Consider the following 55,996-nt stretch of genomic DNA (forward strand, 5'->3'; position numbering starts at 1 on the left):
CGGCTGCGACTCCATAAGGGATATTAGGTACATAAGGTCACCCGCGAGAGTCCAACTCCCGCCCCCTCGCGGCGCGTCGGCAATCTGCTTGCCCATAAGGGCTGAATAAAACTTGAGTGGGCTCGACTCAGGTCTGTTGACGGGGAGGGGTGGGGTGGTGCACCCTTGAGCCAGTTCCACTCAAGTAGTCAGCTGGAGGAATCGAAATGGCACGTGCGGTCGGCATCGACCTGGGCACGACTAACTCCGTCGTCAGCGTTCTCGAAGGCGGCGAGCCCACCGTCATCACGAACGCGGAGGGCGCCAGGACCACGCCGTCCGTCGTCGCCTTCGCGAAGAACGGCGAGGTGCTGGTCGGCGAGGTCGCCAAGCGCCAGGCGGTCACGAACGTCGACAGGACGATCCGTTCGGTCAAGCGCCACATGGGCACTGACTGGAAGATCGAGATCGACGGCAAGAGCTTCAACCCGCAGCAGATGAGCGCCTTCATCCTGCAGAAGCTGAAGCGTGACGCCGAGGCGTACCTGGGCGAGAAGGTCGCGGACGCGGTCATCACCGTCCCGGCGTACTTCAACGACTCGGAGCGTCAGGCGACGAAGGAGGCCGGCGAGATCGCGGGCCTGAACGTCCTGCGCATCGTGAACGAGCCGACGGCCGCCGCCCTGGCCTACGGCCTCGACAAGGACGACCAGACGATCCTCGTCTTCGACCTCGGTGGCGGCACCTTCGACGTGTCCCTCCTGGAGATCGGCGACGGCGTCGTCGAGGTGAAGGCCACCAACGGTGACAACCACCTCGGTGGTGACGACTGGGACCAGCGCGTCGTCGACTACCTGGTCAAGCAGTTCAACAACGGCCACGGCGTGGACCTCGCCAAGGACAAGATGGCGCTCCAGCGCCTGCGCGAGGCGGCCGAGAAGGCCAAGATCGAGCTCTCGTCCTCGACCGAGACCACGATCAACCTGCCCTACATCACGGCGTCCGCCGAGGGCCCGCTGCACCTGGACGAGAAGCTCACGCGCGCCCAGTTCCAGCAGCTCACGTCCGACCTTCTGGAGCGCTGCAAGACGCCGTTCCACAACGTCATCAAGGACGCGGGCATCCAGCTCTCCGAGATCGACCACGTCGTTCTCGTCGGTGGCTCGACCCGTATGCCGGCCGTCGCCGAGCTCGTCAAGGAACTGACGGGCGGCAACGAGGCCAACAAGGGCGTCAACCCGGACGAGGTCGTCGCCATCGGCGCCGCCCTGCAGGCCGGTGTCCTCAAGGGTGAGGTCAAGGACGTCCTGCTCCTCGACGTGACCCCGCTGTCTCTTGGTATCGAGACCAAGGGCGGCATCATGACGAAGCTCATCGAGCGGAACACGACGATCCCGACCAAGCGGTCCGAGATCTTCACCACCGCCGAGGACAACCAGCCGTCCGTCCAGATCCAGGTCTACCAGGGCGAGCGCGAGATCGCGGCGTACAACAAGAAGCTCGGGATGTTCGAGCTGACCGGTCTGCCGCCGGCCCCGCGTGGTGTCCCGCAGATCGAGGTCGCCTTCGACATCGACGCCAACGGCATCATGCACGTCACGGCCAAGGACCTCGGGACGGGCAAGGAGCAGAAGATGACCGTCACCGGTGGCTCCTCGCTGCCGAAGGACGAGGTCAACCGGATGCGCGAAGAGGCCGAGAAGTACGCGGAGGAGGACCACGCCCGCCGCGAGGCCGCCGAGTCGCGCAACCAGGGCGAGCAGCTCGTCTACCAGACGGAGAAGTTCCTCAAGGACAACGAGGACAAGGTTCCGGGTGACGTGAAGACCGAGGTCGAGTCCGCGGTCGCCGAGCTGAAGGAGAAGCTCAAGGGCGAGGACACGGCCGAGATCCGCACCGCCACCGAGAAGGTCGCCGCCGTCTCGCAGAAGCTGGGCCAGGCCATGTACGCCGACGCCCAGGGTGCCCAGGCCGCCGGCGGTCCCGAGGGCGACGCCCCGCAGGGTGACGCCAAGGCCGACGACGACGTCGTCGACGCCGAGATCGTCGACGAGGACCGTAAGGACGGTGCCGCGTGACGGAGGAGACCCCGGGCTTCGAGGAGAACGAGAAGCCTGACGTCCCTTCCGGCGCCGACGACGCCGAGCCGAAGTCCGCCCCCTCCGACAAGGAGGGGGCGGCCCCGGCCGGGGACTCAGCTTCCGCTTCGTCCGCAGGTGATGTGGCCCTCACGGCACAGCTGGACCAGGTGCGCACTGCCCTCGGCGAGCGCACCGCCGACCTCCAGCGCCTGCAGGCCGAGTACCAGAACTACCGGCGCCGCGTGGAGCGGGACCGCGTCACGGTCAAGGAGGTCGCCGTGGCGAACCTCCTGTCCGAGCTGCTTCCCGTCCTCGACGACGTCGGCCGCGCCCGTGAGCACGGTGAGCTGGTCGGCGGCTTCAAGTCCGTCGCCGAGTCGCTGGAGACGGTCGTGGCCAAGATGGGCCTGCAGCAGTTCGGCAAGGAGGGCGAGCCCTTCGACCCGACCGTGCACGAGGCCCTGATGCACAGCTACGCGCCGGACGTCACCGAGACGACCTGCGTGGCGATCCTGCAGCCGGGTTACCGGATCGGCGAGCGCACCATCCGCCCCGCGCGGGTGGCCGTGGCCGAGCCGCAGCCGGGCGCGCAGGGCAAGTCCGACGAGGCCTCCGAGCAGGACGCCGAGAAGGACGACGGTGGCCCGGACAAGGGCTGACGTACACAGGCGCAACGAAATGAGTGAGGAGGGACGTCGGGGCCTATGAGCACCAAGGACTTCATCGAGAAGGACTACTACAAGGTCCTCGGCGTCCCCAAGGACGCCACCGACGCCGAGATCAAGAAGGCGTACCGCAAGCTGGCGCGCGAGAACCACCCCGACGCCAACAAGGGCAACCCCAAGGCGGAGGAGCGCTTCAAGGAGATCTCCGAGGCGAACGACATCCTCGGCGACGCCAAGAAGCGCAAGGAGTACGACGAGGCCCGCGCACTGTTCGGGAACGGGGGCTTCCGCCCCGGTCCCGGCGGTGGCGGCGGAGGTTCGTTCAACTTCGACCTGGGCGACCTCTTCGGAGGCGGCGCCCAGGGCCAGAGCCAGGGTCAGGGCGGTTTCGGCGGCGGCATCGGCGACGTCTTCGGCGGCCTGTTCAACCGGGGCGGCGCGGGCGCGGGCACGGGTGCCCGTACCCAGCCGCGCCGGGGCCAGGACATCGAGTCCGAGGTGACGCTCAACTTCACCGAGGCGGTGGACGGCGCCACGGTGCCTCTCCGTATGTCGTCCCAGGCCCCCTGCAAGGCGTGCTCCGGCACCGGCGACAAGAACGGCACGCCGCGCGTGTGCCCGACCTGCGTCGGCACCGGGCAGGTCTCGCGGGGCGGCGGTGGCGGCTTCTCCCTCACCGACCCGTGCGTGGACTGCAAGGGGCGCGGCCTCATCGCCGAGACCCCCTGCGAGGTCTGCAAGGGCTCCGGCCGCGCCAAGTCCTCCCGCACCATGCAGGTGCGCATCCCCGCCGGGGTCTCCGACGGGCAGCGCATCCGCCTGCGCGGCAAGGGCGCGCCCGGTGAGCGCGGCGGTCCGGCCGGCGACCTGTACGTCGTCGTCCACGTCGACGCCCACCCCGTCTTCGGCCGCAAGGGCGACAACCTCACGGTGACCGTCCCGGTGACGTTCACCGAGGCGGCGCTCGGCGGCGAGGTCAAGGTGCCCACGCTCGGCGGCCCGTCCGTCACCCTGAAGCTGCCCCCGGGCACGCCGAACGGGCGGACGATGCGGGCCCGCGGCAAGGGCGCCGTCCGCAAGGACGGCACGCGCGGAGATCTCCTGGTCACGGTCGAGGTCGCGGTCCCCAGGGACGAGGACCTGACCGATGAGGCCCGTTCGGCCCTCGAGTCGTACGCCAAGGCGACCGAGGACACGGACGTGCGGGCAGAACTGTTCCAGGCGGCGAAGGGAGCCTGAGCCAGATGGACGGCCGTCGACGAAGCAACCCGTACGAACTGACCGACGAGACACCGGTGTACGTGATCTCGGTGGCGGCCCAGCTGTCCGGCCTGCACCCGCAGACCCTGCGCCAGTACGACCGCCTCGGCCTCGTCTCGCCCGACCGCACGGCCGGGCGCGGCCGCCGCTACTCGGCCCGCGACATCGACCTGCTGCGCACCGTCCAGCAGTTGTCGCAGGAAGAGGGCATCAACCTGGCCGGCATCAAGCGCATCATCGAGCTGGAGAACCAGGTGGCGGCCCTCCAGTCCCGCGTCGCGGAACTCTCCTCGGCGGTCGAAGGCGCGGCAGCGGCCATGCAGCAGCGCGAGGCAGCGGTCCACGCCTCGTACCGCCGCGACCTGGTCCCGTACCAGGAGGTCCAGCAGACCAGCGCGCTGGTGGTCTGGCGGCCGAAGCGTCCGCAGGACTGATCTGGCGTCACTTGCCATGAAAGGGCCCGGAGTTCATCTCGAACTCCGGGCCCTTTCGCGCTCAAGGCCGCAGCCTCGCATTCGCTCAGTAGTAGTCTTCTCGGCTCCGATCGCGTCCCGTAGGCGCGATGGCCTCCCTGCGAAACGCGACGAGCCGTTCGTAGCCGTCGATCATCACGCTGTACTCGACCGGCGTCGCGCTGTCGCGAGGCTCGGAGATTCCAAGAATCGCGCCGGCCCTGCCTACGAGGTCGGGCCTGTTCGGGGAATCGACTACGCGGACTTCGGCGAAGAAGTGCAGGGGGTCTTCCGTCATTCTCGACCCGTTCTCACAGACCGCCCAGGAAACCGGCCCAGGCCGTGCCGCTCACGGACAGGCGCGGGCCCTCCGCGTTCTTGGAGTCCCGTACGTGGGTTGTGCCGGGGGCGTGGGCTACCTCCACGCAGTCGGGCTCGCTGCCGCCGCTGCTGTAGGTGCTCTTGAACCAGGCAAGCTCGGTCGGGGATCCGGCGTTGGTCTCGCGGTTCATAGTTCTCCCAGCACTTGCTCGATGAAGGCCAGTGACTCCCTTGGCGAGAGAGCCTGAGCTCGGATGATCCCACACCGCAGCTCGATGCCACGGAGCTGTTTCGGGTCGGATACCGGTCGCCCGTTGTACAAGCCGTCACAACGCCCGACAGCGGTCCCGTCCCCGAATTTGAGAACCTCCATGATCCCGTCCATCCCCGCGTGATCCTCCCGGTCCGTCGGCATCACCTGGATTTCGATGGTGCGCAACTGGCTTAGCTCCAGGAGGTGTTCGAGCTGGCCGCGCAGGACGGTGCGGCCGCCGATGGGGCGGCGCAGGGTCACCTCTTCCTGGATGAAGTTGAGGGCGGGGGCCGGGTCGCGGTCGAAGATGGACTTGCGGGCCGTGCGGCCGGCCATCGCGCGTTCGATCTGTTCGGAGGACAGCGCCGGGCGGCGCATCGAAAAGAGGGCCTGCGCGTACTCGGGGGTCTGGAGCAGGCCGTGCGGGCTGTGGTTCCAGTACGAGGTCAGCTCGACGGCCTTCGCCTCCAGCGCCGCGATGTCCCGTACCTTCTTCGGGTACCGGACCTCGGCGACGTCGGGCTTCATCGCCTTGAGCAGGCCGTTGGCGCGGAGTACGTCATCGGCCTTGTCCAGGAATTCAGGGCGTGGGATCCGCGTACCGGTCTCCACTTTGTAGACGATGCCCTCGCCGTACCCGAGTGCCGCGCCCAGCTCGGACACCCTGAGGCCGGCGGCCTCGCGCAGCGCCCTCAACTGATGTCCCACCAGAGCGATCACCGCCGCTCCCTGTACGTCACCGGGCTCGATCTCCCAGCCGTCACCGTCCGTCGCACCGGTCATCCGCGCGTACCTCCCGCCCGTTCGGCTCCCCGCCCACGTTCCGTGAACCGCCCTACCCGCCAAGGGTCTTGGACAGCCTGTACAGCTCTGGACAAACGCTGGACAGTGACCGTACGTGACGGGCGAGTCGCGGATCAGGGTATGCGGGGGCGGCCACGCTGAGTGACGTGAACCGAGAAACTTCAGCGTCCAGCTGTCCCCGACCTCGCGCGCGGCCCGCCTCGCCCGCCTCCTCGCCACCGAACAACTCCGCACCTGGGGCCTCGCCCACGTCCTGGACGACGCGGCGCACGTCGTCGCCGAACTCACCGCGAACGCCGTCACCCACGGCCGCCTCCCCGCCCGCGATTTCGTCCTCAGGGTGTACGTGACCGAGGGCGTCCTGCGCATCGAGGTCACCGACACCCGCGCCGACCGTCTCCCTCAACTCCGCTCAGCGGAAGGTGAATCGGGGCGCGGGCTCGTCCTCGTCGAGGCACTCGCCGAACGGTGGGGTGTCACCCAGGGGCCATTTCCCCGTAAGACCGTCTGGGCCGAGTTGCGGATTGCGGCCGTCGGGCGGGGAATCAGCGCTTCGGGCAATTCCCCATCGCGACGTAGAGCTTGACGTTCTCCGACGGGTCGAAGGGGGCACCGGGCTTCGGGGACTGCTTGCAGACCTCTCCGTCGACGCGGGGCATGTCTGCCTGCTCGACCACGCCCTCGCTTCCGTAGAGCACATCGATGGAGAGGCTGTCGTAGCCCTTCTCCAGGAGGGACTGGTAGGCGTTCTCGAATTTCTTCCCGGTCACGCGGGGTGTTCGTATCTCGGGGATGTGCGCATCCCAGTGGTCCGGGCACTTCTCCCCGTACGGGACAGCTCCGAGGTCCACCGTCTTCGGCTGGCCCCCCTTGCTCTCCAGACAGAACCGCCAGAGGTCGACGTGCCGCATGTCGACCGTCCGCCCGGCGTCGGTCGCGTCCCGGACCGAGTATCCGAACCCCTTCTCGACCTCCGTCCCGATCTTCGCCGAAAGGCTGTCCGGGCGAAGACGAGCCGGAGTCGAAGCGCTGGGCTCTGCCGAAGAGGGACCGTCCGACAGCGGGCTGGAGCAACCCGCACTCAGGGCGACCATCGCGGTCGCCAGCGCTATGCCACTGCCGAGGGTGCCGAGTCTCAACGGTCCGATCTCCTTCTGCTCGAGGGTGCCGGGGCACGAAATCCCGGTCGCCGGGGCCGGGGACGGTCGAATCCCGGCACCGTTACTTCAGCGCCACGCTGTCCCCCGTGGCCGTCACCGGGCTCGTCGTGCCGGAGCCCGCGAACTTCCAGCGCCACGTGCCGGACGCGTTCGCCGTGATCGTCGTCTTCAGCTTGCCCGCGCTGTCCGTGGTGGCGGACTTGAGGGTGGTGTAGGTCGAGGTGCCGGACTTCTTGAACTGGAGGGCGACGGACTTGCCGGCGAAGCCCCAGTAGGCGTTGGAGTCCCAGCTGGCGCGGGTCAGGGTGCCGGTCACCGTCAGGGTGCGGCCCTTGACGACCGGCTCGGGGGTGGCCTGCGTGGCGGTCAGCTTCGCGTACCGCTTGATCTTGACCGTCCTGCTGGTGTCCAGGGTGTAGAAGTCCTGGTCGGTGGCGGCCGCCTCGGCATCCAGGTGCCAGGTGCCCGCGTCGGCGTTGCGCAGGTCCGCGTAGTCGTCGGAGGCGTTCGCGTCGAAGGAGTACTTCCAGGCGCACTTCATCGTCGTGGACGTGGGGCGGGTGCAGGACGCGGAGTAGGGGAACGCGATGCGGCCCGCGGGGCTGACCAGCTTGCCGCCGTAGATGCCCTTGATCCCGGAGCCGTCCTTGGCGGTCGCCGTGACCGTCAGGTACTGGGTCGCGCTGACGCCGACGTTCACGGTCGACTTGCTGAACGTGACCGAGGTGAACGTCGTGTCGCCCTTGTGGGTGTCCGCCTGAGCGGTGGGCGTGAGGAACGGGAGCAGCACGAGGGCGCCGCCCGCGACGGTGGCGGCCGTACGGATTCGCATGGTTCTCCAGGCAGGACAGGGATGACAGGCATGACAGGCATGTCGGTCCGGATCTTCGTCCGGGTGTGGAGAAGACACATGGAGGGTTCGCTTGGTTGTACGGCGGGTGTACGGGCTTCGTACAACCTTCCGGCCAGGTCAGGGGTCATGAAGCCGATACGCCGCTCCCCACCCTTTTTTCTTCATGCCTCGTCCGAGAGGCCGAGAGGATCCCGTTGCACAAGAAGAGAACCGGCGCCGTCGCTGTCGCGGGGGCGCTGTCCGTCGCCGCGGTCGGCGGGCTGCTGGCCGTCGCGCCGCAGGCGGCCGCCGCCACCACCTGCTCCACCAACGTCTACCAGCGGTCCTTCTACAAGAACACGACGTTCTCCGGCACCCCGGTGAAGACCGACTGCGACAGCGCCATCAGCCAGAACTGGGGCACGGGCTCGCCGGCGACCGGCGTGCCCACGAACAACTTCGGCGTGCGGTGGAGCGTGACGCGGGACTTCGGTTCCGGCGGTCCGTTCACGTTCAACGTGTCCGCCACCGACGGGGTGCGGGTGTACCTCGACGGCGTCCGCAAGATCGACCTCTGGCAGGGCACCGGCGACACCGCCCGCTCCAAGAGCCTCAACCTCACCGTGCCGTCGGGCAAGCACACCCTGCGCGTCGACTACGTGAACTGGACCGGCGCCGCCAAGGTCGCCTACACGTACGCGCCCCGCACCTCGGCCACGTACGACTCGGTGAAGCCGCTCGCGCCGACCGGTGTGAAGACGGCGTACGACACCACCACGCGCCGCACGACCGTCTCCTGGGCCGCCAACAAGGAGATGGACCTCGCCGGGTACAGCCTGTACCGGAGGGAGGCCCGGGAGGGCAGCTCGTGGACGAAGGTCGCGTCGACGACCACCGGCCGCAGTTACACCGACCCGCTGGTCAACCCCGACGACCGGACGCCGTACTACTACGAGGTCCGCGCCAAGGACAAGGCGGGCAACACCTCGTCCGGCTCGGCCGACACCATCGTGCGGCCGGTCCCGACGGCGACCGGGATGACCGGAGCGTACGACCCCACGACCCGCCGGGTCAGCCTGAAGTGGACGCAGAACACCGAGGCGCACTTCGACCACTACACCGTCATGTCGAACGAGATGATCGACGGGCGCGGCACGTGGGTGGCCATCGGCACCACCAAGGGCAACACCTGGACGACCGACCCGGTCGTCGCCGACGGTGAGGCCAACCAGTACAAGGTGATCGTCACGAACGACGGCGGCACCACCGAGTACGTGGGCAACGGCTCGCTCAACGCGTACGCCGAGAACGAGGTCTGGCTCAACATCCCGGACCAGATCGGCCCGTACTACGCGCCCGACCTGGCCCTGGACCGCTGCGACGCCGGCGTGTGGGTCGCCGCGTCCGACTCGACCCCCGCCCCGATCCGCGACTTCGCGGGCTTCCAGGTCGAGCGCCGCCTCGCGGGCACCGAGGCCTGGACCGTCGTCCTGCACAAGGGCTACGACCCGCGCCAGACGACGGCCACCGCCTCGGTCTGCGACCCGCTGCCCGTGGACGGAAGCGTCTACGAGTACCGGGCATTCACGTACGACTCCGCCGGGAACCTGTCGCCGGCGACGGACATCCAGAAGATCCGCGTCGACGACATCTCGTATCCCACCGGCGGCTGACCGGCACGCGGCACGGTCATGGGCCCGCCCATACTGGGCCCATGACCGAGATCCGTACCCCTCGCCTCCTCCTGCGCCGCTGGCTGCCCGACGAGGACCTCGCCCCGCTCGCCGAGATCCAGGCCGACGCGGCGGTGATGCGCTACGTCGGTGACGGCGCGCCGCGCTCCCTCGACGACACCGCCGAGGACATCGAGCGCTGGGAGGAGGAGTGGGACGACGAGGGCTTCGGGATCTTCGCCGTCGAGCTGCTCGGATCGGGCGAGCTCGCCGGCGCCGTCGGCCTCTACGTGCCGGACGCCCCGGCGCCGGTCGCCGGGCACATCGGCATCCAGTGGCGGCTGGCCCGGCAGTTCTGGGGGCAGGGGTACGCCTCGGAGGCCGCCCAGGCGACGCTGGAGTTCGCCCTCCAGGACCGGGGCATCGACCGGGTCGTCGCGGCCACCGCGGAGGGCGACACGTCCTCCGCGAAGGTGCTGGACAAGCTCGGCATGGAGTTCACCGGCGAGGCCGACCGCATGCGGCTGTACGCGATCGACCTGACCGAGTACGAGGGCTGACCGGGTACGAGGGTCGGCCCGCATTACCTGGCACGTAATCGACCCCCGGTCCACGCCCCGGCACTCTGAAGTCACCGGAACCCGGGCGGCGCACTCCGCTCGGGCTCCGGCCCCGACATCCGAGATGCGCAGGAGGCGAACGTCATGACCGCACAGAGCCGTACCTTCCACGAGGCCGCCGCCGACCGGTACTTCGAGGCGTGGAACGCCCGCGGCGCCGAGGCCCGCGCCAAGGCCGTCGCCGCCGCCTGGACCGAGGACGGCAGCTACACCGACCCGCTCGCGGACGTCGCCGGGCACGAGGGCGTCGCCGCGGTCATCGGGGCCGCGCACGAGCAGTTCCCCGGCTTCTTCTTCCGCCCGCTCGGGGCGGTCGACGGGCACCACGGCATCGCCCGCTTCGGCTGGGAGCTCGTCTCCGAGGCCGACGGGTCCGCTCCGGTCGCCGGCTTCGACGTGGTGGTGCTCGACGAGGACGGCCGCATCCGCTCGGTCCACGGCTTCCTCGACCGGGTCCCGGCCGGCGTCTGAATCCCGCCCGTACCCGCAGGTCCCGCGCGCCTTCATATGTCTTCATAAAAGGAAGCTAAGGACCCGGTTTCGTTGCAGTGTGGCTTCACCTCTTGACGCTGGGTGGGCGGCCGAGTTGGCTTTCGAGCCACCTCGGTCGCACCGCTGCGGCCATGTCAGGGAGGTATCCGCACATGAACACGCGCATACGATGCGTCACGACGACCGGCGTCGTATCCGTCCTCTTGGTCTCGCTCTCGGCCTGTGGTGGTCTGCTGCCCGGTGGGGACGGTGGCAGCAGCGAGCCCACGCACAAGGGAAACGATGTCAAGATCGGTCTGCTCCTGCCGGAGAAGGAGACGACCCGCTACGAGAAGTTCGATCACCCGGGGATCGAGGCCAAGGTCGCCGAACTCACCGAGGGCCAGGGCGAGCTGGTCTACGCGAACGCCGAGCAGGACGCGCAGGAGCAGAGCCGCCAGCTGCAGCGCATGATCGACGCCAAGGTCGACGCGCTGATCGTCGACCCGGTCGACGCCGAGGCGATCGCCCCGTCCGTCCAGAAGGCGAAGGACGCGGGGATCCCCGTCATCGCCTACGACCGGCTCGCGCAGGGCCCGGTCGCCGCGTACGTCGGCTTCGACAACGAGCTGGTCGGCCAGACCCAGGGCAAGGAACTCCTCCTCGCGCTCGGCGAGAACGCGGGCAGGCGCAGCCAGGTCGTCATGATCAACGGCGCGCCGTCGGACCCGAACGCGGCCCAGTTCAAGGAGGCCGCGCGCGCCGAGCTGGCGAACACGGTCACCGTCGCGAAGTCCTACGACACCGCCGACTGGAAGGCGCAGAACGCCAAGGCGGAGATGAAGCAGGCCATCGCCTCGATCGGCGCGAGCCGCATCGCGGGCGTGTACTCGGCGAACGACGGCATGGCCGCGGGGGTCGTCGAGGCGCTGCGCGAGGCCGGCGTGACGAAGATGCCGCCCATCACCGGGCAGGACGCGGAGCTCGCGGCGGTGCAGCGGATCCTCACCGGCGACCAGTACATGAGCGTCTACAAGCCGTACGCCAAGGAGGCCGCGACGGCCGCCGAGATGGCGGTGCGGATCGCTCAGGGCCGCACGATCGAGTTCGAGGCGCTCGCGGCGGACCGTACGAACAGTCCGACGACGAAGCAGATCCGCACGGCGAGCGTGAGTGTCGTGGCGCTGAAGCGGGACAACATCAAGTCCACGGTGATCAAGGACAAGTTCTTCAAGGTGTCCGAGATCTGCACGGGGAAGTACGCGGCGGCCTGCGCGGAGGCGGGGCTGACCAAGTAGTCCGGGCCGGGGGAGGGAGCCGGGCGCCGCGTCTCACTCGGCGTTGTGCAGGATCCCCGACTCGGCGATCCGGTAGCCGAGCTGGGCGCGGCTCTCGCTGCCCAGCGCGGCCGCCAGTTTGGCGATGTGGAGCCGGACCGTGCGGATGTTGACGCCGAGCCGCTCGGCGATGACGGCGTCCGTGTGCCCTTCGATGAGCAGCGCGGCGATGGTCCGCTGGCGGTTCGTCGGGTCGCTGTGCGGGGCGGGGCCCGGGGTGGTCGCGGGGTGCATGGGCGTGGCCAGGCGCCACAGCCGCTCGAAGGTGGTGACCAGGTAGGAGATCAGGGCCGGGTGGCGGATCTCCAGGGCGACGGTCCGGTCGGTGCTGGCGGGGATGAACGCGACGGAGCGGTCCAGGAGGACGAGGCGCTCGGTGACCTCGTCGAGGGTGCGGACCTCCACGCGGCCGTCGAGCTGCTCGTAGTGGGCGCGTACGGCCGGTGAGTGGCGTGAGGCGTGCTGGTAGAGGGTCCGCATGTGGCAGCCGCGGGTGAGCAGTTCCTGCTCACGGGGGAGGACCTGGGCCAGCTGGTCGGGTGGCCGGAAGCCGCCGGGCTGGATGGTGAGCAGTTCCTGTGAGGCGCCGCGCATGGCTTCGGCGATGGCCGCGTTGATCCGCTGGAAGCCCATGTGGATGGAGATCATCGGGGAGTCGGGGACGGCGGCGCGGCGGGCGTCCAGCTCCATGAGCGGGGCGAAGGCGGCGGCGAGCCGGGCCTCGCGGTCGCGGCGCTGCGCTATCTCGTCCTCGATGCTGTTCAGGAGGGCGGGCAGGGCGACGGCGGGGGCCACGGGGCGCAGCCAGTCGGCGTCGCCGGGGTCGGGCCGCAGGAGTCCGAGTTCGGCGAGGCAGGGCGCGGCGGCCGCGTCGGACCTGCGCAGCCGGCCCCAGTGCAGCGCGTGCGCGTAGAGCCGCGAGCCTTCCTCGCAGAACTCCTCGGCTCCGTGCGGGTGGGGCTTGGCGGTCACGCGTCGCTCTCTCTGCTCGGGTCCGGTTCGTGGTCCAGGATCCCCGACCGGGCGATCAGGAAGCCGAGCTGGGCCCGGCTCCCGCTGCCGAGAGCGGCCGCGATCTTCGCGATGTGGGCGCGGCAGGTGCGGACGTTCATCCCGAGGCGGCGGGCGATGGCCTCGTCGACATGGCCCTCGATCAGCAGTTTGGCGATGGAGCGCTGGACGCCGGTGATGCCGTCGGTGGCCGGCGGGTACGGCGGCTCGTCGAGGAGGGGGGTGGCGCGGCGCCAGAGGTCCTCGAAGACCTTGGTGAGGTACTCGACGAGTCCGGGGTGGCGCAGTTCGAGGGCGACCTGGCGGTCCTCGCCGACCGGGATCAGCGCGACGGTGCGGTCGAAGATCATCAGGCGGTCGATGAGTTCCTCGAGCGTGCGTATCTGTACGTTCTTGCGGTTGATCCGGGCCGCGTAGGCGAGCGTGCCCTGGCTGTGGCGCACGGTGTGCTGGTAGATGGTCCGCATGGCGACGCCGCGGTCCAGGACGGTCTGGCCGCGCTTGAGGGCCACGTTCAGGGTGTTCTCGCTGCGGCCGCCGCCTGGCTGCACGGTGAGCACCTCGAACTTGCACTCCGAGGTGAGCTGTTCGATGCCCGCGTTGATCCGGGCGTCACCCTCCAGGACCGTGATGGCGTGAGTGGCCGGTTCTGCTCGTGCGGTGATGGCCATGAACGGCTCGAAGAGTTCTGTCAGGGCCACGGCGGTCTTGCGCCGCTCCTGTATCTCGCGCTCCAGCGGTGTCAGCCACTGGGCCAGTGCGGCGTTGGGCGGAACCGGGAGGAGCCGGCTCGCGTCGTCCGGATCCGGGTGCAGCAGGGCGGAGGCGAGCAGGCACGGCGCGTCCTCGGCGGTCGCGCGCGCGAGGCGTCCCTCGGCCAGGGCGAGGGCGTAGAGCCGCGCCCCCTCGTCGCAGAGCGGGGTCGAGGGATGCGGATGTGTCGGTTTCGTACCTATTGAGAACAATCTCCACCCCCCAGGGTCCTGAACGTGCAGGAACATGATGCATCGACCCTGTGGCTTTGACGTGCCGGATTGAGACATCGTCTTGGTACAGCCGGGGGAGAGGAACCGACCAAGTGAGGACGAAGCCGACTATGTTGAAGCGCATGCTTCGCTCGGTGGTGATCGCCGCCTTTTCCGCCGGGCTGGCCGCCAGTGTCGCGAGCGGTCTCGATCTCGGGTGGAACGCGAGCCCGGCGAGCACCGTGGCGGCGACCCCGCCGGATCTTGGCTGGAACAGCAGCCCCACGACGACCGAAGGCTCCTCCGTGGCCCCTCCGGACCTCGGATGGAACGTCGCCCCCCAGGACCTCGGCTGGAACGGTCCGGGCGCGTGATCACGCCACCTGACGACAAATCCCTGCGCCGCGAGATGGCGATCGCCTACCGGTCCGGTTGGCACACGGTCGATCTCGTGACGGCGATCCCGAATCCGGGTGACTCGCTCATGGTCACCCTGTTCGGGGAGCCGATCGTCGTGGCGCGGGACGATGACGACGACATCCGGGCCTATCGGTGTCTGCGTCGTCCGCGCGGAGCCCCCCAGCCGGTGCGGACCGTCGTCCGGTACGGAATGATCTTCGTCAACCTCGACCAGCGGGACCACCAGCTGGTCGGCGAGGCGACCGGAACCACAGCCACCCCCCGCAGTGCCTGACGCGATTCCCCCGTCGTTGTAGATCGCGCAGGTGCTTCCCCCCGCAGCGGCGTCACCGTGGAACCTGAACCACGGTGGCGCCGCTGCAGTTTTCGTACCCGGACCGCCGCGGCACGCCACGGCGCCGCTCAGTCGTCGAAGACGCCGTTGCCCGTCGCGCGGGTCACCGCGATCTCGATCACGATCCGTTCCGGATTGGGCCGGGGCGTGCGCGTGTACCGCTCCGCGTACCGCCGCTCCGCGTCCGCGACGCTCTCCCGGTCCGCGCGCACCGTGGCCGTCCCCTCGAGCGTCGCCCAGCGCCGGCCGTCCACCTGGCAGACCGCCACCCGGGCCGTGCCCGCCGCCGCCAGTACGTGAGCCGCCTTGCGCGTGCCCCTGCCCGTGATCACCCGGGCCACCCGGTGCTCGGCGTCGTAGGTCACGCCGACCGGGACGACGTGCGGGGTGCCGTCCGCGCGCAGGGTCGTGAGGGTGCACAGGTGCCGTTCCCGCCAGAAGTCCAGGAAGGCCTGCGCCGGATCGTCCAGGTCGATGCGCTTCGCCATGCCCCGGAACCTATCCCGGGGCACCCCCGTGCTTTACCTTGAGCGGAATAGACTCAACTTTGTGTACGCTGAATAAGTCAGAGTTGTCGTAGGTGGGCCCCGGACGGGGTCGGACGTGGAGGAGAACGAGTACGTGGACGCCGAGCTGACGAACCGGAGCCGTGACGCGATCAACGCGGCCACCAGCCGGGCCGTGTCCGGGGGACACCCGGATCTGACCCCGGCGCATCTGCTGCTTGCCCTGCTGGAGGGGCAGGACAACGAGAACATCGTCGATCTGCTGGCCGCCGTCGAGGCCGACCAGGCCGCCGTGCGGGCCGGCGCCGAGCGCGTGCTCGCGGGCCTGCCCAGCGTGACCGGCTCGACGGTCGCGCCCCCGCAGCCCAACCGCGAGCTGCTCGCGGTCATCGCCGACGCGGCGGAGCGGGCCCAGGAGCTGGGCGACGAGTTCCTCTCCACCGAACATCTGCTGATCGGGACCGCCGCGAAGGGCGGCGCGACCGGTGACGTACTGATCCAGAACGGGGCCGGTGCGAAGGCGCTGGCCGAGGCGTTCGCTAAGAGCAGGGGAGGACGCCGGGTGACGACACCCGACCCGGAGGGCTCGTACAAGGCCCTGGAGAAGTTCGGCACCGACTTCACCGCCGCCGCGCGAGAGGGCCGGCTCGACCCGGTCATCGGCCGCGACCAGGAGATCCGCCGCGTGGTGCAGGTGCTCTCGCGCCGTACGAAGAACAACCCGGTGCTCATCGGCGAGCCCGGCGTCGGCAAGACCGCCGTCGTCGAGGGCCTCGCCCAGCGCATCGTGAAGGGCGACGTCCCGGAGTCCCTCAAGAACAAGCGGCTCGTCTCGCTGGACCTCGGCGCGATGGTCGCCGGAGCCAAGTACCGCGGCGAGTTCGAGGAGCGGCTCAAGACCGTCCTCTCCGAGATCAAGGAGAGCGACGGCCAGATCATCACGTTCATCGACGAGCTGCACACCGTCGTCGGCGCGGGCGCCGGCGGCGACTCCGCCATGGACGCGGGGAACATGCTGAAGCCCATGCTCGCCCGCGGCGAGCTGCGCATGGTCGGCGCGACCACCCTCGACGAGTACCGCGAGCGCATCGAGAAGGACCCCGCCCTGGAGCGCCGCTTCCAGCAGGTCCTGGTCGCCGAGCCGTCCGTCGAGGACTCCATCGCGATCCTGCGCGGACTCAAGGGACGCTACGAGGCGCACCACAAGGTGCAGATCGCCGACAGCGCCCTCGTCGCCGCCGCGACCCTCTCCGACCGGTACATCACCTCCCGCTTCCTGCCCGACAAGGCCATCGACCTCGTCGACGAGGCCGCGTCCCGGCTCCGGATGGAGATCGACTCCTCGCCCGTCGAGATCGACGAGCTGCAGCGCTCCGTCGACCGGCTGCGCATGGAGGAGCTCGCGCTCAGCAAGGAGACCGACCCGGCCAGCAAGCAGCGCCTCGACAAGCTGCGCCGCGACCTCGCCGACAAGGAGGAGGAGCTGCGCGGCCTCACCGCCCGCTGGGAGAAGGAGAAGCAGTCCCTCAACCGCGTCGGTGAGCTGAAGGAGAAGCTCGACGAGCTGCGCGGCCAGGCCGAGCGCGCCCAGCGCGACGGCGACTTCGACACGGCCAGCAAGCTGCTCTACGGAGAGATCCCGACCCTGGAGCGCGACCTGGAGGCCGCGTCCGAGGCCGAGGAGGAGGCCTCCAAGGCCGACTCCACCCGCGACCTCATGGTGAAGGAGGAGGTCGGGCCGGACGACATCGCGGACGTCGTCGGATCCTGGACCGGCATCCCCGCCGGGCGCCTCCTGGAGGGCGAGACGCAGAAGCTGCTCCGCATGGAGGACGAGCTCGGCAAGCGGCTCATCGGGCAGAGCGAGGCCGTACGGGCCGTGTCGGACGCGGTCCGGCGCACCCGCGCGGGCATCGCCGACCCGGACCGGCCCACCGGCTCCTTCCTCTTCCTCGGCCCCACCGGCGTCGGCAAGACCGAGCTGGCCAAGGCGCTCGCGGACTTCCTCTTCGACGACGAGCGGGCGATGGTCCGCATCGACATGAGCGAGTACGGCGAGAAGCACTCCGTGGCACGGCTCGTCGGAGCGCCCCCCGGTTACGTCGGCTACGAGGAGGGCGGCCAGCTCACCGAGGCGGTGCGGCGGCGCCCGTACAGCGTGGTGCTGCTCGACGAGGTCGAGAAGGCGCACCCCGAGGTCTTCGACGTGCTGCTCCAGGTGCTCGACGACGGGCGGCTCACCGACGGGCAGGGCCGCACGGTCGACTTCCGCAACACGATCCTGATCCTCACGTCCAACCTGGGCAGTCAGTACCTCGTCGAGCCGCTGACCTCCGCCGAGGAGAAGAAGCGGCAGGTCCTGGACGTCGTCCGGGCCTCCTTCAAGCCGGAATTCCTGAACCGGCTCGACGACCTGGTCGTCTTCTCCGCGCTGGAGAAGGACGAGCTGCGGCGCATCGCCGGGCTGCAGATCGACCGGCTCGCCAAGCGGCTCGCCGAGCGGCAGCTCACGCTCGAGGTCTCCGACGCCGCGCTGGACTGGCTGGCGCAGGAGGGCAACGACCCGGCCTACGGGGCGCGGCCGCTGCGGCGTCTCGTCCAGACGTCGATCGGTGACCGGCTCGCCCGGGAGATTCTGTCCGGGGAGGTCACGGACGGGGACACGGTGCGGGTTGATGCCTTCGGCGACGGGTTGATCGTGGGGCCCGCGACGGGGAAGTCGCTGTAGGAGCCGGGTGTGCGCCTGCCGGGTCGCGGTCGTTTTCCGGCCGCGGCCCGGTGGGGCTTCTCGCGCAGTTCCCCGCGCCCCTGAAATGCAGACCCTTCGGGTCGCATTTCCCCGTCTCGCAGCTGGGAGCGAACAGGACACGGTCGGCGGCAGGCCGGGCTTGCCCCGAGGGGGTCCCTCTGAGAGAGGATGAGTTGTATCCATACGAAGGGACAGACATGAGCATCGACCCGTCCTCGATTCCGAACTTCGGGGCGCAGCCCGATCCCCAGGGGGCGGGACCGTCGGGCCCCGTCATCCCCGACCAGGACCTGGTCAAGCAGCTGCTCGACCAGATGGAGCTCAAGTACGTCCTCGACGAAGAGGGTGACCTCGCCGCGCCGTGGGAGGAGTTCCGCACCTACTTCATGTTCCGCGGCGAGGACGACCAGCAGGTCTTCTCGGTGCGGACGTTCTACGACCGCCCGCACAGCATCGAGTCCAAGCCGCAGCTCCTGGAGTCCATCGACGACTGGAACCGCCGGACGCTGTGGCCGAAGGTCTACAGCCACACCCACGACGACGGCCAGGTCCGCCTCATCGGCGAGGCCCAGATGCTGATCGGCACCGGTGTCTCCCTGGAGCACTTCGTGTCGTCGACCGTCAGCTGGGTCCGCGCCGCGATCGAGTTCGACCGCTGGCTCGTGGAGCAGCTCGGCCTGGAGGCCGAGGTCGACTCGGCCGAGGACGAGAAGCCCGAGGACGACTCGGAGTAGTACCGAGGCAGGACCCGGCTACAGCGGGGTGTGCGCGTAGACGACGAGATACGCCCCGTACGCCGTCGAGAACCCGGCCAGTGCGCCAAGGACCGTGAGGGCCTGCGCGGGCCGGGTTCTCCATGTCCGGGCCAGGGCGGCCGCGACCGGCAGCAGCAGCGGGAACGCGGGCAGCAGGAAGCGCGGCTTGGACTCGAAGAAGCCGGATCCGCCGACCGCGACGAGCAGCAGGACCCCGCTGTAGACGAGCAGCGGGAGCGGGGCGCGGTCCAGCAGCAGGAGCACGTAGAGCAGGACGGCGGCCGCGACGAGCAGCAGGGTCAGCGTCCTGGGGACGGCGAACCGGTCCCCGTGCAGCAGCAGCCCCTTCACCGTGCGGGCCGCGCCCGCCCCGAGGTCGAAGGTCGAGCCCCAGCGCCGCTGCACGGTGAAGTAGCCGCCGAGCGGATCACCGGTGCGCACCCCGACCCACAGCACGTACGCGGCCCAGCCCGCCGGCGCGAGCAGCGCGCCCGTCCACAGCCCGGGGGTGACGCGCCCGCGCCGGCGGACCGCTTCGAGCAGGGCCGCGGCGAGGACGGCGGCGGCGACCGCGCAGCCGTTGGGCCGGGCCAGCCCGGCGAGGGCGGCGAGGGAGCCGGCCCACAGCCAGTTCCGGTTCAGGGTCGCGTACAGCGCCCAGGCGGCCAGCGCGGTCAGCACCGGTTCCGTGTAGCCGAGGGAGAGCACGACCGCGTGCGGCAGCAGGCCCCAGACGACGACCAGGAGCGTCGCGGTGGCCGGGCCGTACAGGTGGGCGGCGACGCGGTGGATGCCGAGGGCGGCGGCGAGCGCGGCGGCCCAGGCGAGGAGCAGTCCGCAGGCGCCGCCGGACAGGAACGGCAGCAGGGTGCGCAGGGCGCGGATCAGCGCGGGGTAGAGCGGGAAGAACGCGAGGTCGCTCTGGACGATGTCGGGTCCGAAGCGCAGGGTGCGGGCGCCGTAGCCGTGCGCGGCGATCCCCAGGTACCAGAGGGAGTCCCAGGTGCGGCCGAGCACGCCGAGCGGCCGCTGCCCGCCGAGCCAGGCCGCGAGCGCGACGGCCGTGGCTCCGGTGAGCCGGGCCGCGGCGAACAGGCCGAGCGCGGTCAGGGCGGGGGAGGGGCGCCGCGGGGGACGGATGCGGCGCGACACGGGGACGGGCGCCCGGTCCCGCTCCCCGGCCACCGGCGCGCACTGCTGCTGAGTCACACCACCGCACCCTGAGCGGCGCCGGGGCCCCGCGCCACCCGAACGCCTCCGCCCGGACCCAGCTCGGCCCGGATCGGGTGGGCCGCGCGGGTGACGCGGCGCGGCGGCGTGACAAGCCTCCGGGACGGGCTCCTCCGGACGGATCTTCCGGGTGGCTCTCCCGGCTACGCCTTGAGGCGGGTCACCGCATCGCTCAGGACCTCGTCCCGCTTGCAGAAGGCGAAGCGGACGAAGGGGGCGCCGGCCGTGCGGTCGTCGTAGAAGACGGCGTTCGGGATGGCGACGACGCCGCAGCGCTCGGGCAGGGCGCGGCAGAACGCGAAGCCGTCGTCGAAGCCCAGGGGGCGGATGTCGGTGGTGATGAAGTAGGTGCCCTGGGGGCGGAAGACGGTGAAGCCCGCGTCCGTGAGACCGGCCGCGAGCAGGTCCCGCTTGGCGGTCATCGAGGCGCGGAACTCCTCGAAGTAGGAGTCCGGCAGGGCCAGCGCCTCGGCGATCGCGTACTGGAAGGGGCCCGCCGAGACGTAGGTGAGGAACTGCTTGGCCGAGCGGACCGCCGTGACCAGCTCCGGCGCCGCGGTCACCCAGCCGACCTTCCAGCCCGTGAACGAGAACGTCTTGCCGCTCGACCCGATCGTCACGGTCCGCCCGCGCATCCCGGGCAGCGTGGCGAGCGGCACGTGCTCGGCGTCGTCGTAGGTCAGGTGCTCGTACACCTCGTCCGTGACGACGAGCAGGTCCCGCTCCACGGCGAGCTCGGCGACGGCGGTCAGCTCGGCGCGGGTCAGGACGGTGCCGGTCGGGTTGTGCGGGGTGTTGATCAGGAGGAGCCGGGTGCGGGGCGTGATCGCGGCGCGCAGCTCGTCGAGGTCGAGGCGGAACGATCCCTCGTGCGGGCGCAGGGTCACCGGGACCCGGGTGCCGCCCGCGAGCGCGATGCTCGCCGCGTACGAGTCGTAGTACGGCTCCAGGGCGACGACCTCGTCGCCGGGCTCGACCAGGGCGAGCAGCGAGGCGGCGATGGCCTCGGTCGCGCCGGCGGTGACGAGCACCTCGGTGTCCGGGTCGAACTCCAGGCCGTAGCGGCGCCGCTGGTGGTCCGCGATCGCGGTGCGCAGCTCGGGGATCCCGGGGCCCGGCGGGTACTGGTTGCCCCGCCCGTCGCGCAGCGCCCGCACCGCGGCCTCCCGTACCTGCTCGGGTCCGTCGGTGTCGGGGAAGCCCTGCCCCAGGTTGATGGCGCCGGTGCGCACGGCCAGCGCGGACATCTCCGCGAAGATCGTGGTCCCGAACTCGGCGAGACGGCGGTTCAGCAGAGGGCGCGCGCTGGAGGTCATGCGGGCCATCCTGCGCCGAACCTCTGGACTTCCTCAACTCTGCTTTGGCTTCGGGCGGGTGCGGGAATCCCCCTGTCACGCCGGTAGCGGCGGCCCTCGGGGATCACGGGGATTCCGAGGGGTTCGGGGGAACGGAAAGGGGGCCGGTGATGGAAGCAGTCGTCATCGTGGTCTTCGTCGCGGTGGTCGTCGCCATCGTGATCGGTACGGCGCGTGCGGGCGGCAGCAAGCCGCAGCGCACGTCTTTGAAGAAGAGCGGCGCCCGTGGCTCGCGGCGCAGCAGCAGCAACAGCAACAGCTGGTGGGCGGGCGGCGGGAACTCGTCCGTGGGGAGCTCCTGCTCCTCGTCGTCCTCCGGTTCGTCCGGGCACCACGGCCACTCGTGCGGCAGTTCCTCCTCCTGCGGTGGCAGCAGCTCCTCCTGCGGTGGCGGCGGCTCGTCGTGCGGCGGCGGGGGCGGGTGCGGCGGCGGCAGCTGACGCCGGCCCGGTGGGTGCGGCTCACGCGGGGACCACTGACACGGGGCAGTGGTGTCCGGGTGGGCCGCACACGTGCACGTACGCACGTCTGGACCAGCGGCGACTCGGACATCCGTCCGGTCATGTACCCGGAGGTGGTGCGCCGGGCGCGAAAGGTCGCACGGAAAGTTGAACAGTTGAACTGCACGGCGCCCGAGGGGATGGAAACCCTCCGAAAGTTGGGTAAAAACGCTGTGAGGTCGGGTCCGCCCATGATTCCCTTTAAGCGTCAACTCAGCCCTCGTACTACGTACTCATCGCGTTCGCGTGGGCACGAGCCGGTCCCTTTGACGTAGCCGGCCCCATCTCCCTTTGCGTGCTAGCGGAGCCGACCCATGCTCACGACCTTGAACACCGCCTACTCCGACACCAGTGCGGCCGACCTGGCCTGGACACTCGGGCGCGAGCCGCTTCCCGCGCTCGCCACACTCGACATCGAACTCGCGGGCGCGAAGATGCAGTTGCGTCTTCTCGGCGCCTCTCACCAGGTGCTCCTCGAGGAGGAGAGCGGCTCCTGCTCGGAGACCGTCGCCTGTATGCCCGGCAGCAGCACCCCGCTCCCGCTCGGCGTCGCCAAGCGGGTGGGCGACTGGGAGTACGAATTCGCCGCCCGGGTCGAACATCTGACGGAAGGGCAGTTCGCGGGCCGCGCCCAGGAACTGCTCGCCCTCGTCGCCGACCATCCGAACGGGCTCGCGGGCGTCTTCCCGGGCAGTCCGCACGCCTTCACGGCGATGCTCGCCCACCGCCACGAGGGCCAGGTGCACTGGCGCACCTGGCACGCCTACCCGCAGGACGGTCAACTCGTCGCCACCCGGAGCCGGGTCGGCGTCCGCGTCCCCGCCGCCGCGATGGCTTAGGTCAGCGGCCCGGTGCGGGGTATGCGTCCCGGCCCCTGTTCCACACGTGTGGGTGACAGGGTGCGGTCATGCGGTGACGTAGCGTTCCAGGGGTGATCGAACCGCACGCGCCCGCCCCGCCCGGGGGCGCCGGGACGCCCCGGCCCCTGGGCGCGCCGGAGCGTGCCCCGCTGCCGGTGAAGCCCGGCACGGGCCGGTTCCTGGTCCTCGTCGGCGTCTTCGTGTGCGCGGCCTGCGGACTCGTCTACGAGCTGGAACTGGTGGCGCTCGCCTCGTACTTGATGGGCGACTCGGTCACCCAGGCCTCCGTCGTGCTGTCCGTCATGGTCTTCGCCATGGGCATCGGCTCGCTCGCCGCCAAACGGCTGCGCTACCGGGCGGCCGCCGGCTTCGGCATGGTCGAGGCCGTCCTCGCGCTCGTCGGCGGATGCAGCGCGATGGCCCTGTACGCGGTCTTCGCGTGGACCGGTGACTGGGGCGGGGCCTGGCGGGACGGCCCGCGCTTCCTGCTCGTCGGCTTCTCCCTCGCGATCGGGGTGCTGATCGGCGCCGAGGTGCCGCTGCTCATGGTGCTCATCCAGCGGATCCGCAGACAGGACCCCGGCGGCGCCGTCGCCGACCTGTTCGCCGCCGACTACGTGGGCGCGCTCGTCGGGGGGCTCGCCTTCCCGTTCCTGCTCCTGCCGATGCTCGGCCAGCTCACCGGCGCCCTCCTCACGGGGGTGGTCAACGCGGTGGCGGGCGGCGCCCTCGTCCTCGGCCTGTTCCGGCGCGACCTCAGCCCGCGCGGCCGCCGCCTCCTCCTCGTGGCCAACGCGACGGTCCTCGCCGTTCTGGCCTTCGCCTGGGTCCAGGTCGACGCGTTCGAGCGGGCGGCGCGCGAGGCGCTGTTCGGGGCGCCCGTGCGGGTCGCCGAGCAGAGTGCGGAGCAGGAGATCGTCCTCACCGGAGACCCCGGCCGGACGCCGGGGCTCTACCTCGACGGGCGGCTGCGGGCGGGCGGGCCGGACGCCCGGCGCCGCGCCGCCCGGCTCGTACGGCCCGCGCTCGGGGGCGGGCCGCACGGGCGGGTCCTCGTGCTCGGAGGCGGGGACGGGGTGGCGGCGGGGGAGGTGCTCCGCGCGGGCGGGAGCGGGGTGCGGCGGGTGGACGTCGTCGACACGGACCCCGCGGTGGTGCGGCTGGCCCGGACGGACCCGGGGCTCGTGGCGCTGAACGGGCGGGCGTTCTCCGATTCCCGGGTGCGGGTGTCCACCGGGGACGTGTTCGCGCGGGTGCGGGGCGCTGCCGCGCGGGGTGAGCGGTACGACCTCGTGGTCTCCGATCTGCCGGATCCGGCGCTCTCCGTGGACAGCGCGAAGTTGTACTCCGAGGAGTTCTACGGGCTGGTCGGGCGGGTGCTCGGGGACGGGGGCCGGGTGGTGGTGCGGGGCGGGGGGACGGTCGCCTCGACCGTGCGGGGGGCCGATTTCCGGGTCGTGGGGTACGGGCCCGGCTATGTCGTCGGGGGGAAGGGGGTCACGCCTCGGCTGCGGGGTGCCGGCGCGGCCGCGATCGATCTCGGCCGGGCCCCGTCGACGCTCGTGCATCCGCGCTATTAGCGCGCATGGGCTAGCCGCCCGGGGCGGGGTCGCGGGTGCGGGTCCGGTGGGGGCTTCTCGCGCAGTTCCCCGCGCCCCTGAGGTGATTGCCTCGCGAAGCGGTCGTTCGTCTGCCGCGCCGTCGTGGCTGGTCGCGCAGTTCCCCGCGCCCCTGAAGGCACACTTCGTGCGCCCCAGGGGCCCGGTGGTCGCGCCCCGCGACGGAGTCGCTGATCGGGTACAGCCCCGCGCCCTGAGGTGCATGCCCTTCGGGCGCACCTCATCGATGAAAGGCTGAGCGGCGAAGCCGCAAGCCTTTCAGGGGCGCGGGGAACTGCGCGAGAAGCCCCACCGGCCCGCGGACCCCGATGAAACCGGGACCCGCGGCGGCGAAGAGGGAGACACGTTCCCGACGGCGTCGCTAGGCTCGGGCGGCATGGAGCATGAGGTGTTCGTTCCGGTCCCGGCGGAGTCCCTGAGGGCGGTGCTCTGCGACCCCCTCCGCGTGGCCCGGGCCCTGCCCGGGTTCCAGCGGGACGCCTCCGGCGACGGCGGCCGGCTCAAGGTGCGCATCGGCGGGACCGCCATCACGTACCGCGGCGCCGTCCAGGTCACCGAGACCCCGGACGGCTCGTTCACGCTGACCGGCGACGGCACGGAGGCCCGCGGCACCGGCGCCGTCGCCTTCGAGCTGACGGTCCGGGTCGCCGCGTCGGACGGCGGCTCCCGCGTCACGTTCACCGGCACCGGTACCGGCGACGGCCGCGTGGCCGAGCTGGACGAGGACGCCGTGACCTCCGCCGCCCGGCGCCTGCTCGGCCGCTTCGCGGAGCACCTCGGCACGGAGAGCCAGGACCTGGGCGCGGAGGAGCCGGAGGACGAGGACGCCGACGCGGACGACGCCGGGGACATCGACGAGGCCGAGGACGCGGACGCGCAGGACGGCGCGGCCGAGCCGGAGACCGTGTCCGTGTACGACACCGAGGTGCCGCCCTCCTCGCTCGGCCCCGAGACCGACTTCCAGGGCGACTACGAGGGCGATTTCGAGAACGGCGAGCTCCCGCCGGAGCCCACCGCCGCGCACGCCCGCCGCACGATGATCGGCCGCAGCGCCGAGGAGGTCGACCACGCCCCGCCGCGCGGCCGCTACGCCCCGGTCCCCGGCCCGGAGGGCGCCGCCGCGAGCGCCACCCTGCGCTGGGCGGCCCCCGCCGCCGCCCTCGTCGTCGCCTCCGTGATCGTCGTCGGCCGCGCCCTGCGCCGCCGCCGCTGACGGTGCACCTCCCGGACACCGCCTAGGCTCAAGGCTCGTGACGACTCAGGAGACGAAGCTGACCGCGGGCGACGCGGAAGTGACCGTGGCGCCGGGCAACGGCTGCCGGGTGAGCAGCTTGAAGATCGCCGGGACCGAGCTGCTGCGGCAGGGCGCGAAGTACGGCTGCTTCCCGATGGTGCCGTGGTGCGGCCGGATCAGGGACGGCCGGTTCCTGGACGGTGGGCAGGTCCGCCAGATGCCGCTGAACTCCCCGCCGCACGCCATCCACGGCTTCGCCCGCGACGCCGAGTGGCGGACGGCCCGTACGAGCGCGGCCGAGGCCGTGTTCACGTACGACCTGACCGAGCCCTGGCCGTACCCCGGCCGGGTCACCCAGATCGTGGCGCTCACCGAGGACAGCCTGACGCTGACGCTCGGGATCGAGACGTACGGCGACTCGTTCCCGGCGCAGGCCGGCTGGCACCCCTGGTTCAACCGGAACCTGGGCGGCGAGGACGTGCGGATCGGCTTCGACGCCGCCTGGCAGGAGGAGCGCGGCGACGACCACCTGCCCACCGGCCACCGGATCGACCCGAAGCCCGGGCCGTGGGACGACTGCTTCGGCATGCCGGACGGCGTCGACGTGACGCTCACCTGGCCGGGGCAGCTGGAGGTGAACGTGAAGAGCCGCGAGCCGTGGGTCGTCGTCTACGACGAGCAGGACGCCGCCGTCTGCGTCGAACCGCAGACCGGCCCCCCGAACGGCCTCAACACCGAGCCCCGGCTCCTGACCCCCGTCGATCCGCTGGAGACGAGCACCACCTGGACCTGGCGGCACCTGTAAAACGCGGCGCTTAAGCTCGTAGGCATGACTTCGAACGACGTGCGCGACGCGCTGCTCCAGCAGATCAAGGACAAGGCCGTGGTGCACGGCAAGGTGACGCTCTCCTCCGGTCTGGAGGCCGACTACTACGTCGACCTGCGCCGGGTCACCCTCGACGGTGAGGCCGCCCCGCTGGTCGGGCAGGTGCTGCTCGACCTGACGGCCGAGCTCGACTTCGACGCGGTCGGCGGTCTGACGATGGGCGCCGACCCGGTCGCCGGCGCGATGCTGCACGCCTCCGCCGCGCGCGGGCAGCGCCTGGACGCGTTCGTCGTCCGCAAGGCCGCCAAGGCGCACGGCATGCAGCGCCGCGTCGAGGGCCCGGACATCAAGGGCCGTCGCGTGCTGGTCGTCGAGGACACCTCCACGACCGGCGGTTCGCCGCTGGAGGCCGTGCAGGCCGTGCGGGAGGCCGGGGCCGAGGTCGTCGGCGTCGCGACGATCGTCGACCGTGCCACGGGTGCCGCCGAGACGATCACCGAGGGCGCCGGGGTCCCGTACCTCTTCGCGTTCTCGAAGGACGAGCTCGGCCTGGACTGAGGCGACCGGCCGGTAACCCCACAAGTCTGGAAAGATGGCGGCGACGATGATGTCACCCCATGGTGCTTGGTGAGGGTCGGACCACCGGTCAAAGACACCAGAACAACCCAAACCACCGCAACGCGCGCTTGACGAGGAGACGGCAGATGCCCATCGCAACTCCGGACCAGTACAACGAGATGCTCGACCGGGCCAAGGCGGGCAAGTTCGCCTACCCGGCCATCAACGTCTCGTCGACGCAGACCCTGAACGCGGCGCTCCAGGGCTTCGCCGAGGCCGAGAGTGACGGCATCATCCAGATCTCGACCGGCGGCGCCGAGTACCTCTCGGGCCAGGGCGTGAAGGACATGGTGACGGGCGCTCAGGCTCTCGCCGAGTTCGCGCACGTCGTCGCCGCGAAGTACTCGAACAAGATCGCGCTGCACACCGACCACTGCCCCAAGGGCAAGCTGGACGGCTATGTGCGCCCGCTGATCGAGATCTCCGCGAAGCGGGTCGCCGAGGGCGGTCTGCCGCTGTTCCAGTCGCACATGTGGGACGGCTCGGCCGAGACCCTCGCCGACAACCTCGACATCGCCCAGGAGCTGCTCGCCAAGGCCAAGGCGGCGAACATCATCCTGGAGATCGAGATCACCCCGACCGGTGGTGAGGAGGACGGCGTCTCGCACGAGATCAACGACAACCTCTACACCTCGGTCGACGACGCGATCCGCACGGTCGAGGCCCTCGGCCTCGGCGAGAACGGCCGCTACCTGCTGGCCGCCTCGTTCGGCAACGTGCACGGCGTGTACAAGCCGGGCAACGTGGTGCTCCGCCCCGACCTGCTCAAGGAGCTGAACGAGGGCGTGGCCGCGAAGTACGGCAAGCCGGCCGGCTCGCAGCCGTTCGACTTCGTCTTCCACGGCGGCTCGGGCTCCACGATCGAGGAGATCCACACCGCGCTGGAGAACGGCGTCGTGAAGATGAACCTCGACACCGACACCCAGTACGCCTTCTCGCGCCCCATCGCCGGGCACATGTTCGAGAACTACGACGGCGTCCTGAAGGTCGACGGCGAGGTCGGCAACAAGAAGATGTACGACCCGCGCGTGTGGGGCAAGAAGGGCGAGACCGGCATGACGGCCCGTGTCGTCGAGGCCTGCGCCAACCTGCGCTCCTCGGGCACCCGCATCAAGTAGTCCCAGCGGTATCCCCACGGGCCCGGCCCTCCCTCGGCACTGCGAGGGGGCGCCGGGCCCGTCCCGTTCCCCTGCCGTTCTCCCCGCTGCCCGGAGGGCCCTCAGTGACGTACGACTTCGACACCCCCGTCGACCGGCGCGGTACCTGGTGCGTCCAGTGGGACGGCATCACCGACCGCTTCCCCGACCCGGACCTGCTGCCGTTCACCATCTCCGACATGGACTTCGCGTGCCCGCCCGAGGTGCTCACGGCGCTCGGCGCGCGGCTCGCGCACGGCGTGTTCGGCTACACCGACTGGCGCAACGACGACTTCAAGGGCGCGATCCGCGACTGGTACCGGGACCGCTACGCGACCGAGGTGGACGTCGAGCGGCTCGTGTTCGGGCCCTCCGTGCTCAACCAGATCGCCCAGCTGCTGCGCATGTGGACCCGTGAGGGCGACGGCGTCGTCCTGCACACCCCCACCTACGACGGATTCCGCAAGGCGGTGCTCGGGGCCCGCCGCGACCTGCGCGCCGTCGGCGTCGACGACTGGGCGGGGCTGGAGCGGGAGCTGGCCCGCCCCGACAGCCGCGTCCTCGTCCTGTGCTCCCCGCACAACCCCACCGGGCACGTGTGGACCGACGCCGAGCTGCGCCGGATCGCGGACCTCGCCCGGGCCCACGACGTCGCCGTGATCAGCGACGAGATCCACTCCGACCTCGCCCACGCGGGCCGGCGCCACCTGCCGTGGACCCGGTACGGCGACGGGCTGCGCTGGGCGCTGGTCACCTCCGGCAGCAAGTCCTTCAACTTCCCTGCGCTGAGCGGCAGTTACGGCTTCGTGGGGGACCCGGACGACCACGCCGAGTTCGTCCGCAGGATGGGGCACGACGAGGGCCTGGAGTCGCCGCCGGTCCTCGCGCTGACCGCGCACATCGCCGCCTACCGCGAGGGCGGCCGCTGGCTGGACGCCCTGCGCGCGTACACGTACGGCAATCTGCGCCTCGTCGAGGAGCGGCTCGGCGCCGCGTTCCCCGGGCTCGGCTGGCGGGTGCCCGAGGCCGGCTACCTGGCCTGGATCGATCTGCGGCCGCTCGGGATCACCGAGGACGCCGGGCTGCAGCGGGTGCTCGTCGAGGAGGAGAAGGTCGCGATCATGCCCGGATCCGTGTACGGGGCGCCCGGCTTCGTGCGGCTGAACGTGGGCTGCCCGCGCGGCAAGGCGGAGGCCGGGGTGGACGCACTGGTCAGGGCGGTGCGCAGGGTGGCGGGCTGAGCGCCGGGCGCACGCGGCACACTGGACCCATGAGCCTTCACGAGAACCTCCTCGGGGGACCGCCCCCGACCCACCTGCCGGACGAGCCCGAGCCGCGCGAGCTGCTCGCGGGCGGCACCGACCCGGCGGACGTCGCCGCGAAGTACCCGACCTCCTCGCTCGCCTGGGCGCAGCTCGCGGACGCCGCGTACGAGCGCGGCAGTGTCGTCGAGTCGTACGCCTACGCGCGCACCGGCTACCACCGCGGGCTCGACGCGCTGCGGCGCAACGGGTGGAAGGGCCACGGCCCGGTGCCGTGGGAGCACGAGCCGAACCGCGGCTTCCTGCGGGCCCTGCACGCGCTGGCGCGGGCCGCCGGCGACATCGGTGAGCAGGCCGAGTACGAGCGCTGCACGCAGTTCCTGAAGGACTCGTCCGAGACGGCCGCGCAGACCCTCGGCTAGCCGGAACAGGGGCGAAAAGTCCAGGTCCGCCCGGTGTGACCGGGCGGACCTTGCCGTTTGGGGGGACGATTGCGGAGGATGCAGGTGGGGACCGGGGCCCCGTGCCGGTAACGGCAGGGCGGACCGCTACCCGGAGTACACATCAGGAGACAGCGATGTCCCACGACGCGGATCACGTAGCGGAAGACGCGACCCCACAGGACGCGGAAGCACCCGCCACCCCGCATCTCGACTTCGCGGGCACGACGCCGTACGAGGACTACGTCCAGGCCGACGTGCTCACCCACCTCCAGCACCTGCGCTCGGACGACCCGGGCGAGATGGTCTTCCTGGTCACCACCCAGGTCATGGAGCTGTGGTTCACCGTCATCGTGCACGAGTGGGAGACCGCGGGCGGGGCGCTCGCGCAGGACGACATCCCCACCGCGGTGGCGGCCCTCAAGCGCTCGGTGCGCGAGCTGCAGGCGCTGAACGACTCGTGGCGCCCGCTCGCGCAGCTCACCCCGGCCCAGTTCAACTCGTACCGGAGCGCGCTCGGCGAGGGCTCCGGGTTCCAGTCGGCGATGTACCGGCGCATGGAGTTCCTGCTCGGCGAGAAGTCGGCGTCCATGCTGGTGCCGCACCGGGGTGCCCCGCGCGTGTACGCGGAGCTGGAGAAGGCCCTGCACCAGCCGAGCCTGTACGACGAGGTGCTGCGGCTGCTCGCCCGGCGCGGCCACGGCGTGCCGCGGGCCGTCCTGGACCGGGACGTGTCGCAGCGCTACGAGCCGTCGCCCGAGGTGGAGGCGGTGTGGACCGAGCTGTACGCCGGTGACGAGAGCGGTGACCTGGCCCGTCTCGGCGAGGCGCTCACCGATGTCGCCGAGCTGATCTGGCGCTGGCGCAACGACCACCTGGTGGCGACCCGGCGCGCGATGGGCGCCAAGACCGGCACGGGTGGCAGCGCCGGTGTCGCCTGGCTGGAGAAGCGCGCGCAGAAGAACGTGTTCCCCGAGCTGTGGACGGCGAGGTCCCATGTCTGACCTGATCGAGCGGGCGCGCGAACTGGACTCCACCGACCCGCTGGCGGGGGTGCGCGCCGACTTCGTCCTCGACGAGGTCGTCTACCTGGACGGGAACTCGCTGGGCGCGCTGCCAGCGAGCGTGCCGGGCGCCGTCGAGGACGTCGTGCGGCGGCAGTGGGGCGAGCTGCGGATCCGGTCCTGGACGGAGTCCGGCTGGTGGACGGCGCCCGAGCGGATCGGCGACCTGATCGCGCCGCTCGTCGGCGCCGCGGCCGGGCAGATCGTGGTCGGCGACTCGACAAGCGTCAATGTGTTCAAGGCACTTGTGGGCGCGGTCCGGCTGTCGGGCGGCCCGGAAGCGGGCCGGGACGAGATCCTGGTCGACGCCTCCACGTTCCCGACGGACGGCTACATCGCCGCGTCGGCCGCGCGGATGACCGGCTGCACGGTCCGCCCGCTGGCCCCCGGCGAGGTGCCGGACGCGCTCGGTGAGCGGACGGCGGCGGTGCTGCTCAACCACGTCGACTACCGCACGGGCCGGCTGCACGACCTGCCCGCGCTGACCGCCGCGATCCGCGCGGCGGGCGCCGTGAGCGTGTGGGACCTGTGCCACAGCGCGGGCGCGCTGCCGGTCGGGCTCGACGCGCACGGCGTCGACCTGGCGGTCGGCTGCACGTACAAGTTCCTGAACGGCGGCCCGGGTTCGCCCGCGTACCTGTACGTGCGGGCGGGGCTCCAGGACCGGTTCGACTCACCGCTGCCGGGATGGAACTCGCACGCCGAGCCGTTCGGGATGCGGCCCGAGTACGCGCCGGCCGACGGCGCGGTGCGCGGCCGGGTCGGGACGCCGGACATCCTGTCGATGCTGGCGCTGGAGGCGGCGCTCGAGGTCTGGTCGCGGCCGGACGTGAGCGTGGACGCGGTGCGGGCCAAGTCGCTGGCCCTGACGGACTTCTTCCTGGAGTGCGTCGCCGCGTACGTGCCCGAGGGGCGGGTCGTCACGGTCACGCCGGACGCGCACGCCGAGCGGGGCAGCCAGGTGGCGCTGGCCTGCGCGGATGCGGGCGAGATCATGGAGCGGCTGATCGCGGCCGGCGTCGTCGGCGACTTCCGGGCGCCCGACGTGCTGCGGTTCGGATTCACCCCGCTGTACCTGTCCTTCGCGGAGGTGGAGCGCGCGGCGCGGGTCCTCGCCGACACGCTCGGGTGACCTGATCAACAGGTGACCGCGCGTCGGCGCCCCGTCCTTGTCGGGCGGGGCGTCGACGCACGTCACGGGCCTGGTAGCGTCCGCGTACCCCGCGGTGCCCCGGACAGGGCCCGGCACCGTCGACCATGACGCCGAGAGGTTGGAGCATGCCGGACGAAGCCGCCGCCCGCGACGCGGCCGAGGAGGCGTCGGCCTTCTCGCACCCCGTCGTCGAGCCGGACGTCAGCGCCGCGTACGGAGATCACCCGGATCAGGTGATCGACTTCCACGCGCCGAGGACGGCGGTGGCCACGGCCCCGCTGGTCGTGGCCCTGCACGGCGGCGCCTGGCGGGCGCCCTACGACCGGAAGCATCTGAGCCCCTTCTGCGACTATCTGGCCCGGCGCGGCTTCGCCGTCGCCAACGTCGAGTACCGGAGGGGGAGTTCGGTGCCGCACCAGGGAGCCGAAGGGCCCGTCGCCGGGCGCTGGCCCGAGACCTTCGACGACGTGGCGGCCGCCTTCGATGCGCTGCCCGCGCTCGTCGCCGAGCACCTGCCGGTCGCGGACGCGCGCCGCACGGTCGTCACCGGGCACTCGGCGGGCGGCCACCTCGCGCTGTGGGCCGCGGCCCGGCACGTGCTGCCCGCCGACGCCCCCTGGTTCACCCCGGCCGCGTCCGCGCTGCGCGGCGTCGTCGCGCTCGCCCCGATCGCCGATCTGGCGCTCTCGGAGCAGCTGGGCGTGTGCGGCGGGGCGAGCGGCCAACTCCTGGGCGGCAGCCAGAAGTTGTTCGAGGAGAGGCGCCCGTGGGCCGATCCGTCGCTGCTGCTGCCCACCGGGATCGCCACGACGATCGTGCAGGGCCGCACCGACACGACCGTCCCGTTCGCCGTGACCGAGGCGTACGCGGACGCGGCGGCGCAGGCGGGCGAGGTCGTGGGCGTCACGTACTTGGCGGAGGTCGGCCACTTCCCGCTGATCGACCCGGCCGCCGACGCGTGCGCGGTCGTCGCCGAGGAGATCGCCCAACTTGCCTGGTAGGCCGGGGGATTGACGAGGTCCACCCCTACCCGGGTATGACGCGTGATACCTGGGAGCTACGCGCAGGGTTGGCTCCCTGGCGTGATGCCGGTTACGGCCCGTGATTCATAACTTCCTCTCCAGAGGCACCGGACGGCGGTGCCCGGAGGGGGAGTGACGCCATGGGCCGCTGGCCGGGACGGATCCGCCGGGCACTGCTCGCGGCGCTGGTGACGGGCGCCGTGGCGGTGCCGGTCTCGGCGGCCGCGCACCCCGACATCCCCGCCCCGCCGCCGGCCCGCACCGGCTCCGTCACCGCCGGTTCGCTGGACACGACGTACGACGCGAACCGGGACGTGGCCCGTGAGGCCGCCCGTATGGCCACGGAGTACGGCGCGACGGGCCGCGCCCGTGAACTGCGCGAGATGGCGTCCACCGGCCGGACGTTCCTGCACTTCGACGCGCGGGGCTCGGGCCGGGCCGTCGAGGTGTTCGGCGATCTGACCCGCGCCCGCCGGATCGCCGTCCTGGTGCCCGGCTCCGACACGTCCCTCGACACCTACGACCGGTTCCGCGCGGGCGCGCTCGCCCTGCGCGACCGGCTCGGCGCGCGGGCCGCGGTCGTCGCCTGGCTCGGCTACGCGACACCGGACACGGTCGGCCCGGCCGTCACGACCACGGGCCGCGCCGAAGAAGCGGCACCCCGACTCGTCGACGCCGTACGGGAGTTGAGGTTGCTCCGCACCGACGGCCCCCGCCCCTCGGTCACCCTGCTCTGCCATTCGTACGGATCCGTGGTGTGCGGGCGCGCGGCCGGTGCGCTGCGCGGACCCGCGGCGGTGTCCGACCTCGTCCTGGTCGGCAGCCCGGGCACCGGCGCGGACCGTGTCTCGGAGCTCGGCACCCGTGCCCGGGTGTGGGCGGCGCGGGGCGACGGCGACTGGATCTCCCATGTCCCGCACGTGAGCGCCGGGTTCTTCGGCACGACGGTCGGCTTCGGCGCCGACCCGGTCTCGCCCGGCTTCGGCGCGCGGGTCTTCTCGGCGGGCGACGGCGGCCACAGCGACTACTTCCGGCCCGGCACCCCCTCCCTCGCGGCGATGACCCGCATCGTCCTGGGCACGGAGCCCGGCGCCGAGCACAAGCCCGCAGACGTATCCGATGTGACGGAGGCTCCTCATGCGTGAACTCCTGCTGCCCGCACGGTCGTTCGTCCGCCGCATCGACGAGGCGACCCCCGCCCACCGGAACCGCGCGGTCGACGCGCTGCGCGCCCTCGCGATCTGCGGTGTCGTCCTCGGGCACTGGTTCGTCACGGCCCTGGTGCCCGGCGGCGACGGCGCCCTGCACACCGCGAGCCCGCTCCAGCACCTGTCCTGGCTCGCACCCGTCTCCTGGCTGTTCCAGACCCTCGCCGTGTTCTTCCTGGTCGGCGGGCACATGGCGACCAAGGGGTACGCGTCGGCGCGGGCCCGCGGCGAGACGTACGGGGCGTGGCTGGCGGCCCGGCTCGGGCGGCTGTTCCGGCCGGTCGCCGCGGTGCTCGTGGTGTGGACGGCGGCGGCGCTCGGCATGCTCCTGTCCGGGGTGCCGTACGACACCGTCCACACCCTGGGGAAACTCGCGCTGTCCCCGCTGTGGTTCCTGCTGGTGTTCGCCGCGCTGACGGCGGCGACCCCGCTCGTGGCCCGGCTCAACCCGCTGTGGCCGCTGGCCGTCGTCCTCCATGTGGACCTCGTACGGTTCGGCCTCGGCGGCCCGGCCTGGCTCGGCTGGATCAACCTGGCGGCCGGCTGGCTCGTGCCGTACACGCTCGGCGCGGCCTGGACGCGGGAGGCCCTGGGCCGGCGGGCCGGGGCGGTGCTGCTCCTCGGCGGCGCCGCCGCGACCGCCGGGCTCGTCCTGTGGGCCGGGTACCCGGCGTCGATGGTCGGCGTGCCCGGCGCCCCCGTCTCGAACCTGAACCCGCCGACGCTCGCCGCCGTCACCTTCGGGCTCGCCCAGTGCGGACTCGCGCTGCTGCTCCTGGACCGGCTGCGGTCCTGGCTGCGCCGGCCCGCGGCCTGGGCGGCGGTCGCGGTGGTCAACCTGTTCGCGATGACGATCTTCCTGTGGCACCAGACGGCCCTGATGGCGGTCACCGCGACGGGCCTGCTCGCGGGCCGGCTGCCCGGCCTGCACACCGTGCCCGACTCGCTCACCTGGGTCGCGGCGCGGGCGGCGTGGCTGCCGGTCCTCGCGCTGGCCCTGGCCGTGTGCTGGGCGGCGTTCCGCACCTACGAGCAGGGCGGCCGGGGCCGCTCCCGGGTGGTGCGCGAGGGACGCGCCCGGCGCCCGCGGACCGTGGTCCGTCATGGCTGAGCGCGGGCGCCGGGCGCACAAGTCCCCCTCTAAGGTGGGGGACATGGCGGGGGACAGGGTGGAGGGCAGGGCAGGGGTCCGGAGGGAGCGCGGGGAAGCCGAGGCGGACGATCTCGGGACGCTGCTGCGTTCCCTGCGGCGCGATCTGCTGACCTTCGAGCGCAGGCCGCTGCCGCCGCTGAGCCGGCCGCGGTTCCTGCGCTGGGCGCCGCATCTGCTGCTCGCCTGGATCACCCTCGGCACGACCCTCTCCGGCCTCGACCAGATCGGCCACGGCTACCACCTGGGTGCGCCGGCCGGCGTCGCGCTCATGGGTGTGCAGGGCGGCGCGATGCTGCTCGCGCTGTGGCGGCCCGCGCTCGCGTTCTGGCTGTCGCTGCTCGACAGCGTCCTCGTCGCGCGACTGGCCATGCCCTGGCTGTCCGGACAGGCCGCGTCCGGCGAGGACGCGTGGCCGTGGGCCGCGCCCTCCGTCATCGCCCACGGGGCGGTGCTGCTGCTGCTCGCGCTGCGGGTGCCGACGCGGGCGACCGTGGTCGCGTTCGCGCTGAGCGCGCTGGCCGGCCCGCTCCTGCAGGGCACCGGCGCCGACATCGCCCGGTACGCGTCGACGACGCTCCTCTCGGTGGTCGTGTTCGCGATCGTCGCGCTGCTCGGCGCCGCGCTGCGCGGCCGCAGCGAGGCGCGCAACCGGCTCGTCGCGCAGGAGGAGATCACGGCGGAGGAGCGGGCCCGGCGCACGGTCCTGGAGGAGCGCGCGAACATCGCCCGCGAGCTGCACGACGTCGTCGCCCACCACATGTCCGTCATCTCCATCCAGGCGCAGGTCGCCCCGCACCTCGTCGAGAACCCGCCGGACGCCCTGAAGGAGAACCTGGACGGCATCCGCGCGAGCGCCCTGGAGGCGCTCGCCGAACTGCGCCGGGTCCTCGGGGTGCTGCGCGCCGAGCCCGCCGAGGACGCCGGGGAGCAGGCCGCCGGGTTCGACGATCCCGGCACGGCCGCCGCGCCGCAGCGCCCGCAGCCCACCCTCGACCGGCTCGACACGCTCGTCGCCGGCACCCGGGCCGCCGGGCTCGCCGTGACCGTCCTCGGCACCGGAGAGCGGCGCCCGCTGCCGCCCGGCGTCGAACTGTCCGCGTACCGGATCGTGCAGGAGGCGCTCAGCAACGCGCTGCGGCACGCGCCCGGTTCGACGGTCGAGGTGGCGCTCGACCACCGCCCGGACGGACTCGGGGTCCGGGTCACCAACACCGCGCCCGAGCGGCCCGCGGCGCCCTCGCCGGGTGCGGGGCACGGGCTGCTCGGTATGCGGGAGCGCGCCGGGATGCTGGGCGGCACGCTCGCCACCGGGCCCGTCGCCGAGACCGGCGGCTACGAGGTACGGGCCTTCCTGCCCGCGACCGGCGGGTCCCGCACGGACTCACGTACGGGCTCACGTACGGGCTCACGTACGGACTCAAGTACTGGGAGAGACGACTGACATGCCGATCCGGGTCCTGATCGCCGACGACCAGATGATGGTCCGGCAGGGGTTCACCGTGCTCCTGAACACCCAGCCCGACCTGGAGGTCGTCGGGCAGGCGGTGGACGGGCTCGACGCGCTCGCGCAGGTCGCCGAACTCGCCCCGGACGTCGTCCTCATGGACATCCGGATGCCCGAGCTCAGCGGCATCGAGGCGACCCGCCGGGTCACCGCGTCCCACCCGGCCGTCCGGGTCCTCGTCCTCACCACCTTCGACCTGGACGAGTACGTGTACGAGGCGCTCCGCGCGGGGGCCTCCGGGTTCCTGCTGAAGGACGCCTCCGCGGAGCAGCTCGCGGAGGCGGTCCGCGTCGTCGCCTCCGGCGAGGCGCTGCTCGCGCCCACCGTCACGCGGCGGCTGATCGCCGAGTACGCGCGGCTGTCGGACGGGGCGTCCCGGGCGGCGTCCGTGCCGGGGCGGCGGCCCGCCGAGCTGACCGACCGCGAGTCGGAGGTCCTCGTGCTGATCGCGCAGGGCCTGTCGAACGCGGAGATCGCGGCGAGCCTCGTCGTCGCCGAGCAGACGGTGAAGACCCATGTCGGCCGCATCCTCGTCAAACTGGGCCTGCGCGACCGCACCCAGGCGGCGGTCTTCGCGTACGAGTCGGGGCTGGTGACGCCGCGTATGGGGCGCTGACGTCGGCGCCGTGGGGGCCGGTCGTCGTCGCCGGGTGCCGCGCCGTCGTGGTTGCTCGCGCAGTTCCCCGCGCCCCTGAGGGCACACTTCGTGCGCCCCCAGGGGCCCGTTGGTCGCGCCCCGCGACGGAGTCGCTCAGCGGGGCTGGGGGTCGTCCAGGCCCAGGGTTTTGCGGTGGGCTCGCCAGCGGTCCATCATTCCGGCGAGTTCGAGCTGCATGAACTCGAAGAAGGCCAGGGTCTCGCCGATGCGGCGGCCCGCGGGGCTGTCCGGGCCGAGGTTGTCGACGCCCTCGCGCAGGGCGTCCTCCCAGCGCTTGAGGACGCTGTCCCGGTTGCCCAGGGCCTCGTACCACTGGTTGCTGTGCACCCGGAACAGGTCGCGCCGGGTGCCGGGCTCGCGTTCGCGCGTGACCATGTGCTGCTGGGTGAGGTAGCGCACCGCGCCGGAGACGGCGGCCGGGCTGACGGTGAGCCGTTCACCCAGCTCGGCCGAGGTCAGCGCCCCGGAGTCGGAGGCGAGGAGCGCGGCGAAGATCCGGGCGGGCATCCGGGGCATGCCGGCCTCGACCAGCTGGCCCGCGAAGCGTTCGACGAAGCGGGCGCGCGGGTCCGGGGTCTCGACATCCATCGTCTCGTCTCCGGCGCCGCTCATGCCCTGATCATCTCCCCTGCCCGTACCGTCCCTGCCTGAGTCATCGAGTTTATACGCTTCCTTAACTTCACAAATTTGTGAAGTCCGCGTAGCTTCAGAATCATGACGAAGGCAATCACGGTCTCCGGACTGCACAAGTCGTTCGGCAGGACCCACGCCCTGGACGGCCTCGACCTGGACGTCGAGGCCGGAGAGGTGCACGGCTTCCTCGGGCCGAACGGCGCCGGAAAGTCGACCACCATCCGCGTGCTCCTCGGACTGCTGCGCGCCGACTCGGGCGCCGTGCAGATGCTCGGCCGCGACCCCTGGGCCGACGCCGTGGAGCTGCACCGCAAGATCGCGTACGTACCCGGCGACGTCACCCTGTGGCGCAACCTCAGCGGCGGCGAGGTCATCGACCTCTACGGACGGCTGCGCGGCGGCCTCGACGAGCGGCGCCGCGCCGAACTCGTCGAGCGCTTCGAGCTGGACCCGACCAAGAAGGGCCGTACGTACTCCAAGGGCAACCGGCAGAAGGTCGCGCTCGTCGCCGCCTTCGCCGCCGCCGACGTCGACCTGCTCATCCTCGACGAGCCCACCTCGGGACTCGACCCGCTGATGGAGGAGGTCTTCCAGGCGTACGTGGAGGAGGCCGCCCGCGAACGCGGACAGACCGTCCTGCTGTCGTCCCACATCCTCAGCGAGGTCGAGGAGCTGTGCGACCGCGTCAGCATCATCCGCAAGGGCCGCACCGTCGAGAGCGGCTCGCTCGCCCAGCTGCGCCACCTCACCCGCACCAGCGTCACCGCCGAACTCGCGGGCCCGCCCCACGGGTTGGCGAACCTCCCCGGCGTCCACGGCCTCGACGTCCAGGGCCTCGACGTCCAGGGTCACCGGGTCCGGCTCCAGGTCGACACCGACCACCTCGACGCCGTACTGCGCTCCCTCACCGCGTCCGGCGTACGGTCCCTGACCAGCACGCCGCCCACCCTCGAAGAGCTCTTCCTGCGCCACTACCAGGAGGACCTCGCCGAGGACCGCACGGCGGCGGTGGCCCGATGAGCGCCGCCGTCACAGCGACCACCGCCGAGTACGCCCCGCGGAGCGGCGGCGACCGCCAACTCGCCGGTACCGGAGCGCTGGTGCGGCTCGCCCTGCGCCGCGACCGGATCACGATGCCGGTCTGGATCTACGTCGTCGCGCTCACCGTCGTCACCATGCCGAAGACCCTCGAGGGCCTCTACGACACCGACGCCGAGCGGGCCGGCGTGCTCGACACCATGCGCACCAACAGCTCCCTGCGCGCCCTGTACGGACCGGCCCTCGACGACTCCCTCGGCGGGCTCACCGTCTGGCGGGTCGGCGCGTACGCGGCCGTGTTCGCGGCGGCGATGAGCCTGCTGATCGTCGTCCGGCACACCCGCGACGAGGAGGAGAGCGGGCGTCAGGAGATGGTGTCCGCCGCCATGGTCGGGCGGCGCGCACCGCTCACCGCCGCGCTGCTGACCGCCCTGATCGCCAACGCGACGATCGCCCTGTTCATCACCGTCGGCATGGCGGTCACGGCCGGCGGCGGCCTCGCGGGCGCGCTCGCGCTCGGTCTCGCCACGGCCGGTGCGGGCATGGTCTTCGCGACGATGGCGGCGATCGTCGCCCAGTTCACCGAGAGCGCCCGGCTCGCCCGGGGCGCGACCGCGGGCCTGTTGGGTGTGGCTTTCGTGCTGCGCGCCGCCGGTGACGCGGGAAGCGATGGGGGCACCTCCCAGGCTTTCGGCTCTGGGGGAGGCTCGTCCGTGCTGACCTGGCTCTCCCCGATCGGCTGGCTGGAGAACACCCGCGCCTACGCCGGTGAACGCTGGTGGGTGCTGCTGCTGTTCGCGGCAGCCGTGCTCGCCCAGGGCGCCGCGGCCTACGTCCTCGCCGGGCGGCGCGACATCGGCATGAGCTTCCTGCCCAGCCGACCCGGCCCGGCCCGCGGCCGCCTCGGCTCGGCGGGCGCCCTCGCCTGGCGGCTCCAGCGCGGCAGCGTCCTCGGCTGGTCCCTCGCCTTCCTCGCGTCCGGCGCCGCGCTCGGCGGCGTCACCAACGGGGCCACCGATCTCGTCGGCGGCAGCGCGGACACCCGCGAGATCATCGAGCGGATGGGCGGCCAGTCCGGGCTCACCGACGCGTTCCTCGCCGCGATGGTCGGCATGCTCGGCATGGTCGCCGCGCTCTACGTCGTCCAGGCCGTGCTGCGCATGCACGCCGAGGAGACCGGACAGCGGGCCGAACCCGTCCTCACCGGGGCGGTGGGCCGGCTGCGCTGGGCGGCCGGCCACCTGGTGATCGCCTTCGGCGGCGCGGTGCTGATCATGCTGCTCGGCGGGCTCGGCCTGGCCGCCGGATACGGCCACGACCTGGGTCCGATCCTCGCCGCGTGCCTGGTCCAGCTCCCCGCGGTGTGGGTGCTCGGCGCGGTCGCCGCGCTCCTGTACGGGCTCGCCCCGCAGGCCGCGCCGGCCGGCTGGGGCGTGGCCGGGGCGGCCCTGCTCCTCGGCTGGCTCGGCCCGGCCCTGAAGCTCCCGCAGGCCGTCATGAACCTCTCCCCCTTCGGGCACCTCCCGAAGCTGCCCGGCGGGGAGATGGCCTGGCCCCCGGTGCTCGTCCTGACCGGTCTGGCGGCGGTGCTCGTCGCCGCAGGGCTCGCGGCCCTGCGCCGCCGCGACCTGTCGAACTAAGCACTCAGAGTTCGACGGGCAGTCCCTCCAGCCCCCGGATCACGAAGTTCGGCTTGCGCACCGGCTCCGACGTCGCCCGCAGCGTCGGGGCCTGTGTCAGCAACGCCCGCATGGACGCGGCGAGTTCGATCCGGGCGAGCGGGGCGCCGATGCAGTAGTGGATGCCCGCGCTGAAGGAGATGTGCGGGTTCTCGGCGCGGGTCAGGTCGAGGCGCTCGGGGTCCTGGAAGACCTCCGGGTCGTGGTTCGCGGAGCCGAAGAGCAGCGCCACCTCCGAGCCCTGGGGGATGACCGTCCCGGCGAGCTCGATGTCCTCCAGGACCCAGCGTTCGAAGAGCTGGAGCGGGGTGTCGTAGCGCATCAGCTCCTCGACCGCGGACGGGACCAGGGAGTGGTCCGCGCGCAGGGCGGCCAGCTGTCCGGGGTGCCGGAACAGCGCCGCCCAGCCGTTCACCGTGGAGTTGACCGTGGCCTCGTGGCCCGCGTTCAGGAGCAGCACGCAGGTGGAGATCATCTCCTGCTCGGTCAGCCGGTCGCCCTCGTCGTACGCGGCGATCAGGCCGGAGATCAGGTCGTCGCCCGGGTCGGTGCGGCGGGCGGCGATCAGTTCGCGCAGATACTCCGTGAACTCCACCGAGGCCCGGACGGCGGCCCGCGCGGTCGCCTCCGGCGGGTTCAGCTCGTACATGCCGCAGATCGCCGCCGACCAGGGGCGCAGCAGCGGGCGGTCGGACTCCGGGATGCCGAGCATCTCCGCGATGACGGCGACGGGGAGGGGCTCCGCGACGGCCGTCAGGAGGTCGCCGCCGCCGGCCGCGACGAGGTCCCCGACGAGGTCGCCGGCCAGCTTCTCCACGTAGGGGCGCAGCCGGTCGACGGTGCGCGGGGTGAAGGCCTTGGAGACGAGGCGGCGGATGCGGGTGTGGTCCGGCGGCTCCAGGTCGAGCATGCCGTGGTCGTTGAGGGTGTGGAACGGCTCGTGCTCCGGGGACGGGGCGGGACGGCCGAACTCCTCGTGGGTGTGGCGGTGTTGGTAGGTGCGGCCCAGGCGGCGGTCCCGGAGCAGGGCGGACACGTCCCGGTGATGCGGGATCAGGTACTGCCGGGTGGGCTCGTAGCGGTGGACCCGGCCGGCCGCGCGCAGGGCGCGGTACGCGGGGTACGGGTCGGCCAGGAACTCCGGGGACCACGGGTCGAAGGCGGCGACGGTGTCGTTCATGACGGGACGGTATTCCGGCCGTCCGGGGCGGGGATAGGCCCGTGATCTCAGACGATCGGATCAGCTCGGGGTGACGAGGCGGGCCTCGTAGGCGAAGACGGCGGCCTGGGTCCGGTCTCGGAGGCCCAGTTTCACCAGGATCCGGCTGACGTGGGTCTTGATGGTCGACTCGGCGACGACGAGGCGGGTGGCGATCTCCGCGTTCGACAGGCCCTGGGCGATGAGGACGAGGACCTCCGTCTCGCGTTCGGTCAGTTCGCCGTAGGCCTCGGCGCGGACCCGGGGCGTCTCGGCGAGCTTGGAGAACTCGGTGATCAGGCGGCGTGTCACCGTCGGGGCGAGCAGCGCCTCGCCGGAGGCCACCACCCGGACCCCGTCGGCGAGTTGGCGGGCCGAGGCGTCCTTGAGGAGGAAGCCCGAGGCGCCCGCGCGGAGCGCCTGGTACACGTACTCGTCGAGGTCGAAGGTGGTGAGGACGAGGACCTTGGCGCCCTCGTCGGCGGCGACGATCTCGCGGGTGGCGTCGATGCCGTTCAGCTCCGGCATGCGGATGTCCATGAGGACGACGTCGGGGCGCAGTTCGCGGACCCGGGAGACGGCCTCCGCCCCGTTGACGGCCTCGCCGACGACCTCGATGTCCGGCATGGCGCCCAGCAGCACCGAGAAGCCCTCGCGGACCATCATCTGGTCGTCGGCGATCAGCACCCTGATCATGCGTCGTCCTCCTCGGTCTCCGCCGACGCGGCGGCGACCGGCACGAACACGGAGACCTCGTAGCCGCCGTCGTCCGTCGTCCCCGCCGTCATCTCGCCGTCGAGCATCGCGACCCGCTCCCGCATGCCGGTGACCCCGTGTCCCGCGCCGGGGCTGGGCTTCACCAGGGAGCCGGGCGGCCCGTTCACGATCCGCAGGCCGAGCCCGCCGAGCACGTACGCGACCTCGACCCGGGCCGGGGCGCCGGGCGCGTGCCGCAGGACGTTGCTGAGTGCCTCCTGGACGATGCGGTACGCGGACAGTTCGACGCCGGGCGGCAGGGCGCGGACGGCACCGGTCACGGCCTGGTCGACGGTCAGACCGGCGTCGCGGACGTTCTCCACGAGGCGGTCGAGGTCGGCGAGGGTGGGCTGCGGGGCGTCGGGCGCCTCGTAGTCCTCGGCCCGTACGACGCCCAGGACCCGGCGCAGTTCGGTGAGGGCCGCCACCGCGTTCTCCCGGATCGTGACGAACGCCTGCTCCAGCTCCGGCGGCGGGTTCTCGACGCGGTACGGGGCGGCCTCGGCCTGGATGGCGACCACGGACATGTGGTGGGCGACGACGTCGTGCAGCTCGCGGGCGATGTTCGTGCGCTCCTCGAGGAGCGTGCGGCGGTCCCGTTCGACGGCGCCCGCCGTGCGTTCCTGGACGACCTCGCGGCGGGCCGTGCGGTTGACCTGGACCAGGGTCACCAGGGCGACCGCGATGCCGGAGGCGACCAGCATCGGGAGGGCGTCGCTGTTGTACCAGTCGCCGCCGGTCACCGGCGTGACGACGATCCCGTAGAGGGTGCTCAGCGCCCACATGCCGGCCGCCGTGCGGGGCCCGGTGCGGGCCGCGACGATCATCATCACGAGGGTGTGCCCGACGAGGCTGCCCGCGGGCCACGGGGTCGGGGAGCCGCCCGTGACGAAGACGAGGACGGCGGCCGCGCTCAGCGACACCCACCACGCGAGAACCGGCCGCAGCAGTGTGAGCGCCACCGGTGCCGCTACGAGGATTCCGCACAGCACCGCGACGTACGCGTCGGCGCCGAAGCTGACGCTCTCCGCGCCGACGGCGAACGTGAGCAGGGCGAGGCCCAGGACGCCGACGTGCGGCAGCACCCGCATCTCGTCCCGCATCGGGAGCGGGAACAGCCGGATCCACGCGCTGTCGGCCGCGGCGCGGGGCAGCGGACGGTAGGCACGTACGTTCCGGCACAGGTCCGCGCGCAGTCCGCTCAGGGCCGCCTTGACCAGGCTGAGCTCGGGGCCGGCGGAGGTGGTCGTCTCGGTCATGCGCCTCACGGTAGGCGTCCCGCCCCACCCGGGTCGTCCCCACCGGGAAGGGTTCCTCGGGGTCCGCCTCAAGTACTACGCGGGGCCCTCCGGGCGGGGCGGGGGCGTTTCGGGGGGCCGGGGTGCCTGCGGCGCGGGGGGCTGTGTCGGGGGTGAGCCGGTGGTGCGGGTTGCTGTGTCGGATTGTGGCTCGGTGGTGTGGGGCGCCGAATCGCTGTGTGGCTCGGCGGCGCGGGCGGCTGTGACGGGGGCCGCCCTCGCGAGGCCCCGGCGACCGTGCTGGTCCCCTACCCGGGCGATCCCGGACCTGTCCGCCCCTTGGCCCCAGCCCTGCTCCCACCCGCCCGCCCCCTCCGGGGGCCGTCGGCCCGGCGCCGGGCGCACCCCGCAAGGGCCTCGGGGCTGTCCCCGATCAGCGACGACTGCGTCGCGCGGGCATGACGAGCCATGGCAGCCAGGAACCCGGTGACTGTACGAGGCGTGTCTGTGCTCCGCGTGGAACCATCCGCCCTTTGCCTCAGCCCTGCTCCCACCCGCCCGCCCCCTCCGGGGCCGTCGGCCCGGCGCCGGGCGCACCCCGCAAGGGCCGCGGGGCTGTCCCTGACCAGCGACTCGATCGCAGGGGCGCCCCCAACAAGCCCCTGGGGCGCACGAAGTGTGCCCTCCAGCGGCGCGGGGCTGTATCCGTTGAGCGACTCCGTCGCGGGGCGCCACCAGCCACGACGGTGGCGCACCCGGCGACGATGTCCGCCCCTACGGCGGCAGCGCTGTAGGCGGGGGCCGACTGGAACATGCGCTTGGCGCTGGCGTGCCGCCTTGCCCACCCATGCCGCCGCCGCGGGGCTGACTGCCCAAGGCCAGGGAGGCCGCACACGAACCTGGGGTGGTGGCGCTGCCCGAGGCCGGGCGCCGGGCCGACGCCCCCGGAGGGGGCGGGATGGTGGGAGAAGGGGGTGGGCCAGGGGGCTGGAGTGCAGGCCGGGGTGGCCGAGTCCGGGGCGGCAGGGGCCGTACCCGGGGTTGCCGGTGCTGCCCGAAGCGGGGCGCTGAGGCCGAGCGGGGTGGGGCGGAGGCCGGGGCGGCCGGAAACCGTACCCGGGGTTGGCAGGACTCCCCGAGGCCGGGCGCCGGGCCGAAGCGTCAGGGTGCGGGAGAGCAGGGTGGGCCGGAGGCCGGAGTGGCTGACACCGGGGAGGCCGGAAGCGGTACCCGGGGTTGCCAGTGCTGCCCGAGGCCGGGCGCCGGGCCGACGCCCCCGGAGGGGCGGGATGGTGGGAGCAGGGGGCGGGCCAAGTCAGTGGCGCCACGCCGGAGGACAGAGGCCGGAGAGGCCGAGCCCCGGGGCGAGAGGCGCCGGAGCAGATGAGCCCAGCAAGGGGCGCGGGGAACTGCGCGCGGCGGCACGCGCACCGGGAACGCACCGCGCACCCGGCGGCACGGCCACCGGAAAGGCACCCCGCACCCGGAAGGCACCGCCACCCCGCACCCCGCACCCCGCCCCCCGGCCCGCGGCCGCACCGGCGGTCGCGGGCCCCGGAGACGGGCGCTACGCCACGTGCTCGTCCGCGACGGCCAGCGCGGCGTCCAGCGCGGCGAGGCCCTCCTTCAGTTCGGCCTCGGTGATGTTGAGGGCCGGCACGACGTGCGTGCGGTTCATGTTGACGAAGGGCCACAGACCGTTCGCCTTGGCGGCACCCGTGAAGGCCGCCATGGGAGCGTTGGCCTCGCCCGCGGCCGCGTACGGCACGAGCGGCTCCCGGGTCTCCCGGTCCCGTACGAGTTCGAGCGCCCAGAACATGCCGACGCCGCGCACCTCGCCCACCGACGGGTGCCGCTCGGCGAGCTCCCGCAGGGCCGGCTCCACGACCTCGGCCCCGAGCTTCGCGGCGTGCGCGACGATGCCCTCCTCCTCCATCACGTTGATGGTGGCGACGGCGGCGGCGCAGGCCAGCGGGTGCCCGGAGTACGTCAGGCCGCCCGGGTAGGGGCGCTTGGCGAAGGTCTCCGCGATCGCGCCGGAGATCGCGACACCGCCCAGCGGCACGTACCCCGAGTTGACGCCCTTGGCGAAGGTCAGCAGGTCCGGGGTCACGTCGTACAGGTCGGCGGCGAACCACTCACCGGTGCGCCCGAAGCCCGCCATGACCTCGTCGAGGACGAAGACGATGCCGTACTTGTCGCACAGCTCGCGCACTCCGGCCAGGTAGCCCGCGGGCGGCAGCATGATGCCCGCGGTGCCCGGCACGGTCTCCAGGATGATCGCGGCGATCGTCGCCGGACCCTCGAACTGGATCGTCGTCTCCAGGTGCTCCAGAGCGCGGGCGCACTCCTGCTCCTCCGTCTCGGCGAAGAAGCGGGACCGGTACAGGAACGGCGCCCAGAACCGGACGACGCCCGCGGAGCCCGTGTCGCTGGCCCAGCGGCGCGGGTCACCCGTCACGTTGATCGCCTGCTGGGTGCCGCCGTGGTACGAGCGGTACGCGGCGAGCACCTTCGGACGGCCCGTGTGCAGACGGGCCATGCGCAGGGCGTGCTCGACGGCGTCGGCGCCGGCGTTCGTGAAGAAGATCTTGTCGAGGTCGCCGGGCGTGCGCTCGGCGATGAGGCGGGCGGCCTCCGAGCGGGACTCGATGGCGAACGCGGGCGCGAACGTCGTCATCGTCGCGGCCTGCTCCTGGATCGCGGCGACGACCTTCGGGTGCTGGTACCCGATGTTCGTGTAGACGAGCCCGGACGTGAAGTCGAGGTACCGGTTGCCCTCGTAGTCCCAGAAGTAGGAACCTTCTGCGCCGGCGACGGCGAGCGGATCGATGAGTTCCTGCGCGGACCAGGAGTGGAACACGTGCTTGCGGTCCGCGGCCTTGACGGCGGCGCCGACCTGGGGATTCGGCTGAGGGGTCATGAGCCCGAGGGTAGATGTCCGCAGTGTGGGCGCACCATCGGCGTCCTGTACGCCCGCCGCCGCCGAACGCGACAGTTTGTCGGGGTTCCCGGACGGTTCCCGGGCGTTACGGGCCGGCCGTTCCCCGGCGTTACGGAACCGTAGAAGGCGCATCGGTCCTCTGTGTCGTAGGCCCGCACTATTCTCGTGCTGTTGGTCACGATTCGGGGGAGGGTGGCGCGACATGGACAGACTGGACCGGCTGGGGCCGGGCGACCCGCAGCACATCGGCGCGTACCGGCTGCTGGGGCGGCTCGGGGCCGGTGGGATGGGGCAGGTCTATCTGGCGCGCTCCGAGCGCGGCCGCACCGTCGCCGTGAAGCTGGTGCGCGAGGAGCTCGCCGAGCAGGAGGAGTTCCGCAGTCGCTTCCGGCAGGAGGTGCAGGCGGCGCAGCGGGTGGGTGGCGCGTGGACGGCGCCGGTGCTCGACGCGGACACGGAGGCCGCGGTGCCGTGGCTGGCGACCGGCTATGTGGCGGGCCCCTCGCTCCAGCAGGTCGTCTCGCACGACCACGGCGCGCTGCCGGAGCGTTCGGTACGGATCCTGGCCGCGGGCCTCGCGCACGCGCTGCAGGACATCCACGCGGCGGGCCTGATCCACCGCGACCTGAAGCCGTCGAACGTGCTGGTGACGATCGACGGCCCGCGCGTCATCGACTTCGGCATCGCGCGCGCCCTGGAGACGGTCACGGACGGCGGTCTGACGCGGACCGGCGCGCTCGTCGGCTCCCCGGGTTTCATGGCGCCGGAGCAGGTGCGCGGGGACCGGATCACCCCGGCCTGCGACGTGTTCTGTCTCGGTTCGGTGCTGGCCTACGCGGCGTCGGGCGCCCTGCCGTTCGGCACGTCGAACAGCGGGGTGCACGCCTTGATGTTCCGCATCGCCCAGGAGGAGCCGGACCTCGAAGGGCTCCCGGAGGGCCTGCAGGAGCTCGTACGGGACTGTCTGCGCAAGCGGCCCGCCGACCGGCCGACGCTCGAGGACATCCTGGAGCGGACGGGCGCCGAGGACACGCTCGGGGACGGCGGGCGCACGCGTGACCCGTGGCTGCCGGGCGCGCTCGTGGCGCAGCTGGGCCGGCACGCCGTGCAGCTGCTCGACTCGGAGGACCCGGAGCAGGCCGCGCTGCCCGCGTCCCCGGACCGGCCCGCACTGCCGCCCGCCCCGGCCGCTCCCGCACCCGCGCAGGCCACGGATCCGGACGCGCCGCCGCCGCCGGGTGCGCCGGGCGGGGCGCAGTTCGACCATCTCCCGACGATGATCGTCGGCCAGGACACCCCGGCGCCGACGCCTCCGGCCCCGCCCGCGTACGGCTACCCGCAGGCGCACCCCCAGCCTCAGCCGCAGCCTGTGTGGAACCAGACGCCGCCCTACGGCCCCGGCGTCGCCCCCGTCGGCATCCCGCCGCAGGAGCCCCCGCGTCGGGGCCGCTCCACGGCGGCGCTCGTCGCGGTCGCGCTGATCGTGGCGCTCGGCGCGGGCGGCTCGGTGTACGCGCTGATGAAGAACGACGGCTCGACCGAGGGCAAGGGCGGCGACGACCCGAAGTCGTCCGCGCCCGGCCAGTCCTCGGCCGCGCCCTCCGGTCAGGGCGGCGAGACGACCCCGGGGCAGCAGTCCACCGAGCCGCCCGGCTCCCCGTCCGAGTCCGACTCCGCGCAGGCCGGGGCGGGCGACATCCCGACCAAGTTCCTGGGCACGTGGACGAACGAGCAGGACAACGACTACGGACACATCACCCGCACCCTCGTCATCGAGCAGGGCGAGCCCGGCGACACGGTGCTCAAGCTGACCCAGGACGGCACGCTCGACAGCGGCTCCCCGTACCACTGCGAGTTCGAGGGCGCGCTGGCCTCCGCCGACGACTCCACGCTGAATGTCCAGGGCACGGAGGCGGTCGTCGCCGAACCGCCGGTCGCCTGCCGCCCCGGCACGCCGAGCACGGTGACCGTCCTGTCCTCGGGCGAGCTGCGCCGCACCCTGATCGACTCGACCGGCCACCGCCAGGTCCTCACCTACGACAAGGAGGGCTGACGGCGGCCGGCGGCCCTCAGCGTGAGTCGGCCGGGCAGTCCAGGCTGTCGTCAGGTCCCCATGTCGTCCTGCGCAGCTCCTTGCCGAGGCCGAACGCGCCGCAGTACGCCACCAGCCGGGGTTCGCCCTCGGTGGCCATCTCGATGACGATCGCCTTGTCGCGCGGCGGCTTCGAACCGGGGTTGCTCTGCGGGTAGCGCAGGGCGCCGCTGGTGCCCTGCAGGGCGATCCGGTTGTCGAGCTTGGACTTCAGCGCGGCCGGGGTGACGTCCTGCCGGTTGCTGGCGTTGGCGTCGTCAGCGGCGGCGCTCATCACGAGGTAGGCGTCGTGGGCCATCGGCCCGTGCCCGTCGTTGCGCCACTTGTCGTCCGCGCCCGCGTAGTAGGCGTAGTTGCGGACGTAGCGGCGTGCCACGTTGTTCGCCAGTTCGTGGCCCGCGGGCAGCACATGGGCCGTGTGGTAGAGCCGCAGCTCCGACACGTTGTACTTGAAGTCGCCGTTCAGCTCGGCGTTGGTGATGTCGTTGCCGCCGATGACCGTCAGGGTCCGGCCCGTGCACTCGGTCCTCGTGTAGCTGGACAGGAAGCTGCTGAAACTGTTCACACGGGAGGACCAGTAGACGACGGTGCGCGGGTTCGCCGTGACGTATCCGCAGATCTGCTGGGCGATCTCGGCCGGGTCGCCCGAGTCGCCGGAGTAGCGGAGCATCTTGGCGCCGCCCGGCTCCAGCGCGTCGAACTTCCGGACGAACTCGGCGCCGATCTCGTTGCTGTAGAGGTCCGCCTCGGTGCTCACGACGACGGCCTGCGTCGCCGACTCGCAGCGCCCCGGCCCGTCCCCGGCGCCGTCCCCCGCGCCGTCCGACTCGATCACCGGGCCCTCGTGCGCGAGCTGCACGGCGAGCGTGCTCTCGCGGTCGTCGTTGGGGGCCATCGGCCGGTAGTAAGGCCCGGCCTTCTCCATCGCGTCCGCCGACGCCGTCGTACTGATCGCCGGGACCTGGTGCTCGCTCAGGACGCGGGCCGCGGTCCGCGTCTCGTGCCGGCTCTCGGCGAAGCCGATGACGCCCACCACCGTGCTGTGGTCGCGGGCCGCCCGCGTGCGCTCCACCTCGCGCACGATGCCGTCGGCGACCTTCTCCGCCCGCTCGAAGTGCGGGCCCGCGTCCCGTACGTCCACGCGGAGTTCGACCCGGCTGCGGCTGCTGTCCCGGTGCGCCTCGGTGTTGAACCGGGACTGCGCGAGCCAGATGCCGCGCAGCTCCGACAGCGCCTTGTACGCGCCCTCGGTGGGGGACGGGGCGACGTACACGACCGTACGGACGACGTACTGCTCCTCGATCGGTGCCGCGGCGGTCTTCTTCTCGTCGTCCACGGCCCGCCGGTTGTTCTTCTCGATCTGCGCGAGCACCTTGCGGTAGGCGGCGGCCGGATCGTCGTCGCGCAGCGCGTTGCGCGTCACGTGCAGATCGAGGATCTCCTCGGGCTTCCCGGCGCTGCGCGAGACGGCGCTCCCGTCCAGACAGCGCGCGTACGTGTCCTCGTCCGAGCCGCCCAGCGGGCTGAGGCTCACGCCGGTCCCGATCAGCGCGGCCAGTACGACGCCGATCGCCGTGGCCTCCAGACGGGGACCCCACATCGGCGCGGGCGGGCGCAGCCGGGCGACCGGCAGGCCCTCGCCCGCGAACGCCGGGTCCGCGAAGCGGCGGCCGAGGATCCACGGTGCCGCCTCGACGTCCCCGTGCTCGGCGGGCGGGTCGGTGAGGTGCTGGCCGACGACGGCGAGGCTCTCCACGTCCTGGCGGTGCCAGGTCTGTCCGGCGGCCTCCGGGTGACCCTCCGGTTCGCCCGCCCCGACCACGAACAGGGACGCCGAGCCCGGCGCCCGGTAGGCGCTCCGGTACGCCTGGAGGAACCGCGCCGCGTCGTGGCCCTGCGGGGTGTCCGCGGCGGGCAGTTCGAGCAGCACCACGCGCCGGGTGCGGCGGCGGCGCTTCCAGGGGCCCGCGAGGCGCGCAGGATGCGAGCGGTGCAGGTCGGACAGGAGGGCGCGCAGCAGAAGCTTCTCCAGTTCGAGCAGCGCGTTCTGGCGCTCGTGCGCGGGGCCGCGCAGCGCCAGCCCCTGCGCGACGATGACGTCGCCGACCTGGTCGAAGACCGACCGCGCGGGGTGCGCCAGGTGCAGCCAGGCGCGGTACCAGCCGTAGCGGCGCGAGCGCAGCAGACGGTGGCCCCAGCGCCGGTCCCACAGCTTGCGGGGCAGGCTGTAGAAGAGGGGGTGGGACAGCAGCCGCGACAGGTACGCGAGGACGAGGTTGCCGCCGTCCGGCGCGGGCACCAGCTTCGCCAGGTGGTGCGCCGGGCCCTTCGCCTCGGCGACCCGCTCCGCGTACAGGGCGTCGCGCAGCTCCCGGCCCTGCAGGCGGTCGTTCAGCTCGGCGTCGGTGAGGGCGCCGTCGCCCTCCCGGGGCAGCCGGGCGAGCCGGATCGCGTGCGTCACCATCCGGGCGACGAACTCGAAGTCCCGCAGCCGCAGTTCGCCCACATGGCGGGGTGGCTGGGTGCGCAGGTCGCGGCCCACCCGGAGCGTCAGCAGCTCCTCGCCGGGCCGGTCCGCCGGCAGTTGCTGGGGGCGCGAGAAGGCGACGGCCCGTCCGTCGCCGGTGCGCAGCGCCCGTTCCAGCGAGTCGAGCACCCGCTGCCGGCGCGCGCACCGCTCGTCACCGGACCCGCCCGTGTCCAGCAGTACCGGGGGCAGAGGCGTGCTCGCCGGTTTGAGCACCTGCCACCGCTCGGGGTAGACGGCTGCTCTGAAGGCTCGCAGAAACTCCGTCGCGCCCTCGTCGTTCGGGAATCCCATCGTCGCGATCCCTTGGCCTTGATGTCATGGGGCGGTCAAGTATGAGGCAGAACAGGAGAGTTGGGACCGGAGTCGCGGAAAACGGTGGACCACTGATATCGGTACAGGTCTGACGTACGAGGCGAACCAGGGAGACGAACGAACGGTGACCGGGACGACGACCACGCTCGCGCAGGCCCAGGCCGAACTGGCCGCGCTGGAGGACCCGAAGGCCCGCGCCGTCAACGAGCGGCACGGTGACGACCACGGCGTGAACCTCACCAAGGTCCGCGCCCTCGCCAAGCGCATCGGCCCCGACCAGGACCTGGCCCGCTCCCTCTGGTCCACCGACGACACGGCGGCGAAGCTCCTGGCCCTCCTCGTCGCCCGCCCCAAGGCCTTCCCCCGCGACGAGCTGGACACCATGCTCCGCACGGCCCGCACCCCGAAGGTCCACGACTGGCTCGTCTCCTACGTCGTGAAGAAGAGCCCGCACGCGGAGGACCTCCGCCTGGCCTGGCTGACCGACCCCGACCCGGTCGTAGCGAGTGCCGGCTGGTCCCTCACCACGGACCGCGTGGCGAAAAAACCGGCCGGCCTGGACCTCCCCGCCCTCCTCGACACCATCGAGTCCGACATGAAACAGGCGCCCGACCGCCTCCAGTGGGCGATGAACCACTGCCTGGCCCAGATCGGCATCTCCCACGAGCCCCTGCGCCCCCGAGCCCTGGCGATCGGCGAACGCCTCGAAGTCCTCAAGGACTACCCGACCCCACCCGGCTGCACGTCCCCCTACGCCCCGACCTGGATCACGGAGATCGTCCGCCGACAGACCGCGAAGGGCTGACCCTGTGCGAGGATCCGGCGCATGCAGCCACTCGCGCCCGACGATCCGTCCTGCATAGGTCCGTACCGTCTGCTGGGCCGGCTCGGCGCGGGTGGCATGGGCCGGGTGTTCCTCGCCCGGCGCGACGGTGACTCCCGGGCGGACGCCGACCCGGTCGCGGTGAAGCTGGTCCGCCCCGAACTGGCCCAACTCGACGACTTCCGACGCCGGTTCACCCGCGAGGTGCGGGTGGCCCGCCGGGTCGACGGCCGCTGGACCGCGCCCGTCCTCGACGCCGACACCGACGCCGAAGTCCCCTGGGTGGCCACGGCGTACGTCCCCGGCCCGACCCTGCACGCCGTGGTCCGCGGCGACTTCGGCCCCCTTCCCTCGGCCTCCGCCCACGTCCTCGCCAACCGCATGGGCCTGGCCCTGCGCGGCATCCACGCGGCGGGCCTCGTCCACCGCGACCTCAAACCGTCGAACGTTCTCCTGACGGTGGACGGCCCCCGCGTCATCGACTTCGGCATCGCGCACGTCCTGGACGCGGCCGCCGACTCCCTGCACACCCCGTCCGGGGCGCTGCTCGGCTCGCCCCAGTTCATGTCGCCCGAACAGGTGCGGGGCGAGCCGGTCTCACCGGCCAGCGACGTGTTCTCGCTGGGATGCGTGCTGGCCTACGCGGCCACCGGAGTCTCCCCGTTCGACGACGAGGGCCGCAGCGCGCACTCCGTGATGTTCCACATCGCGTACGAGGAACCGGAGTTGGCCCGGCTGCCCGAGGCGGTCGTCGACCTGGTCCGGGACTGTCTGGACAAGGACCCGGGGCAGCGCCCGTCCGTAGAGGAGGTCGTCGACCGCACCCGGCATGCCCCGCCCGGCGCGTGGCTGCCCGCCCCGCTGCTCGACCGGCTCGACCGGGCCGCGTCCCGCCCCCTGCCCAGCGTCCCGCGGCGCCGCGAGGCCTCGGACCCGGCGCCGGAGGACACGGGCGTCCAGGCGGAGTTCCCGGAGTTCCCCGACGACCGTCCCGCCTCGGCCCCCGACCCCCTGGACCTCCCGGAGCTCGGCATCACCCCACCGACGATCCGCCACCGGCCGAGGGCTCGGTGGGGGGTCGGACGGAGGGTGGGGGTGCTGGCGGGGGTGGTGGCGCTGGTGGTGGGGGCCGGGTTCGGGGTGCAGACCGTCGAGCAGGTGGTGTTCCCGCAGGACAAGGCGCGGGCCGACCTTGACGTGTTCGCCGGGAGCTGGCTGCTGCGGAACACCGAGCAGCCCCTGCTCGTCCTGCGGCTCGACATCTTCGTCTCGAAGGTGAACGGGCGGGTGAGCGTCGAGTGGGAGGCGGGGCGGCGCGGCAAGAGGTGCCGGGGGGACGCTCGTGCGACCCCCGACTCCTCGTCGGGCGCGCGGCGATTGGTGTTGAGCCGGTTCCGCACTGATCAGCCCGAAAAGGACGACGCCTGCGCTCCCCGGAGCATCACCCTGACCGCGGGCGCCGAGGGTCACCTGGCCTGGCGACAGTCACATGAGGAACCGGCCGTCGCCGCCGTGCGGATCGACAACGGCATCGTGGACGTACCTCCCGGTTTCCTGGGCACGTGGCGGGGCCACGGCACCACCGTCCGTATGCGACGCAAGGACTCGGCGGACGGACTCCTCGTCACCACCACGACCGAGGCGAACGGGCACCGCTGCACCCGGACCTCCCGGGTCCTCTACATGGACCACGGCATCCAGGGCGACGAGACCAATCTCCACACCCTGCCCGACCTCCCCAAGAGCCGGAACTGCCCCGCTCCCGACGCCGCCTACGACTACTACCTGGCCCGCGACACCCTCGTGCGCACCGACCTCGTCGCCCCCGGTGAACTCGTCCTGAAGCGCGACGACTGACGCCCCGGCCCGCCGGGAAGGCGGGCCGGGGCGTCAGGGTGAGACGCGTCCCGGGTTACAGGAACGAGTTGATCTCGATCGTCTCGTCGCGGCCGGGGCCGACGCCGATGGCCGAGATGGGGGCGCCGGACATGTCTTCCAGGGCCTTCACGTAGGCCTGCGCGTTCTTGGGGAGGTCGGCGAAGGTCTTGGCCTTCGTGATGTCCTCGGACCAGCCGGGCAGGTTCTCGTAGATCGGCTTCGCGTGGTGGAAGTCGGTCTGCGAGTACGGGAGCTCCTCGACGCGCTTGCCGTCGATCTCGTACGCGACGCAGACCGGGATCTGCTCCCAGCCCGTGAGGACGTCGAGCTTGGTGAGGAAGAAGTCGGTCAGGCCGTTGACGCGGGTGGCGTAACGGGCGATGACCGCGTCGAACCAGCCGCAGCGACGGTCACGGCCGGTGGTGACACCGCGCTCGCCGCCGATGCGGCGCAGGTCCTCGCCGTCCTGGTCGAAGAGCTCGGTCGGGAACGGGCCCGCGCCGACACGCGTGGTGTACGCCTTCAGGATGCCGATGACGCGGCTGATCTTCGTCGGGCCGACGCCGGCACCGGTGCAGGCGCCGCCCGCGGTCGGGTTCGACGAGGTGACGAAGGGGTACGTGCCGTGGTCGATGTCCAGGAGCGTGCCCTGGCCGCCTTCGAAGAGGACGACCTTGTCCTCCTCGAGAGCGTTGTTCAGGATCAGGGTCGTGTCGGCCACGTAGCCCTTGATCTGGTCCGCGTAGCCGAGGAGCTCCTCCACCACCTGCTGCGACTCGATCGCGCGGCGGTTGTACAGCTTGGTCAGGAGCTGGTTCTTGACCTCGAGGGCGGCTTCGACCTTCTGGGTGAGGATCGACTCGTCGTAGAGGTCCTGCACACGGATACCGACGCGGTTGATCTTGTCCGCGTAGGTCGGGCCGATGCCGCGCCCGGTCGTGCCGATCTTGCGCTTGCCGAGGAAGCGCTCCGTCACCTTGTCGACCGTGACGTTGTACGGCGTGATGATGTGAGCGTTGCCGCTGAGCAGGAGCTTGGACGTGTCGACGCCGCGCTCGTTCAGACCGCTCAGCTCGGAGAGCAGGACCGACGGGTCGACGACGACTCCGTTACCGATGACCGGCGTGCAGTCCGGGGAGAGGATTCCGGAAGGGAGGAGGTGCAGCGCGTACTTCTGGTCGCCTACGACAACCGTGTGGCCGGCGTTGTTGCCGCCCTGATAGCGCACTACGTAGTCCACGGACCCACCGAGCAGGTCGGTGGCCTTTCCCTTGCCTTCGTCACCCCACTGAGCACCGAGCAGCACAAGTGCGGGCACAGGCGTACACCCCTTCCGGGCGGGGCATGTCCAAGGTCAGGGGCCGCAGCCGCTGATGTGCGTCACA

At 72.1% G+C, this 55,996-nt stretch carries 51 protein-coding genes; 34 read left to right on the forward strand and 17 right to left on the reverse strand.

All coding sequences use genetic code 11. The features are described 5' to 3' along the window. Positions 1 to 206: 206 nt before the first annotated feature. From dnaK to ACIBTU_RS05545, 4 genes are read left to right on the forward strand one after another with little or no spacing between them, the layout of a single operon-like run. The gene (gene dnaK / locus ACIBTU_RS05530; RefSeq protein WP_399124586.1) at positions 207 to 2,057 is read left to right on the forward strand and encodes a molecular chaperone DnaK; all 1,851 of its coding nucleotides are present in this window, start codon (positions 207 to 209) and stop codon (positions 2,055 to 2,057) included. After that, entirely contained in the window at positions 2,054 to 2,719 is a 666-nt protein-coding gene (gene grpE, locus ACIBTU_RS05535; RefSeq protein WP_399124587.1) for a nucleotide exchange factor GrpE, read from the forward strand. The genes dnaK and grpE overlap by 4 nt, the downstream gene beginning before the upstream one ends. Positions 2,720 to 2,764: 45 nt before the next feature. Further along, positions 2,765 to 3,964: a molecular chaperone DnaJ gene (gene dnaJ, locus ACIBTU_RS05540; RefSeq protein ID WP_399124588.1), complete on the forward strand. Its 1,200-nt coding sequence runs from the start codon at positions 2,765 to 2,767 to the stop codon at positions 3,962 to 3,964. A gap of 5 nt (positions 3,965 to 3,969) precedes the next feature. After that, complete coding sequence (locus tag ACIBTU_RS05545; protein ID WP_399124589.1) at positions 3,970 to 4,419, forward strand: heat shock protein transcriptional repressor HspR; 450 nt, start codon at positions 3,970 to 3,972, stop codon at positions 4,417 to 4,419. Positions 4,420 to 4,504: 85 nt separating this feature from the next. Here the strand turns inward: ACIBTU_RS05545 and ACIBTU_RS05550 are convergent, their stop codons facing one another. Genes ACIBTU_RS05550 through ACIBTU_RS05560 form a run of 3 tightly spaced genes read right to left on the reverse strand, consistent with a single transcriptional unit; the run spans position 4,505 to position 5,794 of the window. Then, positions 4,505 to 4,735 (reverse strand): hypothetical protein, encoded by a 231-nt coding sequence (locus tag ACIBTU_RS05550; protein ID WP_399124590.1) that lies wholly within the window; start codon positions 4,733 to 4,735, stop codon positions 4,505 to 4,507. 13 nt (positions 4,736 to 4,748) lie between these two features. Continuing rightward, the gene (locus ACIBTU_RS05555) at positions 4,749 to 4,949 is read right to left on the reverse strand and encodes a DUF397 domain-containing protein (protein ID WP_399124591.1); all 201 of its coding nucleotides are present in this window, start codon (positions 4,947 to 4,949) and stop codon (positions 4,749 to 4,751) included. Further along, positions 4,946 to 5,794, reverse strand: coding sequence for a helix-turn-helix domain-containing protein (locus ACIBTU_RS05560; RefSeq protein ID WP_399124593.1), 849 nt, complete (start codon positions 5,792 to 5,794; stop codon positions 4,946 to 4,948). The genes ACIBTU_RS05555 and ACIBTU_RS05560 overlap by 4 nt, the downstream gene beginning before the upstream one ends. A 193-nt stretch (positions 5,795 to 5,987) precedes the next feature. Here ACIBTU_RS05560 and ACIBTU_RS05565 point away from each other — a divergent pair, with 193 nt between their 5' ends. Then, positions 5,988 to 6,401 carry an ATP-binding protein gene (locus ACIBTU_RS05565; protein ID WP_399124819.1) on the forward strand — a complete coding sequence of 138 codons (414 nt, stop codon included), beginning with the start codon at positions 5,988 to 5,990 and terminating at the stop codon, positions 6,399 to 6,401. On the opposite strand, the gene ACIBTU_RS05570 is transcribed toward ACIBTU_RS05565, so the two are convergent. Then, on the reverse strand, positions 6,361 to 6,954 hold the full coding sequence (locus tag ACIBTU_RS05570) for a PASTA domain-containing protein (RefSeq protein ID WP_399124594.1): 594 nt from the start codon (positions 6,952 to 6,954) through the stop codon (positions 6,361 to 6,363). The two genes, ACIBTU_RS05565 and ACIBTU_RS05570, sit on opposite strands and share 41 nt — an antisense overlap. A gap of 82 nt (positions 6,955 to 7,036) precedes the next feature. Further along, positions 7,037 to 7,807, reverse strand: coding sequence for a calcium-binding protein (locus ACIBTU_RS05575; protein WP_399124595.1), 771 nt, complete (start codon positions 7,805 to 7,807; stop codon positions 7,037 to 7,039). A 215-nt stretch (positions 7,808 to 8,022) separates the two neighbouring features. Between ACIBTU_RS05575 and ACIBTU_RS05580 the strand changes: the two genes are divergently transcribed. The 4 genes from ACIBTU_RS05580 to ACIBTU_RS05595 all read left to right on the forward strand — a co-directional run bounded on the left by ACIBTU_RS05580 (position 8,023) and on the right by ACIBTU_RS05595 (position 11,869). Beyond that, positions 8,023 to 9,480, forward strand: coding sequence for a fibronectin type III domain-containing protein (locus tag ACIBTU_RS05580; protein WP_399124596.1), 1,458 nt, complete (start codon positions 8,023 to 8,025; stop codon positions 9,478 to 9,480). A gap of 41 nt (positions 9,481 to 9,521) precedes the next feature. Beyond that, positions 9,522 to 10,040: a GNAT family N-acetyltransferase gene (locus ACIBTU_RS05585; protein WP_399124597.1), complete on the forward strand. Its 519-nt coding sequence runs from the start codon at positions 9,522 to 9,524 to the stop codon at positions 10,038 to 10,040. A gap of 144 nt (positions 10,041 to 10,184) precedes the next feature. Further along, positions 10,185 to 10,571: a nuclear transport factor 2 family protein gene (locus tag ACIBTU_RS05590; protein ID WP_399124598.1), complete on the forward strand. Its 387-nt coding sequence runs from the start codon at positions 10,185 to 10,187 to the stop codon at positions 10,569 to 10,571. Between the two features lie 173 nt (positions 10,572 to 10,744). Further along, positions 10,745 to 11,869: a sugar ABC transporter substrate-binding protein gene (locus ACIBTU_RS05595; protein WP_399124599.1), complete on the forward strand. Its 1,125-nt coding sequence runs from the start codon at positions 10,745 to 10,747 to the stop codon at positions 11,867 to 11,869. A gap of 33 nt (positions 11,870 to 11,902) precedes the next feature. Here ACIBTU_RS05595 and ACIBTU_RS05600 read toward each other — a convergent pair whose 3' ends face one another. Beyond that, the gene (locus tag ACIBTU_RS05600; protein WP_399124601.1) at positions 11,903 to 12,880 is read right to left on the reverse strand and encodes a LuxR C-terminal-related transcriptional regulator; all 978 of its coding nucleotides are present in this window, start codon (positions 12,878 to 12,880) and stop codon (positions 11,903 to 11,905) included. Continuing rightward, positions 12,877 to 13,920, reverse strand: coding sequence for a helix-turn-helix transcriptional regulator (locus ACIBTU_RS05605; protein ID WP_399124602.1), 1,044 nt, complete (start codon positions 13,918 to 13,920; stop codon positions 12,877 to 12,879). The genes ACIBTU_RS05600 and ACIBTU_RS05605 overlap by 4 nt, the downstream gene beginning before the upstream one ends. Positions 13,921 to 14,027: 107 nt before the next feature. Between ACIBTU_RS05605 and ACIBTU_RS05610 the strand changes: the two genes are divergently transcribed. Then, positions 14,028 to 14,258, forward strand: coding sequence for a hypothetical protein (locus ACIBTU_RS05610; RefSeq protein WP_399124603.1), 231 nt, complete (start codon positions 14,028 to 14,030; stop codon positions 14,256 to 14,258). Next, complete coding sequence (locus ACIBTU_RS05615) at positions 14,255 to 14,578, forward strand: hypothetical protein (RefSeq protein WP_399124604.1); 324 nt, start codon at positions 14,255 to 14,257, stop codon at positions 14,576 to 14,578. The genes ACIBTU_RS05610 and ACIBTU_RS05615 overlap by 4 nt, the downstream gene beginning before the upstream one ends. Positions 14,579 to 14,706: 128 nt before the next feature. On the opposite strand, the gene ACIBTU_RS05620 is transcribed toward ACIBTU_RS05615, so the two are convergent. Then, positions 14,707 to 15,126 (reverse strand): pyridoxamine 5'-phosphate oxidase family protein, encoded by a 420-nt coding sequence (locus tag ACIBTU_RS05620; protein WP_399124605.1) that lies wholly within the window; start codon positions 15,124 to 15,126, stop codon positions 14,707 to 14,709. A gap of 133 nt (positions 15,127 to 15,259) precedes the next feature. Here ACIBTU_RS05620 and clpB point away from each other — a divergent pair, with 133 nt between their 5' ends. Together clpB and ACIBTU_RS05630 are read left to right on the forward strand one after the other, a co-directional pair. Then, a complete protein-coding gene (gene clpB, locus ACIBTU_RS05625; protein ID WP_399124820.1) occupies positions 15,260 to 17,872 on the forward strand; it encodes an ATP-dependent chaperone ClpB in 2,613 nt (870 codons plus the stop codon). 218 nt (positions 17,873 to 18,090) lie between these two features. Beyond that, positions 18,091 to 18,627 carry a YbjN domain-containing protein gene (locus ACIBTU_RS05630; RefSeq protein ID WP_399124606.1) on the forward strand — a complete coding sequence of 179 codons (537 nt, stop codon included), beginning with the start codon at positions 18,091 to 18,093 and terminating at the stop codon, positions 18,625 to 18,627. A gap of 18 nt (positions 18,628 to 18,645) precedes the next feature. On the opposite strand, the gene ACIBTU_RS05635 is transcribed toward ACIBTU_RS05630, so the two are convergent. Continuing rightward, positions 18,646 to 19,800, reverse strand: coding sequence for a hypothetical protein (locus tag ACIBTU_RS05635; RefSeq protein ID WP_399124821.1), 1,155 nt, complete (start codon positions 19,798 to 19,800; stop codon positions 18,646 to 18,648). A 221-nt stretch (positions 19,801 to 20,021) separates the two neighbouring features. Further along, a complete protein-coding gene (locus tag ACIBTU_RS05640) occupies positions 20,022 to 21,203 on the reverse strand; it encodes a pyridoxal phosphate-dependent aminotransferase (protein ID WP_399124607.1) in 1,182 nt (393 codons plus the stop codon). Positions 21,204 to 21,343: 140 nt separating this feature from the next. On the opposite strand from ACIBTU_RS05640, the gene ACIBTU_RS05645 reads away from it, so the two are divergent. The 16 genes from ACIBTU_RS05645 (at position 21,344) to ACIBTU_RS05720 (ending at position 37,448) form a co-directional block, all read left to right on the forward strand. Next, positions 21,344 to 21,673, forward strand: a complete 330-nt coding sequence (locus ACIBTU_RS05645; protein ID WP_399124608.1) for a hypothetical protein — start codon at positions 21,344 to 21,346, stop codon at positions 21,671 to 21,673. A gap of 374 nt (positions 21,674 to 22,047) precedes the next feature. Next, positions 22,048 to 22,572: a DUF2617 family protein gene (locus tag ACIBTU_RS05650; RefSeq protein ID WP_399124609.1), complete on the forward strand. Its 525-nt coding sequence runs from the start codon at positions 22,048 to 22,050 to the stop codon at positions 22,570 to 22,572. A 92-nt stretch (positions 22,573 to 22,664) separates the two neighbouring features. Further along, positions 22,665 to 24,173, forward strand: coding sequence for a spermidine synthase (locus ACIBTU_RS05655; protein WP_399124610.1), 1,509 nt, complete (start codon positions 22,665 to 22,667; stop codon positions 24,171 to 24,173). Between the two features lie 415 nt (positions 24,174 to 24,588). Further along, complete coding sequence (locus tag ACIBTU_RS05660) at positions 24,589 to 25,425, forward strand: SRPBCC family protein (RefSeq protein WP_399124611.1); 837 nt, start codon at positions 24,589 to 24,591, stop codon at positions 25,423 to 25,425. A 37-nt stretch (positions 25,426 to 25,462) separates the two neighbouring features. Beyond that, positions 25,463 to 26,251 (forward strand): aldose 1-epimerase, encoded by a 789-nt coding sequence (locus ACIBTU_RS05665; RefSeq protein WP_399124612.1) that lies wholly within the window; start codon positions 25,463 to 25,465, stop codon positions 26,249 to 26,251. A 24-nt stretch (positions 26,252 to 26,275) separates the two neighbouring features. Continuing rightward, the gene (gene pyrE / locus ACIBTU_RS05670) at positions 26,276 to 26,830 is read left to right on the forward strand and encodes an orotate phosphoribosyltransferase (RefSeq protein WP_399124614.1); all 555 of its coding nucleotides are present in this window, start codon (positions 26,276 to 26,278) and stop codon (positions 26,828 to 26,830) included. Between the two features lie 146 nt (positions 26,831 to 26,976). After that, the gene (gene fbaA / locus ACIBTU_RS05675) at positions 26,977 to 28,008 is read left to right on the forward strand and encodes a class II fructose-bisphosphate aldolase (protein ID WP_399124616.1); all 1,032 of its coding nucleotides are present in this window, start codon (positions 26,977 to 26,979) and stop codon (positions 28,006 to 28,008) included. A 104-nt stretch (positions 28,009 to 28,112) separates the two neighbouring features. Continuing rightward, positions 28,113 to 29,267 carry a MalY/PatB family protein gene (locus tag ACIBTU_RS05680; protein ID WP_399124617.1) on the forward strand — a complete coding sequence of 385 codons (1,155 nt, stop codon included), beginning with the start codon at positions 28,113 to 28,115 and terminating at the stop codon, positions 29,265 to 29,267. 29 nt (positions 29,268 to 29,296) lie between these two features. Beyond that, positions 29,297 to 29,710 (forward strand): DUF3151 domain-containing protein, encoded by a 414-nt coding sequence (locus ACIBTU_RS05685; RefSeq protein ID WP_399124618.1) that lies wholly within the window; start codon positions 29,297 to 29,299, stop codon positions 29,708 to 29,710. A gap of 155 nt (positions 29,711 to 29,865) precedes the next feature. Further along, the gene (locus ACIBTU_RS05690; RefSeq protein WP_399124619.1) at positions 29,866 to 30,732 is read left to right on the forward strand and encodes a tryptophan 2,3-dioxygenase family protein; all 867 of its coding nucleotides are present in this window, start codon (positions 29,866 to 29,868) and stop codon (positions 30,730 to 30,732) included. Continuing rightward, positions 30,725 to 31,924 (forward strand): kynureninase, encoded by a 1,200-nt coding sequence (kynU, locus tag ACIBTU_RS05695; RefSeq protein WP_399124620.1) that lies wholly within the window; start codon positions 30,725 to 30,727, stop codon positions 31,922 to 31,924. Before ACIBTU_RS05690 ends, kynU begins: the two co-directional genes overlap by 8 nt. A 146-nt stretch (positions 31,925 to 32,070) precedes the next feature. Beyond that, positions 32,071 to 32,946 carry an alpha/beta hydrolase gene (locus tag ACIBTU_RS05700; protein WP_399124621.1) on the forward strand — a complete coding sequence of 292 codons (876 nt, stop codon included), beginning with the start codon at positions 32,071 to 32,073 and terminating at the stop codon, positions 32,944 to 32,946. Positions 32,947 to 33,107: 161 nt separating this feature from the next. Beyond that, positions 33,108 to 34,112, forward strand: coding sequence for an alpha/beta hydrolase (locus ACIBTU_RS05705; RefSeq protein WP_399124623.1), 1,005 nt, complete (start codon positions 33,108 to 33,110; stop codon positions 34,110 to 34,112). Next, positions 34,105 to 35,286, forward strand: coding sequence for an acyltransferase (locus ACIBTU_RS05710; protein WP_399124624.1), 1,182 nt, complete (start codon positions 34,105 to 34,107; stop codon positions 35,284 to 35,286). Before ACIBTU_RS05705 ends, ACIBTU_RS05710 begins: the two co-directional genes overlap by 8 nt. Positions 35,287 to 35,329: 43 nt before the next feature. Next, on the forward strand, positions 35,330 to 36,769 hold the full coding sequence (locus tag ACIBTU_RS05715; RefSeq protein WP_399124625.1) for a sensor histidine kinase: 1,440 nt from the start codon (positions 35,330 to 35,332) through the stop codon (positions 36,767 to 36,769). 1 nt (position 36,770) lies between these two features. After that, complete coding sequence (locus tag ACIBTU_RS05720; protein WP_399124626.1) at positions 36,771 to 37,448, forward strand: response regulator; 678 nt, start codon at positions 36,771 to 36,773, stop codon at positions 37,446 to 37,448. A gap of 135 nt (positions 37,449 to 37,583) precedes the next feature. Here ACIBTU_RS05720 and ACIBTU_RS05725 read toward each other — a convergent pair whose 3' ends face one another. Then, positions 37,584 to 38,102 carry a GbsR/MarR family transcriptional regulator gene (locus ACIBTU_RS05725; protein ID WP_399124627.1) on the reverse strand — a complete coding sequence of 173 codons (519 nt, stop codon included), beginning with the start codon at positions 38,100 to 38,102 and terminating at the stop codon, positions 37,584 to 37,586. Between the two features lie 102 nt (positions 38,103 to 38,204). On the opposite strand from ACIBTU_RS05725, the gene ACIBTU_RS05730 reads away from it, so the two are divergent. Together ACIBTU_RS05730 and ACIBTU_RS05735 are read left to right on the forward strand one after the other, a co-directional pair. Beyond that, positions 38,205 to 39,143, forward strand: a complete 939-nt coding sequence (locus tag ACIBTU_RS05730; protein ID WP_399124628.1) for an ATP-binding cassette domain-containing protein — start codon at positions 38,205 to 38,207, stop codon at positions 39,141 to 39,143. Next, the gene (locus ACIBTU_RS05735; protein WP_399124629.1) at positions 39,140 to 40,801 is read left to right on the forward strand and encodes an ABC transporter permease; all 1,662 of its coding nucleotides are present in this window, start codon (positions 39,140 to 39,142) and stop codon (positions 40,799 to 40,801) included. Before ACIBTU_RS05730 ends, ACIBTU_RS05735 begins: the two co-directional genes overlap by 4 nt. A 4-nt stretch (positions 40,802 to 40,805) precedes the next feature. Here the strand turns inward: ACIBTU_RS05735 and ACIBTU_RS05740 are convergent, their stop codons facing one another. The 4 genes from ACIBTU_RS05740 to ACIBTU_RS05755 all read right to left on the reverse strand — a co-directional run bounded on the left by ACIBTU_RS05740 (position 40,806) and on the right by ACIBTU_RS05755 (position 46,955). Beyond that, positions 40,806 to 42,020, reverse strand: a complete 1,215-nt coding sequence (locus ACIBTU_RS05740; protein WP_399124630.1) for a cytochrome P450 — start codon at positions 42,018 to 42,020, stop codon at positions 40,806 to 40,808. 60 nt (positions 42,021 to 42,080) lie between these two features. After that, positions 42,081 to 42,734, reverse strand: a complete 654-nt coding sequence (locus ACIBTU_RS05745) for a response regulator (RefSeq protein WP_399124631.1) — start codon at positions 42,732 to 42,734, stop codon at positions 42,081 to 42,083. Then, entirely contained in the window at positions 42,731 to 44,053 is a 1,323-nt protein-coding gene (locus tag ACIBTU_RS05750; protein ID WP_399124632.1) for a sensor histidine kinase, read from the reverse strand. Before ACIBTU_RS05750 ends, ACIBTU_RS05745 begins: the two co-directional genes overlap by 4 nt. Positions 44,054 to 45,599: 1,546 nt before the next feature. Continuing rightward, positions 45,600 to 46,955: an aspartate aminotransferase family protein gene (locus tag ACIBTU_RS05755; protein ID WP_399124633.1), complete on the reverse strand. Its 1,356-nt coding sequence runs from the start codon at positions 46,953 to 46,955 to the stop codon at positions 45,600 to 45,602. 223 nt (positions 46,956 to 47,178) lie between these two features. Here ACIBTU_RS05755 and ACIBTU_RS05760 point away from each other — a divergent pair, with 223 nt between their 5' ends. Then, positions 47,179 to 49,029 (forward strand): serine/threonine-protein kinase, encoded by a 1,851-nt coding sequence (locus ACIBTU_RS05760; RefSeq protein WP_399124634.1) that lies wholly within the window; start codon positions 47,179 to 47,181, stop codon positions 49,027 to 49,029. A 16-nt stretch (positions 49,030 to 49,045) separates the two neighbouring features. On the opposite strand, the gene ACIBTU_RS05765 is transcribed toward ACIBTU_RS05760, so the two are convergent. Then, on the reverse strand, positions 49,046 to 51,889 hold the full coding sequence (locus ACIBTU_RS05765) for a hypothetical protein (protein ID WP_399124635.1): 2,844 nt from the start codon (positions 51,887 to 51,889) through the stop codon (positions 49,046 to 49,048). Positions 51,890 to 52,034: 145 nt separating this feature from the next. Here ACIBTU_RS05765 and ACIBTU_RS05770 point away from each other — a divergent pair, with 145 nt between their 5' ends. Together ACIBTU_RS05770 and ACIBTU_RS05775 are read left to right on the forward strand one after the other, a co-directional pair. Beyond that, complete coding sequence (locus ACIBTU_RS05770) at positions 52,035 to 52,715, forward strand: DNA alkylation repair protein (RefSeq protein WP_399124636.1); 681 nt, start codon at positions 52,035 to 52,037, stop codon at positions 52,713 to 52,715. Between the two features lie 21 nt (positions 52,716 to 52,736). Continuing rightward, entirely contained in the window at positions 52,737 to 54,590 is a 1,854-nt protein-coding gene (locus tag ACIBTU_RS05775; RefSeq protein WP_399124637.1) for a serine/threonine-protein kinase, read from the forward strand. Between the two features lie 55 nt (positions 54,591 to 54,645). On the opposite strand, the gene ACIBTU_RS05780 is transcribed toward ACIBTU_RS05775, so the two are convergent. Beyond that, positions 54,646 to 55,929 carry an adenylosuccinate synthase gene (locus ACIBTU_RS05780; RefSeq protein ID WP_399124639.1) on the reverse strand — a complete coding sequence of 428 codons (1,284 nt, stop codon included), beginning with the start codon at positions 55,927 to 55,929 and terminating at the stop codon, positions 54,646 to 54,648. Positions 55,930 to 55,996 lie beyond the last annotated feature (67 nt).

It is taken from the genome of Streptomyces sp. NPDC050145 (assembly GCF_044460245.1).
Taxonomy (GTDB): domain Bacteria; phylum Actinomycetota; class Actinomycetes; order Streptomycetales; family Streptomycetaceae; genus Streptomyces.

Coding starts and splice junctions, on each gene's coding strand:
- ACIBTU_RS05585 (WP_399124597.1), top strand. CDS start 9,522: ATGACCGAGATCCGTACCCCTCGCCTCCTCCTGCGCCGCTGGCTGCCC.
- ACIBTU_RS05735 (WP_399124629.1), top strand. CDS start 39,140: ATGAGCGCCGCCGTCACAGCGACCACCGCCGAGTACGCCCCGCGGAGC.
- ACIBTU_RS05745 (WP_399124631.1), bottom strand. CDS start 42,734: ATGATCAGGGTGCTGATCGCCGACGACCAGATGATGGTCCGCGAGGGC.
- ACIBTU_RS05710 (WP_399124624.1), top strand. CDS start 34,105: ATGCGTGAACTCCTGCTGCCCGCACGGTCGTTCGTCCGCCGCATCGAC.
- ACIBTU_RS05555 (WP_399124591.1), bottom strand. CDS start 4,949: ATGAACCGCGAGACCAACGCCGGATCCCCGACCGAGCTTGCCTGGTTC.
- ACIBTU_RS05765 (WP_399124635.1), bottom strand. CDS start 51,889: ATGGGATTCCCGAACGACGAGGGCGCGACGGAGTTTCTGCGAGCCTTC.
- ACIBTU_RS05610 (WP_399124603.1), top strand. CDS start 14,028: ATGCTTCGCTCGGTGGTGATCGCCGCCTTTTCCGCCGGGCTGGCCGCC.
- pyrE (WP_399124614.1), top strand. CDS start 26,276: ATGACTTCGAACGACGTGCGCGACGCGCTGCTCCAGCAGATCAAGGAC.
- ACIBTU_RS05740 (WP_399124630.1), bottom strand. CDS start 42,020: ATGAACGACACCGTCGCCGCCTTCGACCCGTGGTCCCCGGAGTTCCTG.
- ACIBTU_RS05690 (WP_399124619.1), top strand. CDS start 29,866: ATGTCCCACGACGCGGATCACGTAGCGGAAGACGCGACCCCACAGGAC.
- ACIBTU_RS05750 (WP_399124632.1), bottom strand. CDS start 44,053: ATGACCGAGACGACCACCTCCGCCGGCCCCGAGCTCAGCCTGGTCAAG.
- ACIBTU_RS05605 (WP_399124602.1), bottom strand. CDS start 13,920: ATGTTCCTGCACGTTCAGGACCCTGGGGGGTGGAGATTGTTCTCAATA.
- ACIBTU_RS05705 (WP_399124623.1), top strand. CDS start 33,108: ATGGGCCGCTGGCCGGGACGGATCCGCCGGGCACTGCTCGCGGCGCTG.
- ACIBTU_RS05775 (WP_399124637.1), top strand. CDS start 52,737: ATGCAGCCACTCGCGCCCGACGATCCGTCCTGCATAGGTCCGTACCGT.
- ACIBTU_RS05700 (WP_399124621.1), top strand. CDS start 32,071: ATGCCGGACGAAGCCGCCGCCCGCGACGCGGCCGAGGAGGCGTCGGCC.
- ACIBTU_RS05560 (WP_399124593.1), bottom strand. CDS start 5,794: ATGACCGGTGCGACGGACGGTGACGGCTGGGAGATCGAGCCCGGTGAC.
- dnaK (WP_399124586.1), top strand. CDS start 207: ATGGCACGTGCGGTCGGCATCGACCTGGGCACGACTAACTCCGTCGTC.
- ACIBTU_RS05725 (WP_399124627.1), bottom strand. CDS start 38,102: ATGAGCGGCGCCGGAGACGAGACGATGGATGTCGAGACCCCGGACCCG.
- ACIBTU_RS05755 (WP_399124633.1), bottom strand. CDS start 46,955: ATGACCCCTCAGCCGAATCCCCAGGTCGGCGCCGCCGTCAAGGCCGCG.
- kynU (WP_399124620.1), top strand. CDS start 30,725: ATGTCTGACCTGATCGAGCGGGCGCGCGAACTGGACTCCACCGACCCG.
- ACIBTU_RS05590 (WP_399124598.1), top strand. CDS start 10,185: ATGACCGCACAGAGCCGTACCTTCCACGAGGCCGCCGCCGACCGGTAC.
- ACIBTU_RS05715 (WP_399124625.1), top strand. CDS start 35,330: ATGGCGGGGGACAGGGTGGAGGGCAGGGCAGGGGTCCGGAGGGAGCGC.
- ACIBTU_RS05720 (WP_399124626.1), top strand. CDS start 36,771: ATGCCGATCCGGGTCCTGATCGCCGACGACCAGATGATGGTCCGGCAG.
- ACIBTU_RS05645 (WP_399124608.1), top strand. CDS start 21,344: ATGGAAGCAGTCGTCATCGTGGTCTTCGTCGCGGTGGTCGTCGCCATC.
- fbaA (WP_399124616.1), top strand. CDS start 26,977: ATGCCCATCGCAACTCCGGACCAGTACAACGAGATGCTCGACCGGGCC.
- ACIBTU_RS05575 (WP_399124595.1), bottom strand. CDS start 7,807: ATGCGAATCCGTACGGCCGCCACCGTCGCGGGCGGCGCCCTCGTGCTG.
- ACIBTU_RS05545 (WP_399124589.1), top strand. CDS start 3,970: ATGGACGGCCGTCGACGAAGCAACCCGTACGAACTGACCGACGAGACA.
- dnaJ (WP_399124588.1), top strand. CDS start 2,765: ATGAGCACCAAGGACTTCATCGAGAAGGACTACTACAAGGTCCTCGGC.
- ACIBTU_RS05630 (WP_399124606.1), top strand. CDS start 18,091: ATGAGCATCGACCCGTCCTCGATTCCGAACTTCGGGGCGCAGCCCGAT.
- ACIBTU_RS05730 (WP_399124628.1), top strand. CDS start 38,205: ATGACGAAGGCAATCACGGTCTCCGGACTGCACAAGTCGTTCGGCAGG.
- ACIBTU_RS05760 (WP_399124634.1), top strand. CDS start 47,179: ATGGACAGACTGGACCGGCTGGGGCCGGGCGACCCGCAGCACATCGGC.
- ACIBTU_RS05650 (WP_399124609.1), top strand. CDS start 22,048: ATGCTCACGACCTTGAACACCGCCTACTCCGACACCAGTGCGGCCGAC.
- ACIBTU_RS05685 (WP_399124618.1), top strand. CDS start 29,297: ATGAGCCTTCACGAGAACCTCCTCGGGGGACCGCCCCCGACCCACCTG.
- ACIBTU_RS05660 (WP_399124611.1), top strand. CDS start 24,589: ATGGAGCATGAGGTGTTCGTTCCGGTCCCGGCGGAGTCCCTGAGGGCG.
- ACIBTU_RS05550 (WP_399124590.1), bottom strand. CDS start 4,735: ATGACGGAAGACCCCCTGCACTTCTTCGCCGAAGTCCGCGTAGTCGAT.
- ACIBTU_RS05640 (WP_399124607.1), bottom strand. CDS start 21,203: ATGGCCCGCATGACCTCCAGCGCGCGCCCTCTGCTGAACCGCCGTCTC.
- ACIBTU_RS05620 (WP_399124605.1), bottom strand. CDS start 15,126: ATGGCGAAGCGCATCGACCTGGACGATCCGGCGCAGGCCTTCCTGGAC.
- ACIBTU_RS05595 (WP_399124599.1), top strand. CDS start 10,745: ATGAACACGCGCATACGATGCGTCACGACGACCGGCGTCGTATCCGTC.